The organism is Serratia plymuthica NBRC 102599 (assembly GCF_001590925.1).
Taxonomy (GTDB): Bacteria; Pseudomonadota; Gammaproteobacteria; order Enterobacterales; family Enterobacteriaceae; genus Serratia; species Serratia plymuthica.
Window position 1 is genome coordinate 114,420 of sequence record NZ_BCTU01000020.1, and the last position, 57,671, is coordinate 172,090.

52 protein-coding genes and 1 pseudogene (2 of these 53 cut by a window edge) are annotated in these 57,671 nt (G+C 55.6%); 28 read left to right on the forward strand and 25 right to left on the reverse strand.

Annotated features, from left to right (window positions below):
- Positions 1 to 1,061: the 3' portion of a sugar porter family MFS transporter gene (locus SPL01S_RS14195; protein ID WP_063200678.1), read on the forward strand. The gene continues 382 nt to the left of window position 1, outside the view; 1,061 of the gene's 1,443 nt are visible here — the last part of the coding sequence; its start codon lies beyond the left edge, outside the window; it ends in the stop codon at positions 1,059 to 1,061.
- 31 nt (positions 1,062 to 1,092) lie between these two features.
- The gene (locus SPL01S_RS14200) at positions 1,093 to 1,929 is read left to right on the forward strand and encodes a TIM barrel protein (protein ID WP_063200681.1); all 837 of its coding nucleotides are present in this window, start codon (positions 1,093 to 1,095) and stop codon (positions 1,927 to 1,929) included.
- Between the two features lie 191 nt (positions 1,930 to 2,120).
- Here SPL01S_RS14200 and fetB read toward each other — a convergent pair whose 3' ends face one another.
- The 5 genes from fetB to SPL01S_RS14220 form a co-directional block, all read right to left on the reverse strand.
- Positions 2,121 to 2,894 (reverse strand): iron efflux ABC transporter permease subunit FetB, encoded by a 774-nt coding sequence (fetB, locus tag SPL01S_RS14205; protein ID WP_006328625.1) that lies wholly within the window; start codon positions 2,892 to 2,894, stop codon positions 2,121 to 2,123.
- Positions 2,881 to 3,558, reverse strand: a complete 678-nt coding sequence (gene fetA / locus SPL01S_RS14210) for an iron efflux ABC transporter ATP-binding subunit FetA (protein WP_063200684.1) — start codon at positions 3,556 to 3,558, stop codon at positions 2,881 to 2,883. The genes fetB and fetA overlap by 14 nt, the downstream gene beginning before the upstream one ends.
- Positions 3,559 to 3,764: 206 nt before the next feature.
- Complete coding sequence (locus tag SPL01S_RS24660; RefSeq protein WP_020439943.1) at positions 3,765 to 4,046, reverse strand: FaeA/PapI family transcriptional regulator; 282 nt, start codon at positions 4,044 to 4,046, stop codon at positions 3,765 to 3,767.
- A gap of 21 nt (positions 4,047 to 4,067) precedes the next feature.
- Positions 4,068 to 5,243: an FKBP-type peptidyl-prolyl cis-trans isomerase N-terminal domain-containing protein gene (locus SPL01S_RS14215; RefSeq protein WP_063200687.1), complete on the reverse strand. Its 1,176-nt coding sequence runs from the start codon at positions 5,241 to 5,243 to the stop codon at positions 4,068 to 4,070.
- Between the two features lie 2 nt (positions 5,244 to 5,245).
- Positions 5,246 to 5,659: a YuaE family lipoprotein gene (locus SPL01S_RS14220; protein WP_062868966.1), complete on the reverse strand. Its 414-nt coding sequence runs from the start codon at positions 5,657 to 5,659 to the stop codon at positions 5,246 to 5,248.
- A 764-nt stretch (positions 5,660 to 6,423) separates the two neighbouring features.
- Here SPL01S_RS14220 and SPL01S_RS14225 point away from each other — a divergent pair.
- The 9 genes from SPL01S_RS14225 to SPL01S_RS14265 all read left to right on the forward strand — a co-directional run bounded on the left by SPL01S_RS14225 (position 6,424) and on the right by SPL01S_RS14265 (position 15,438).
- Positions 6,424 to 6,948, forward strand: coding sequence for a fimbrial protein (locus tag SPL01S_RS14225; RefSeq protein WP_063200690.1), 525 nt, complete (start codon positions 6,424 to 6,426; stop codon positions 6,946 to 6,948).
- 87 nt (positions 6,949 to 7,035) lie between these two features.
- Positions 7,036 to 7,587 carry a fimbrial protein gene (locus SPL01S_RS14230; RefSeq protein ID WP_063200693.1) on the forward strand — a complete coding sequence of 184 codons (552 nt, stop codon included), beginning with the start codon at positions 7,036 to 7,038 and terminating at the stop codon, positions 7,585 to 7,587.
- Positions 7,588 to 7,685: 98 nt separating this feature from the next.
- Positions 7,686 to 10,187: a fimbria/pilus outer membrane usher protein gene (locus tag SPL01S_RS14235; protein ID WP_063200697.1), complete on the forward strand. Its 2,502-nt coding sequence runs from the start codon at positions 7,686 to 7,688 to the stop codon at positions 10,185 to 10,187.
- 25 nt (positions 10,188 to 10,212) lie between these two features.
- Positions 10,213 to 10,962: a fimbrial biogenesis chaperone gene (locus tag SPL01S_RS14240; RefSeq protein WP_063200700.1), complete on the forward strand. Its 750-nt coding sequence runs from the start codon at positions 10,213 to 10,215 to the stop codon at positions 10,960 to 10,962.
- Between the two features lie 11 nt (positions 10,963 to 10,973).
- Positions 10,974 to 11,588 carry a fimbrial protein gene (locus SPL01S_RS14245; RefSeq protein WP_062868970.1) on the forward strand — a complete coding sequence of 205 codons (615 nt, stop codon included), beginning with the start codon at positions 10,974 to 10,976 and terminating at the stop codon, positions 11,586 to 11,588.
- Positions 11,589 to 11,602: 14 nt separating this feature from the next.
- Entirely contained in the window at positions 11,603 to 12,607 is a 1,005-nt protein-coding gene (locus SPL01S_RS14250; protein WP_063200703.1) for a fimbrial protein, read from the forward strand.
- 18 nt (positions 12,608 to 12,625) lie between these two features.
- Positions 12,626 to 13,165, forward strand: a complete 540-nt coding sequence (locus tag SPL01S_RS14255) for a fimbrial protein (protein WP_063200706.1) — start codon at positions 12,626 to 12,628, stop codon at positions 13,163 to 13,165.
- Positions 13,166 to 13,189: 24 nt separating this feature from the next.
- On the forward strand, positions 13,190 to 14,824 hold the full coding sequence (locus SPL01S_RS14260; RefSeq protein ID WP_063200708.1) for a PglL family O-oligosaccharyltransferase: 1,635 nt from the start codon (positions 13,190 to 13,192) through the stop codon (positions 14,822 to 14,824).
- A gap of 2 nt (positions 14,825 to 14,826) precedes the next feature.
- Positions 14,827 to 15,438: a helix-turn-helix transcriptional regulator gene (locus SPL01S_RS14265; RefSeq protein ID WP_063200711.1), complete on the forward strand. Its 612-nt coding sequence runs from the start codon at positions 14,827 to 14,829 to the stop codon at positions 15,436 to 15,438.
- A 12-nt stretch (positions 15,439 to 15,450) separates the two neighbouring features.
- On the opposite strand, the gene ctlX is transcribed toward SPL01S_RS14265, so the two are convergent.
- Positions 15,451 to 16,377: a citrulline utilization hydrolase CtlX gene (ctlX, locus tag SPL01S_RS14270; protein WP_063200714.1), complete on the reverse strand. Its 927-nt coding sequence runs from the start codon at positions 16,375 to 16,377 to the stop codon at positions 15,451 to 15,453.
- Positions 16,378 to 16,511: 134 nt separating this feature from the next.
- Here ctlX and SPL01S_RS14275 point away from each other — a divergent pair, with 134 nt between their 5' ends.
- A complete protein-coding gene (locus SPL01S_RS14275) occupies positions 16,512 to 16,934 on the forward strand; it encodes an Lrp/AsnC family transcriptional regulator (RefSeq protein ID WP_063200717.1) in 423 nt (140 codons plus the stop codon).
- Positions 16,935 to 16,939: 5 nt separating this feature from the next.
- Here SPL01S_RS14275 and SPL01S_RS14280 read toward each other — a convergent pair whose 3' ends face one another.
- From SPL01S_RS14280 to SPL01S_RS14295, 3 genes are all read right to left on the reverse strand, one after another.
- Positions 16,940 to 17,845, reverse strand: a complete 906-nt coding sequence (locus SPL01S_RS14280; RefSeq protein ID WP_063200720.1) for an arginase family protein — start codon at positions 17,843 to 17,845, stop codon at positions 16,940 to 16,942.
- Between the two features lie 70 nt (positions 17,846 to 17,915).
- Positions 17,916 to 18,284, reverse strand: coding sequence for a hypothetical protein (locus SPL01S_RS25720; protein WP_232245962.1), 369 nt, complete (start codon positions 18,282 to 18,284; stop codon positions 17,916 to 17,918).
- Between the two features lie 445 nt (positions 18,285 to 18,729).
- Positions 18,730 to 19,608 carry a peptidoglycan recognition protein family protein gene (locus tag SPL01S_RS14295; protein ID WP_063200785.1) on the reverse strand — a complete coding sequence of 293 codons (879 nt, stop codon included), beginning with the start codon at positions 19,606 to 19,608 and terminating at the stop codon, positions 18,730 to 18,732.
- Between the two features lie 1,051 nt (positions 19,609 to 20,659).
- Here SPL01S_RS14295 and SPL01S_RS25725 point away from each other — a divergent pair.
- Positions 20,660 to 20,812 (forward strand): annotated as a pseudogene (locus tag SPL01S_RS25725) (transposase); the annotation flags it as partial.
- Positions 20,813 to 21,115: 303 nt separating this feature from the next.
- Here SPL01S_RS25725 and SPL01S_RS14300 read toward each other — a convergent pair.
- Complete coding sequence (locus SPL01S_RS14300; protein ID WP_063200788.1) at positions 21,116 to 22,315, reverse strand: BaiN/RdsA family NAD(P)/FAD-dependent oxidoreductase; 1,200 nt, start codon at positions 22,313 to 22,315, stop codon at positions 21,116 to 21,118.
- 301 nt (positions 22,316 to 22,616) lie between these two features.
- On the opposite strand from SPL01S_RS14300, the gene pitA reads away from it, so the two are divergent.
- The gene (gene pitA / locus SPL01S_RS14305) at positions 22,617 to 24,119 is read left to right on the forward strand and encodes an inorganic phosphate transporter PitA (protein WP_004951543.1); all 1,503 of its coding nucleotides are present in this window, start codon (positions 22,617 to 22,619) and stop codon (positions 24,117 to 24,119) included.
- Positions 24,120 to 24,194: 75 nt separating this feature from the next.
- On the opposite strand, the gene uspB is transcribed toward pitA, so the two are convergent.
- Complete coding sequence (uspB, locus tag SPL01S_RS14310) at positions 24,195 to 24,530, reverse strand: universal stress protein UspB (protein WP_004951547.1); 336 nt, start codon at positions 24,528 to 24,530, stop codon at positions 24,195 to 24,197.
- A 616-nt stretch (positions 24,531 to 25,146) separates the two neighbouring features.
- On the opposite strand from uspB, the gene uspA reads away from it, so the two are divergent.
- The 8 genes from uspA (at position 25,147) to SPL01S_RS14350 (ending at position 34,391) form a co-directional block, all read left to right on the forward strand.
- Entirely contained in the window at positions 25,147 to 25,593 is a 447-nt protein-coding gene (gene uspA, locus SPL01S_RS14315; RefSeq protein ID WP_063200726.1) for a universal stress protein UspA, read from the forward strand.
- A 315-nt stretch (positions 25,594 to 25,908) separates the two neighbouring features.
- Positions 25,909 to 27,252, forward strand: a complete 1,344-nt coding sequence (gene gdhA, locus SPL01S_RS14320) for an NADP-specific glutamate dehydrogenase (protein ID WP_063200729.1) — start codon at positions 25,909 to 25,911, stop codon at positions 27,250 to 27,252.
- Positions 27,253 to 27,590: 338 nt separating this feature from the next.
- Complete coding sequence (locus tag SPL01S_RS14325) at positions 27,591 to 28,577, forward strand: autoinducer 2 ABC transporter substrate-binding protein (RefSeq protein WP_062789808.1); 987 nt, start codon at positions 27,591 to 27,593, stop codon at positions 28,575 to 28,577.
- A gap of 118 nt (positions 28,578 to 28,695) precedes the next feature.
- Positions 28,696 to 30,204, forward strand: a complete 1,509-nt coding sequence (locus SPL01S_RS14330) for a sugar ABC transporter ATP-binding protein (RefSeq protein ID WP_063200732.1) — start codon at positions 28,696 to 28,698, stop codon at positions 30,202 to 30,204.
- On the forward strand, positions 30,197 to 31,186 hold the full coding sequence (locus SPL01S_RS14335) for an ABC transporter permease (RefSeq protein ID WP_004951557.1): 990 nt from the start codon (positions 30,197 to 30,199) through the stop codon (positions 31,184 to 31,186). Before SPL01S_RS14330 ends, SPL01S_RS14335 begins: the two co-directional genes overlap by 8 nt.
- Position 31,187: 1 nt before the next feature.
- Positions 31,188 to 32,141, forward strand: coding sequence for an ABC transporter permease (locus tag SPL01S_RS14340; protein WP_062868990.1), 954 nt, complete (start codon positions 31,188 to 31,190; stop codon positions 32,139 to 32,141).
- A gap of 13 nt (positions 32,142 to 32,154) precedes the next feature.
- Positions 32,155 to 33,792: an FGGY-family carbohydrate kinase gene (locus SPL01S_RS14345; protein ID WP_004951563.1), complete on the forward strand. Its 1,638-nt coding sequence runs from the start codon at positions 32,155 to 32,157 to the stop codon at positions 33,790 to 33,792.
- Entirely contained in the window at positions 33,792 to 34,391 is a 600-nt protein-coding gene (locus SPL01S_RS14350; protein ID WP_062868992.1) for a KpsF/GutQ family sugar-phosphate isomerase, read from the forward strand. Before SPL01S_RS14345 ends, SPL01S_RS14350 begins: the two co-directional genes overlap by 1 nt.
- Before the next feature lie 35 nt (positions 34,392 to 34,426).
- Here SPL01S_RS14350 and rsmJ read toward each other — a convergent pair whose 3' ends face one another.
- Entirely contained in the window at positions 34,427 to 35,173 is a 747-nt protein-coding gene (gene rsmJ, locus SPL01S_RS14355; RefSeq protein ID WP_062868993.1) for a 16S rRNA (guanine(1516)-N(2))-methyltransferase RsmJ, read from the reverse strand.
- 7 nt (positions 35,174 to 35,180) lie between these two features.
- Positions 35,181 to 37,223, reverse strand: coding sequence for an oligopeptidase A (gene prlC / locus SPL01S_RS14360; RefSeq protein ID WP_063200735.1), 2,043 nt, complete (start codon positions 37,221 to 37,223; stop codon positions 35,181 to 35,183).
- 381 nt (positions 37,224 to 37,604) lie between these two features.
- Here prlC and SPL01S_RS14365 point away from each other — a divergent pair, with 381 nt between their 5' ends.
- Together SPL01S_RS14365 and SPL01S_RS14370 are read left to right on the forward strand one after the other, a co-directional pair.
- Complete coding sequence (locus tag SPL01S_RS14365; protein WP_062868995.1) at positions 37,605 to 37,970, forward strand: tlde1 domain-containing protein; 366 nt, start codon at positions 37,605 to 37,607, stop codon at positions 37,968 to 37,970.
- On the forward strand, positions 37,967 to 38,395 hold the full coding sequence (locus SPL01S_RS14370) for a hypothetical protein (protein ID WP_063200739.1): 429 nt from the start codon (positions 37,967 to 37,969) through the stop codon (positions 38,393 to 38,395). Before SPL01S_RS14365 ends, SPL01S_RS14370 begins: the two co-directional genes overlap by 4 nt.
- A 212-nt stretch (positions 38,396 to 38,607) precedes the next feature.
- Here the strand turns inward: SPL01S_RS14370 and SPL01S_RS14375 are convergent, their stop codons facing one another.
- Both SPL01S_RS14375 and SPL01S_RS14380 read right to left on the reverse strand, forming a co-directional pair.
- Positions 38,608 to 39,069, reverse strand: coding sequence for an HIT family protein (locus SPL01S_RS14375; protein ID WP_063200743.1), 462 nt, complete (start codon positions 39,067 to 39,069; stop codon positions 38,608 to 38,610).
- A 17-nt stretch (positions 39,070 to 39,086) separates the two neighbouring features.
- On the reverse strand, positions 39,087 to 39,491 hold the full coding sequence (locus SPL01S_RS14380; protein WP_063200746.1) for an ASCH domain-containing protein: 405 nt from the start codon (positions 39,489 to 39,491) through the stop codon (positions 39,087 to 39,089).
- 135 nt (positions 39,492 to 39,626) lie between these two features.
- On the opposite strand from SPL01S_RS14380, the gene SPL01S_RS14385 reads away from it, so the two are divergent.
- The 4 genes from SPL01S_RS14385 (at position 39,627) to SPL01S_RS14400 (ending at position 47,714) form a co-directional block, all read left to right on the forward strand.
- A complete protein-coding gene (locus tag SPL01S_RS14385; protein ID WP_004951595.1) occupies positions 39,627 to 40,469 on the forward strand; it encodes a 23S rRNA (adenine(2030)-N(6))-methyltransferase RlmJ in 843 nt (280 codons plus the stop codon).
- A gap of 329 nt (positions 40,470 to 40,798) precedes the next feature.
- Entirely contained in the window at positions 40,799 to 42,151 is a 1,353-nt protein-coding gene (gene gorA, locus SPL01S_RS14390; protein ID WP_006328703.1) for a glutathione-disulfide reductase, read from the forward strand.
- Positions 42,152 to 42,667: 516 nt separating this feature from the next.
- The gene (locus SPL01S_RS14395; protein WP_062868999.1) at positions 42,668 to 44,323 is read left to right on the forward strand and encodes a ShlB/FhaC/HecB family hemolysin secretion/activation protein; all 1,656 of its coding nucleotides are present in this window, start codon (positions 42,668 to 42,670) and stop codon (positions 44,321 to 44,323) included.
- A 61-nt stretch (positions 44,324 to 44,384) separates the two neighbouring features.
- Positions 44,385 to 47,714, forward strand: coding sequence for a GLUG motif-containing protein (locus tag SPL01S_RS14400; protein ID WP_063200749.1), 3,330 nt, complete (start codon positions 44,385 to 44,387; stop codon positions 47,712 to 47,714).
- Between the two features lie 618 nt (positions 47,715 to 48,332).
- Here the strand turns inward: SPL01S_RS14400 and SPL01S_RS14405 are convergent.
- The 10 genes from SPL01S_RS14405 to SPL01S_RS14450 form a co-directional block, all read right to left on the reverse strand.
- Positions 48,333 to 48,914: a helix-turn-helix transcriptional regulator gene (locus SPL01S_RS14405; protein WP_081113160.1), complete on the reverse strand. Its 582-nt coding sequence runs from the start codon at positions 48,912 to 48,914 to the stop codon at positions 48,333 to 48,335.
- A 33-nt stretch (positions 48,915 to 48,947) separates the two neighbouring features.
- Positions 48,948 to 50,576: a PglL family O-oligosaccharyltransferase gene (locus tag SPL01S_RS14410; protein ID WP_062869736.1), complete on the reverse strand. Its 1,629-nt coding sequence runs from the start codon at positions 50,574 to 50,576 to the stop codon at positions 48,948 to 48,950.
- 141 nt (positions 50,577 to 50,717) lie between these two features.
- Positions 50,718 to 51,554, reverse strand: coding sequence for an MrpH family fimbial adhesin (locus SPL01S_RS25275; RefSeq protein WP_147424921.1), 837 nt, complete (start codon positions 51,552 to 51,554; stop codon positions 50,718 to 50,720).
- Positions 51,555 to 51,825: 271 nt separating this feature from the next.
- Positions 51,826 to 52,635 carry an MrpH family fimbial adhesin gene (locus SPL01S_RS14420; protein WP_063200754.1) on the reverse strand — a complete coding sequence of 270 codons (810 nt, stop codon included), beginning with the start codon at positions 52,633 to 52,635 and terminating at the stop codon, positions 51,826 to 51,828.
- Positions 52,636 to 53,750: 1,115 nt separating this feature from the next.
- Entirely contained in the window at positions 53,751 to 54,293 is a 543-nt protein-coding gene (locus SPL01S_RS14425) for a fimbrial protein (RefSeq protein ID WP_081113161.1), read from the reverse strand.
- A gap of 8 nt (positions 54,294 to 54,301) precedes the next feature.
- On the reverse strand, positions 54,302 to 54,793 hold the full coding sequence (locus tag SPL01S_RS14430) for a fimbrial protein (protein WP_415774759.1): 492 nt from the start codon (positions 54,791 to 54,793) through the stop codon (positions 54,302 to 54,304).
- Positions 54,790 to 55,275 (reverse strand): fimbrial protein, encoded by a 486-nt coding sequence (locus tag SPL01S_RS14435; protein ID WP_232245961.1) that lies wholly within the window; start codon positions 55,273 to 55,275, stop codon positions 54,790 to 54,792. Before SPL01S_RS14435 ends, SPL01S_RS14430 begins: the two co-directional genes overlap by 4 nt.
- Positions 55,276 to 55,300: 25 nt before the next feature.
- Positions 55,301 to 55,963 carry a fimbrial protein gene (locus SPL01S_RS14440; protein WP_063200760.1) on the reverse strand — a complete coding sequence of 221 codons (663 nt, stop codon included), beginning with the start codon at positions 55,961 to 55,963 and terminating at the stop codon, positions 55,301 to 55,303.
- Positions 55,964 to 55,999: 36 nt separating this feature from the next.
- Entirely contained in the window at positions 56,000 to 56,764 is a 765-nt protein-coding gene (locus tag SPL01S_RS14445) for a fimbria/pilus periplasmic chaperone (RefSeq protein ID WP_062869006.1), read from the reverse strand.
- Positions 56,765 to 56,805: 41 nt separating this feature from the next.
- Positions 56,806 to 57,671: the 3' portion of an outer membrane usher protein gene (locus tag SPL01S_RS14450; RefSeq protein ID WP_063200764.1), read on the reverse strand. It continues 1,669 nt past the right edge of the window; only the last 866 of its 2,535 coding nucleotides appear in the window; the start codon falls outside the window, past its right edge; it ends in the stop codon at positions 56,806 to 56,808.

Below are 57,671 nucleotides of genomic sequence, written 5' to 3' on the forward strand. Positions count from 1 at the left end.
CTGAAGTGTCACCGAAAGACATGCGCGGCCGCGCACTCAGCATGCAGCAGTTCGCCATCGTGTTCGGCCAGATCCTGATCTTTTACGTTAACTTCAAGATTGCCAGCATCGCCAGCGAAGCCTGGCTGGTGGAGATGGGCTGGCGCTGGATGTTCGCCTCCGGCGTGCTTCCCTGCATCCTGTTTTGCATTCTGGTGTTCATCATTCCGGAATCCCCGCGCTGGAGCGTGATGGTCGGCCGTGACGATCAGGCGCTGGCGATGCTGACCCGCGTCTCTAACGCCGAGCATGCCAAAAACGTACTGCGGGAGATCAAGGACTCGATACGGCAGGATCAACAATCCAGCAAGCAAAAACTCAGCTACGCCGATAAGCGCGTGCGTTTCATTCTGTTTGTCGGCTGCATGATTGCCATGCTGCAACAGGTCACCGGCGTTAACGTCATGATGTATTACGCGCCGGTGGTGTTGAAAACCGTCACCGAGAATGCGCAGGAAGCGTTGTTCCAAACCATCTGGATTGGCGTGATGCAATTGGTCGGCTCGGTGATTGGCGCCATGCTGATGGATCGCATGGGCCGTATCCCGTTGATGCGCTGGGGCACGCTGGGGGTCATCGCCGGGCTGCTTATCACCTCTTATGCGCTGTATACCGAGGCGACCGGCTATTTCGCACTGTTCGGCATGCTGTTCTTCATGGTGTTTTTCGCGTTGTCCTGGGGCGTCGGCGCCTGGGTGCTGGTGTCGGAGATTTTCCCCAACCGCATGCGTTCGCAGGGCATGAGCATCGCCGTCGGCTGCATGTGGCTGGCCAATTTTGTGGTTTCGCAAACCTTCCCGATGCTCAACGACAATCCGTATCTGTTCTCCCAGTTCCACGGCGCTTTCCCTATGTGGATTTTTGCGGCGTGCTGCCTGTTCAGCTACTGGTTTGTCGGCCGCTATATCCCGGAAACCCGGGGCGTTTCCCTCGAGAAAATGGAAGACGTGGTGATGGCGAAACGCTATCGCCTGCCCTTGTCCGAAACACAACCGGTGCCGTTGCAAGACGGCAAGCTCTAAGCTTTCTCAACCCCTTCAGGAGTCATGCATCATGACCATTGCGCCAGAGCGTTTTTGCATCAACCGCAAGATCGCGCCGAATCTCGATTTGGAATCCTTTTTCCGCCTGGTGAAAAAGTGCGGGCTCAGCAAAGTTGAGCTGCGCAACGATATGCCGAGCGGCAAGGTGACCGACAGCCTGAGCAATGAGCAACTCACTGCGCTGGCGGCAAAATACGGCATCGAGATCATCACTATCAACGCCCTTGGCAGGTTTAACCTGCCGGACGACGAGCGCGCGCTGCTGAAAAACGCCGAGGTGCTGCTGTCGCAAGCCCAGGCCATCCATAGCAAGGCGCTGGTACTGTGCCCGCATTGCAGCGCGGACGATCGCCGCAGCGAAGAGCAGAAAAAGACGGATACGTTGGCGGCCCTGAAGCTGCTGGCCCCGCTGTTTAAACAATACGGCGTGCAGGGCTATGTCGAACCGCTGGGCTTTGGCATCAGTTCACTGCGCTCGTCGCTGCTGACGCAGTCGCTGATCGGGGATTCAGGCGCGCCCTACAAAATCGTGCTGGATACATTCCACCATTATTTAAGCGAGGTGGCGCAACCCGAGTTTGATGCGCAGATTGACATCGGCGGCATTGGCCTGGTGCACCTTTCCGGGGTGGAAGACCCGCGAAGCAAAAGTGCGCTAAGCGACGAAGAGCGCATCATGCTGAGCGACCAAGATCGGCTGGAGAGCAAAAAGCAGGTGCAGAATCTGGAGCGCCTCGGTTATACCGGCATTTACGCCTTCGAGCCGTTCTCTTCGCAACTGGATAGCTGGTCAGAGGCGGATATAGAACGTGAAATCCGCCAGAGCATCGCCCTGCTGCAAGCGTAGCAGAGCGCATAACGGCCTCTTCGGAGGCCGTCAGACTGCTGACAAAGCCCGTTATTAGGGAGAGCGTGCCGAAGGGGTCGTAGCGGCTTGCCCGCCGGAGCGCCCCTCGGTGCGCTAGGCCCGGGTATCTCGGGTTCAAAGACAACTTTGTCATCAAACTAACGGCCTCTTCGGAGGCCGTTTTTTCAACGCTACTTCAGCTTACTGACCACCAGCTGATGGCGGGCGTTATAGAACTTACGGTAGGCCAGATAGCAGGCAATAATGGTCGACAGGCTGGCGGTGGAAAGCAGCATAAAGGTGACCATGATCTGGTACTTGATCGCCTTGACCGGATCAATGCCCGCGAAGATCAAACCGGACATCATGCCCGGCAGGCTGACCAGCCCGACGGTTTTGGCGGAATCGACCGTCGGAATCAACGACGCGCGAATGCTGTCGCGGATCAACGCCGTCGAGGCAAACTTCGGCGACGCGCCCAAACTGAGCATCTCCTGAATCTTCTGCTGATCGCCTTTGAAACGCTGCCCCAGATTGTTGTAACACAGCCCAACCGCCACCATGGCATTGCCGGCGATCATGCCGGAAATCGGGATCACCTGCATCGGCGTAAACTCTATCGAACCGGTCAGCACCAACACCACCAGCGTCAGTACCGCGCCCGTGGTAATGGCGATAAATGAGGTAATAAACGCATGCTCAATATATTTACTGCGCTTTTGCGCGTTATAAGCGGCGTTAAAACAAATAAACAGCACCATCAACACCGTCAGAATGGCGTTGTTCACGTCAAAAATGTATTTCAGCACGTAGCCGACAATAATCAGCTGCACTACCGCGCGGCAAATACTCCAGATAATGTCTTTTTCCAGAGCCAGCTTTTCTTTATGGCTGATCAAAATAGCGATAACCACCAGTATCATCGACAACCCTAAAGATTCATTGGTGATATTATGCTGGTTCATCGGTTTTCTCCTGTGCCCGTGCGCCGTGGGCGCTCAGGGTAATCACATCGTCCGCATATTTGATTTCATCTTTATCGTGCGTGACCCACAACGCCGCTACGCCATGTTGCGATACCAGCTGATGAATAATCTCGTTGACGTTACGTTTATTTTCTTCATCCAGCGCACTGGTGATTTCGTCCAACAGCAGCACCTTGGGCATAAACTGCAGGTTGCGGATCAAGGAAATACGCTGCTTCTCCCCGCCCGATAATTCGTTAACGCTTTTTTTCAACTTATTTTCCGCCAGCCCGAAACGCGCCAGATCGGCTTTCATTTTTTGCTCGTCCGGTTTTTGCTTACGGATCAGGTAAGGCAGCGCAATATTGTCATAGACCGTATCGCCAAACAGCGCCGGAGTCTGGAAGCAATAAGAGACCTGTTGACGGTATGCTTCCGGCGACATATCGGTGATGGGCTTACCGTCGAAGATAATTTTTCCGCGGGTCGGATCGATCAGCGAAGACACAATTTTAAGCAAGGTGCTTTTCCCGCAGCCGGACGGCCCGGTAATCAGTTTGAATTCGCCCTGTTTTAGGCCGAAAGAGACGGAATCCAAAATAACCTGATCGTCTATTTGATAATGAATATCATCCAATAAAAGTATTTCTTTGCTTTCCTTCATAATATATCCGCATCGCCATAAAACGCGTTTCAATCAGCCGGCAAGTATACCCTATGGATTTCAAGTTGCGGCAGGCGGCCAGCTCGCTCATCCCCAATCAGGGCAGTACGCCCGGCGACGAACAACAGGGCTGAGGGAGTTGTAATCCCTCAGCCTTATCATGATGCGCTGTGAAAGAAAGTCCAACATTTCAGACAGAAAGGGCATTACGCTTTTTGGGACGATGTACAAATATACCAGCGTAACGAATTATTGATGCTGCGGTGGGTACAACGAACTTTTCCCTCTTTTTCCAACGCCAATAACAGCGTGCGTGTGGTGTAAATATTCTCGCCGCATTGGTCTGCCAGCTCCCTTGTTTTAGGCCACTGTTCCGGCGGTGGCGGGTGGTGCCTCTCTGTTCCCGCCGCACGTTCCATACACAGTTTTCGTAACACGTTTAGCATATGCGATTTCCTGATTTCATAGGTTATCGGCGCCTTCGCCATCACGTCCTCCTGGGGTTACTTTTACCTGTCCTTATCCGGCGGCAGCACGTCGGCCACGCGCAGGGTGTAAATCATGGTGGCCCCTGGCGGAATGGCGGGTGGGCTGCCCTTCTCGCCATACGCCAGCTCCGGTGGCACCACCAGAGTAATGGACCCGTGCTTGTCGAGTTTGCCGATAGCTGCGCGAAACAGCGGCGGGTATTGCGCCAGCGGTAGCGTGATAGTCGTGCCGGCCGGCTCCATATCCTTAATCACCGTGCCGTCGGGCAAGCTTTCACGCACCACGATGCTGACGTTGTCGCCCGCACTTATCCGCCCACTGCCGGCGTAATCCACGCGGTAATAGAACCCGAGCGCGTCCTTATGAACCCCCGGCCGTGTGGCAAAATCGGCAAGATAGGCTTTACCGTCCTGCAGCAAGGTCTGTTGCCGTTGCCGATGAGCCTGTTGCAAAGCGCGGTCTGTGGCTTGCAGCGCGCCGTCGATGGCGGCGTTGTCCAACCGTGGTCGGCCGTTCAGCGTATCGGCAATGCCCGCCAGCAAACGCGGCCGATCGGCTTCAATACCCAGTTGCTGGTTTTGTTCCTGCAGGTGCAGGATGTCGCGCCCCAGCGAAACTCCGGCGGCGTAAGCCTGTTTATCCGCATCGCTGACCAGCGCCGGCGGCTGTTGCAACTGCGCCAACTGTCGGCCGAGCTGCTGTAGCCGTTGTTTTTGTTCTCCGGCTATCCGTTGTTGCCGCGCCAACGATGCCGCCATGGCGATCAGATCCGGCGGCGGCGCGATGGCCCGTCGGATCCCCTTCAGCGCTGCCGCCAACGGCCGGATATCGACAACCTCAGGCATACTGACCGCCGGCTCGGCGGCTTGAATCGCCAACTGCCGCTCCAGCCGACGGACAGTATCGGCCTGCTGCTGAATCACCTCGGCCTGTTGACGCAGGGTCTGATTCAGCGCCGTCAGCCGGGCGGTATCCCCTCGCGGCGCAGTGCTGGGCTTGGGTTTGACGGTAACCGGCGAGGAAACCGACGGCGCCTTTTCTGCCACTGAGGGGGCCGGGGCCGCCACCTGCTGCTGCTCGGCAAATTTCAGCAACGCGGGAATGCCGTCATCGGCCGGCGTTTTTCCCGCCGCCAACACGCTGCCTGCCACCAGCAACAACAGCAAAGCTGCGGCTCCTTCCGCGCACTTTTTCATGGCTACAGGCTCTCCACCCGGCTGGACAGATCGGACATCAGCTCATGCTCGACGTCGGCACAGAACTTTTCAGTTTTATATTTATAAAGCGCGTCTATAGCCTTACGGGTACTTTCATCGACATGACTGCGAATACCGGCATATCCGGAGGCGTTGGAAAGCAGCCCGTTAAAATAAGCAATCCGTTTCTGGTAACTTTGTGGATTAATATTCTTAAGTGAATTCACCCGCTGCTGACAAAGTACGATGCGCTGCTCATCAGTCTTTTCATTAGGATTATTCTGTGAGACTTTTTTCACGGCGTTAACGCCCGCGCCATTCTTCCCCGCACAGCCCGACAACATTAAACCTGTCATTATCAGCGCCGCCAAAGCGACGGCGGAGCGGCGAGTCGAATCATTAATTATGGTAATCATTCCGTTTATCATCCCTTAATTATCACTTAGGTCATTATTATGTCGTGAAGCTCAGCGATAACTCACCGTTCTGGATTAATCCGAACGAGTTAAATAACAAAAAACGCGCAATATCAGCCTGTGCCGATAATAATCCGGCACGCGTCGATATTGTTATTTTTTTGTTAACGCCACGAAAGAAATTACCGCCGCCGTTATGTCTGAAAGCCGCGTTTCACGCCGGCGATATCGTTTTACCTGTCTTTTAAAACAATGAGTTAACTTTTCACCGCCGATTAACAGCCGCAATTCATCATCTGCTGTCTGATGGCGATATTATCAAAACAATATTGTGAATTGTAGTGTCAATGGCATATCTGGCGATCTAAAATCTCGCACATTGCCAATTATATAGTCATTTATTCTGGATAATAGTTGTATACGATCTATTGATTTTCAATTATATATATTTCTTTTTCCTTTTGGTTTTATATTCTGTATTTGACCTAACTTAATAAAAGATATTTCCAACAACGCCTATTATTTGCAAGAATATTCTCACCAAGACGCCAGGGTGATATTCATATTTTCATTTTAATGGAATGCGTTTTTACGCCTTCCAAAAACTTTCGTTATTGCTGAGAAAATAACGGAGGGTGGCGTATTGCCCAGAGCAAAAGGATCTGGCTCCAACTTCGAGGCCGGCGACATGATGTTGCCAGCGTCGTGGGGGATTTAGATGTGCTTTTCTTTTTATTTAAATACTCTCTACAGGAACTTGAGAAATGAAACTGAATAAATTAATGCTGGCAACCATGATTGCTTCCGCATCTGTTGCTCACGCCGCATCTAACCAGGGCAGCGGTAAAGTGACTTTTACCGGTGAAATCATCGATGCGCCATGCAGCGTAGCGCCTGAGTCCGTTGACCAGACGGTACCGATGGGCCAAATCAGCAGCCGTATCCTGGCCAAAGAAGGGAAATCCAGCTCTCAGCCATTCAGCATTGAGTTGAAAGACTGCTCTCTGACGACCATGAAGAACGTCCAGGTGACCTTCACCGGCACCCCGGATCCTGATAACAGCAAGCTGTTGGCACTGAGCGGCACCGCGACCGGCGCCGGCATCATGATCTACGACAACCTGCACTCCAAAGACGTTGAGCTGGGCACCGCGACTGACGGTCAGGGCCTGAACGAAGGCAACAACTCCCTGAAATTCGCCGCTTACCTGCAAGGCAGCAGCGCGTCTGGCGCCGTGGTCCCAGGCGAATTCACCAGCGTAGCGAACTTCACTCTGGCTTACCTGTAATCCCCTTGGGGGCGCCGTGTCGGCGTCCCCGCTTTTACCTGCACGGATATTAGGTAACGAGACAGACGGCTACAGGGAGACGCCAGCATGACAACCCGGATTTGGGGCGCACTGCTTATCGCGCTCAGCGTTTGCAGCGTAGAGGCGACAGCGAAAAATCAGGGCCACGGCACGGTCAGCCTGGGCGGCGAGATCGTCGAGACCCCCTGTGGGATTGCCGGCGAAAGCCTCGACCAAAGCATTGATTTCGGGCTGATCGCCATGACCGACGCGGCATTGGGCGAACAGCCGGTGTTGATCGGCAGCCGCCGCAATTTTGAGATCAAGCTGGTGAACTGTGAACTGGCCAGCGTCGTGAAGCCCGACTTTATTTATCGCGCGGCTACCGTCACCTTCGACGGCACCGCAGACAGCCAGGATCCCGAGCTATTGGGCGTTTACGGCGAAGCGCAAGGCGTGGCCATTGAACTGCTGACCGCAGCCGGTACCCCTATCCCGCTGGGCACCACCACGGCGGATTACCAGATCGTCGCCGGCGACAATACGCTGCGCTTCAGTGCCCGATTACGCATTCACCCTGATAAGGCCCGAGCCGGCGGATTCAGCTCGTTGGCGAAATTCACCCTGTCTTATCTGTAACGCCGCGTTAGGCGGGTACCGGCATCAGGTACCGAATGACATCACGTATTACGTATTCAGGTCGTACAGGATGACCTGCTATTGGGCGCGGATTTGCCATGAGTGATTATTCTATGACGTCATTACTGACACGGAAAAAAAGACCCTTTATCGTCATTCTATCTTTCCTCTGGGCGCATTCGGCTTTTTCCGCCACGGAATTCAATACTGACGTATTGGATATCGGCGATCGCAGCAAAGTGGATTTATCGCGTTTTTCCGACGCCGATTACGTCATGCCCGGCACCTATCTGCTGGATATCAAGATCAACCAGAAAACCCTGCCGCAGCGCCGCATCCAGTATTATCCGTCAGCGGATAAAAAGGACCGATCCCGCGCCTGTCTGCCGCCGGACCTGGTGGAAAAAATGGCGCTGAAAGAGGAAGCCGCCAAAAAAATCACCCTGTGGCACGACAACCAGTGCGCCGATATCAGCGGGATCAAAGGGGCGACCCTTTCCGATCGTATCGGCGGCGGCGTGTTGGCGATCACCATTCCGCAGGCATGGATGAAATATTCCGATCCGGACTGGACCCCACCTGAACAATGGGACGAGGGTATTCCGGGGCTGCTGCTGGACTACAACCTCAGCGGCCAGGTCGGCAAACAAAGCCACAATAACAACACCTCAGAAAACCTCAGCAGCTACGGCACGCTAGGTGCCAATATGGGCGCCTGGCGCCTGCGAGCCGATTATCAGGCCAATTACAATCAGCAGGCCGGCCAGCGTGACAGCGGTTTTGACTGGAACCAGATCTACGCCTATCGCGCACTGCCAATGCAGGCCGCCAAGCTCACCCTTGGCGAAATCTTTCTCGACTCGGGGGTGTTCGATTCGTACCGCTTCACCGGCCTCAATCTGGCCAGTGACGAGCGCATGCTGCCGCCGAACCTGCAGGGCTATGCGCCGGAAGTGCGCGGCATCGCCAAGAGCAACGCCAAAATCACCGTTTCCCAGGAAGGCCGCACGCTGTACGAAACCACGGTGCCCGCCGGGCCGTTCGCCATTCAGGATCTCAACAGTTCGGTGCGTGGCCGGCTGGACGTGAAGGTAGAAGAACAGGACGGCAGCGTCTCCACCTTCCAGGTCGATACCGCCACCATCCCTTATCTGACCCGCCCCGGCTATGTGCGCTACAACGTCGCACTGGGCAAACCCTCGGCTTACGATCACCGCACGCAGGGGCCGCTGTTCTCTGCCAGCGATTTCTCCTGGGGGCTGACCAGCGCCTGGTCGCTGTACGGCGGCGCGCTGCTCGGCGGCGATTACAACGCCTGGGCGCTCGGCCTGGGTCGTGATCTGAACGTGTTTGGCGCCATGTCGCTGGACGTCACGCAGTCTATCGCGCGCCTGCCCAATGAACCGACAGCCAGCGGCATGTCGTTCAAGGTCAACTACGCCAAACGCTTCGATGAACTGAACAGCCAGATCACCTTCGCCGGTTATCGCTTTTCGCAGCGCAAGTTCATGAACATGTCGCAGTATCTGCAAGAGCGTTACAACGACTACGACGAACACTACAACGGGCGTCAAAAAGAGCTGTACACCATCACCGCCAGCAAAACCTTTATGGCAGAAGACAGCGCCAAAGCGATCACCGCCTACCTGACCTATTCCCACCAGACCTATTGGGACGCCAAGGCACAGGATCGCTACGGACTGTCCGCCAGCAAAGTGTTCAACGTCGGTAACATCAGCAACATCACCGCCTCGCTGTCGGCCTACCGCACTACCTATCACGGCCGCACGGACGACAGCGTGATGCTGAACTTCAGCGTGCCGATTGGCGATCGTCGCCGTATCGGTTACTCGCTGCAAAGCAGCAACAGCGACGTCACGCAGATGGCGTCCTACAACGACTACACCGATCCGAACAATACCTGGCAGGTCAGCGGCGGCTTTAACCAAGCCGGCAAATCGCTGGCTCGCGGTTACTACACCCGCAACGCGTCGTTCGGCTCGCTCAACGCCAGCGCCTCTTACCAACAAGACAGCTACTCCTCTATCGGCGGCACTTTCCGCAGCGGCATTACCGCCACCCGATACGGCGTGGCCGCGCACCAGAACTCCAGCAACGGCGGCAGCCGGATGATGCTCGATACCGACGGCATCGCCGGGGTGCCGATCAACAACGGCCGCACCTACAGCAACCACTTCGGCCTGGCGGTGATTTCCGATATCACCAGCTACTACAACACCGATACCCGAATTGACGTCAACCAACTTGCGGACGACGTCGAAGCCACCCGCGCGGTAGTGCAAGGCACACTGACCGAAGGCGCCATCGGTTACCGCCACTTTGAGGTGGTGAAAGGCAGCAAGCTGCTGGCCACCATCAAGCTGGCCGACGGCAGCGAACCGCCGTTTGGCGCTACGGTGCTGAGTGAGCGAGGCCGCGAAGTGGCGGTGGTGAACGACGGAGGATCGGTCTACCTGACCGGCGTCCAGCCGCAAGAACAACTGGATGTCGCCTGGGAAGGCCAACGCCAGTGCCGCATCGTGATACCGGGCGCCGCCAAGCCGCTGGACCAGCTGCTGCTGCCGTGCGCCAAACTGTAATCCGCAACACAGAGAATTGATGACTATGAACAACTATCCGCTAGCAAAAGTGGCCGCACTGGGCCTGGTATTGACCAGCGCGGCTCCGGCCGTCAACGCAGCGATCTCGCTGGATCGCACCCGCGCCGTCTACCTCAGCGACGCGAAATCCATCAGCCTGAATATCGTCAACGAAAATAAGGAGCTGCCTTTCCTGGCGCAATCCTGGCTGGAAAACGAACAGCATCAGAAAATCACCTCGCCGCTGGTGGTACTGCCGCCGTTGCAGCGGGTAGAAGCCGGCGAACGCAGCGTAGTGCGCATCACCAAGACCCCGGAGGCCGACCGCCTGCCGCAGGATCGCGAATCGGTGTTCTATTTCAACTTGCGTGAAATCCCGCCGAAGAGCAGCAAAACCAACGTGATGCAGCTGGCGCTGCAGACCCAGATCAAGCTGTTTTACCGGCCGAAAGCCATAGTCGCGCCAAAAGGCGAGGTGTGGCAGGAGAAGCTGGTGTTCCGTAAAAGCGCCGGCGGTTTCACCATCGAAAACCCCACGCCGTTTTATATCACCCTGACCGGCATGACCCGCCAACCGCAGAAACAGGGCGGCGGCGCGCTCGGTGACTTCCAGCCGGTGATGCTGAAACCGAAATCCAGCGAAAGCGTGAAGCTGCGCGACAACGGCCTGAACGGCTTTGTCGTCACCTACATCAATGACTACGGCGGCCACCCCGAGCTGCGCTTCGCCTGCAACGGCAGCGTCTGCCATGTCGTGCCCGATACCAAAAAATAAGGAGATACCGCATGGCTGAATTCACCGGCGGCCGCCTGCGGCCCTTGCTGTTCGGCGCCTTGCTGTTTAGCGGCAGCGCGGCGGCGGCAACACCGCTTGACGTGATTGAAGGCACTACCGGCACCGTCAGCTTTTTCGGCGGCCTGCTCAGTTCCCCTTGCAGCCTGACGCCGGACAGCCAGGATCAGGCCATCGATTTGGGCGAGGTTAACGCGCGTGACTTCCAGAATGCCGGCGATCGGAGCGCGCCGGTGCGCTTTCGTCTCTCCTTTCGCAACTGCCTGTTGGGGGCCAAAGCGCTGGCGGATAACCCCGCCGGCCAACGTAACGGCGATGCCGGGCAGCTCTATTTACAGGGCGAGCAGGCCGCGACGCTGGTGTTTCTCGGCGACAGCGATGTGAATAATCCGGACTTGCTGAAACTCAACGGCGGCGTGCAAGGCATCGGCCTGCGTTTGCAGGACCAACAGGGCCGCGCTCTGTCGCTCAATCAGCAAAGCCGGCCCTACATTCTGCAGCCCGGCAGCAACACGCTGTGGTTCAGCGCCAGCGTGGAATCCACGCAGCGAGCGGTGATGGCGGCCGGGTTTTCCGGCGTGGCGCACATTCAGGTGATTTACCTGTGAGGTTCACAAACGCAATGAAAAACCAATACGTTAACTATTATCTGCCGCTGGCGTTCGCGCTGGCGGCGCCTGCCGTCTGGGCAAATGGCTACGTGACGCCGGACGGCGGGGCAAAACAATTTTATATCGACCTGAATGAAACCAACATCACCAATCAGGTGGGCTTCACCAAAGAATTTACCTATTCGTTAGGCGGCCAATATACCGGCAAGGCCTATTGCGATACCCGTATTCCGACCAGCCCGCACTTTTATAAGTCGGATTCGGCGCTGCCCCCCTCCGAGTTCGGCAACGGTTATTTAAAACTTAATGATTACCTGGATTTAAAAGCCGAGGTTTGGATCGCCGGCAATAAAAGGGCCTACGTCACCGTGCCTTTTTACAATATATCCAACGAGTTGAGCCAACATTCATGCAACCCGCCCTACGTGCAAATCAACAACTACGAAAGCGGATCCCGGGGCAAAGTCACCTTCCGGGTGCGCAAAAAAATCATCAATGGCGTGCAGATTAACGACCGGCAAATCATCGAGATGTATGGCCGCCTGGGTTCGACCGACGCCGGTTTCGGCCCCAACCCTATGGCGCAGGTGTTTATTCAATCCGCCATTCTGTACGTGCCGGATAAATGCGTGGTGAATGAAGGCCAACTGATCAACGTCGAGTTTGGGGAAATCAGCGGCAGCAACCTGAACGGCGCAAGCTATCCGCAAAGCATTCCAGTGCGCTTCCAGTGCGAAGGCGGCAGCTTTGAGGACGGCACCCTGAATATCAAACTGGCGGTCTCCGGCACCCCGGCGCCCTTCACCAATAACGCGTTTAAAACCGATAAAACCGATCTCGGTATCGAGATCAAACATAACGGTCAATTGGTTGTCCCGAATGAGTTTTACCCGGTGTCAAATATCGGTAACGGCGGCAGCTGGAACCTGGTTGCCGCACCGTTGGCCAACGGCGGCAAGGACATCGCGGAAGGGGAATTTAACGCCTCGGCCACCATTGTGGCGGCCTTCGAGTAACCCAGGGAGAAACAGACCATGCGTTTACGCGCTTTAGCGATGCTCAGTTGCACGCCCTTATTGTTTACGGCGTTGCCGGCTCTGGCAGATACCGAACTGGTCGGTTCACCACTGCAGTTCCACGGTACCGTGGTGAGCCGGCCGTGCAATATTGAACCGCAATCGGCCGATCAGGTGGTGGAGATGGATACCGTGATCGTCAAAACCCTGTACCGCTATGGCCACAGCAATCCGGTGCCGTTCAACATCAAGCTGACCGACTGCAAAACGGCGGTGTTCAAATCCGTCAATGTCACCTTCAGCGGCACCGAAGACCGCGAGCTGCCGGGCAAACTGGCGATCAATAACGGCACCAACGGCGCTGCCATCGCGCTGTTTGACAGCAAGGGCGCCGATATTGCGTTGAATCAGGCCACCAGCGCAGTGGCATTGCAGGACGGCGCCACTGTGTTGAATTTCACCGCCTATGTGCAGGGCCACCCCAGCGCAATACAGAATAAAACCATTACCGAGGGTGAATTCAGCTCGGTAGCCAATTTTGTGCTGGCTTATCAATAAGACCGGACGCTTCAGGAAGCAGTGATGATATCCAACAACAAAACGGCCGGGTTATTCGGGCTGGCGGCATGCTATTGCCTGATCGCCATGCATATTTACTGGCCCAATCGCGGCGGCAGCGGTTTTTATTTGCCGTGGAATCTGGTCGGCGGCCTATTTATCGCCCTGTTTATTCTCGGCGCGATGCTATTGAGCCGTCCGCCGTTGGCCGTATCCGGCTTTTTTAACCGGCTGGCGCCGGGCGCTCTGATTTTATTATTGCCGCTGCTGTGGACGAAAAACCCCTGGCTAGGTGAAGCTCTGCCGCGCCTGTTGGGGCTGACGCTGGGCGTCGCCGCCTATTTCGCGCTGTTGCAGATACCGCTCGACCGGCTACGGCGGCGCAGACTGCTGATTCTACTGCTGGCGGCGACGGTGATCGAGGCGCTGCTGGGCCTGGTGCAGTACGGCCTGTTGGAACCGGGTAACGCCATGGGCTACAACCCCCTGAAAAACCGCCCTTACGGCATCTTCCAGCAGTGGAACCTGATGGCCAGCTTTATGGCTACCGGGCTGGCGCTGGCGCTGTATCTGCTGAGCAACCGGCGCCCGCTGCACCGGGGCGTGCAATGGCTGACGGGCGGTATGCTGGTTTTGGCACCGCTGTTGTTGATCGTGATCGCCTCACGCGTTGGCCTGCTGGCGGCCGCTCTGCTGTCGCCGCTGCAACTGTTTATGTTGTATCGGCTTAATCGCCGCCGTGCCACCGCCGCCCTGCTGCTGTTGCTTGCCGGGATAGCCGCCGGTCTGCTGCTGATCATGCTTAACGGCGCAACGCGGGCGCTCACCGTGGCGGAGCCAATTTTCTACCGCCTGGCCTACTGGCAGGAAGCGCTGCGCATGATCGCCGAACGCCCGTGGCTCGGCTGGGGTTACGGCCACTTTCAGCACGACTTCCTGCATCACTTCTACACCACCCACCGCAGCGGCATGGAAAGCGTCAGCATCAGCCATCCGCACAACGAAATTTTGCTGTGGGGCATCGAAGGCGGCCTGCTGAGCCTGAGCGGTATTGCCTTCATTTGCTGGGGGTTATGGCGCCTGTTGCGACGCACCCGCGCCCTGCCGCTGCGGCCTGCCCCCTGGCTGGCGGCGCTGCCGATCCTGCTGCACATGATGGTGGAATACCCGCTTTATCTCTCCGCGGCACACGGCGTACTGCTGCTGGCGATTCTGCGCGCCGGCGATGTGCGTTGCCGCCTGCGCCTGTCACCGCGCCCGCAACTCACCCTGCGGCTGCTCGCCGCCGGTTTGGCCGCGCTGACGCTGCCGTACCTGCTCAACGGCCTGCACAGCGCCCTGATCGTGACCGCCGTGGAAAAAACCGGTCTGCAACAATTTGCCGCCATGAGTCGGGTGATGACGCCGACGCCCTGGCAGGTGCGTTACGACTACGACGTCCAGTTGCAACGGCTGCTGCAATACCCGCACACCCGCGATCCGGCCACGCTGCTGAGCTACCAGCGTTGGGCGGAAAATGAGATCCGCGTGCGGCCGGACGCCAATATCTACGTCAACCTGATGGTGACCAGCCGGTTGCTGCAACAGCCGCAGCGGGCGGAGGATCTGTACCGTCAGGCGCGCCGGCTGTTCCCGCACGATGCGCGTTTTAAGGAGTAACTATGCTTAATATTCGGTTCACCCTGCTGGGCAGCGATAACTTTTATCAGCAGGGGTTACGGCAACTGCTGGAAGAGTATCTGCATGACCTGAATCACAGCCGCCGCGGGCATCTGCATGCACTGCGCAATCTGGAGCCAATCGAGATCGTGTTCCACACGCTGGAAGACCAATGCGGCTGCGCCAGTTGCTACCAAAGCCCGTACCAGACGCCGCGCCATCGGCAAATGATCGTGCTGATCCTCGACGATCTCGACACCCGTTATCTGCACGCCCACCCTGCGTTGTTCAGTATTAACCGACGCGACGATGCCGTTACCGTTCGCCACAAGCTCCACATGGCGCTGGAACGCTTTTGCCAGCAACCCTGGGTGGCGCTGCACGCCAGCGCCATCTGGAAATGCCGGCAGTGCCGCATCGCCGCCCTGAGCAGCTGCGAAAAGAAGGTGCTGAAGCTGATGAGCACCGGCATGTCCGCCTGCACCATCGCCGGGATGCTGCACCGCAGCCAGAAGACCATCAGCGCCCATAAGCGTTCAGCAATGCGTAAATTGAACGTGCGCAAAAATACCGAACTGAACAAAATGCTGCTCAATCAGATGGGGCTGAACTGAAACGGCGCGGGATCAGGCCAGAGCGCGTTTCTTTGGCAGAAAGATCTCCGCCAGCATGCAGCGCGCGCCCCCGCCGCCGAGATCTTCGATAATGTCGATCGGCCCCAGCGCCAGCCGGGCGTAACCGCCAATCAACGCCTGCTGCGGCGGCGTAAAACTGGCCCAGGCGCGGGTCGACATCGCGTAAACCGGGCTTCCGTCTTTGGCGCGCAGTTCCAGCACGTTGCAGGCGAACGCCTCCATCTGAGCGTAGCTGACGTCAATCAGGGTTTTGCCGCTACCTTGCAACCTGGCGATCACCGCGCGCTTTTGCTCCGGGTTGCGCAGGCTTTCCAGGCAGAGAATGGCGTAGCGCACGCCGACGCTCATCATCACGTTGGTGTGATAAATCGGCTGATTATGGCGATCTACGGCGTCGAACCAGATAATTTTATAGCCGGAATGGCGCTCAAATTCGCGCCCCACTTCTGGAGAGCTGCGTGACGACAAGCAGGAATAAGCCAGCTTGTTCGGATGATCCAGGATCAGCGAACCTGTGCCTTCCAGAAAACGCCCGGCCAGTTCGTGGGCGGAAAGATCGATACGCCGTTCAATCACGAAATCATTGGCGAGCTGCGCGATAATATCCTGGCGGCGTTCCCGTCGTCGGTTTTCCGCTTCCATCGGGAAAGTGAACAGGCTGCCGTCGCCCAGCAGCGCAATCCAGTTATTCGGGAATAATGCGTCCGGCGTTTCCTGCCCGTCGATATCATCCATCACCCGCACGTCGACACCGGCCTGTTGCAGGGCATCGACGTAACCGTTAAAGGCGATTAATGCCCTGGCCGCGTGGTATTCATGGTGCTGCGTGACCTTCTGAAAAAAATTGCTGTGCTGGGTCTGTTTATTCGCGGCAAAGCCGGAAGGCCGGACCATAAAAACGGATTGGGTGGTTTGCATGATATTTCTCACAGGGATCGGGGGAATAACGCGACCCTATTATGGAAAATCAATTTGGCACCAGGCAGTGTGAAAAATGACTAAATTGCTCTATATTTTTACAAATCGCCACCGCCAGCCGACACTTTGCCACCATGAATGATACCGATCGCCACATCCTCGCGCTGCTGCGCGAAAACGCCCGCAGCTCGGTGACCGAGATAGCCAACAAGGTCCGGGTTTCGCGCGCTACGGTGCAAAAAAGAATTGAGGCGCTGGAAACGCAGGGGATCATTACCGGCTACACCGTTCGCGTGAAGCCGGGCGTGGAACATAACCGCATTCGCGCCTGGATGTGCGTGGCGGTGGAAGGCACCAAGGCGCAAAGCGTGTTGCAACAGCTGCGCGGCGAACCGGCGGTGTTCACCCTGCACACCACCAACGGCAAGTGGGACATTCTGCTGGAGATCCGCACCGACAGCCTGGAGAGTTTCGATAAAATTCTGGGGCGCATCCGGCGCATCGCCGGCATTTCCAACACCGAAACCAGCATCCAGCTGTCGACGCACAAGGCATAACGCCGTCAGCGGGAGCGGAACATCGCCTCCAACATTTCCACTATCAGCGCCGCGTACCGGCCGTCGGGATCGAGCTCGGGGTCGAATACCGACAGCGTCATGCCGCAGCACATGGGGTTTTGCAGCAACCGCGCCACGATATTTTCCAGCCAGAGGCGATCGATACCGGGGCTACCGGGGGAATCCACCGCCGGCATGATGGTTTGGTCGAGCACGTCCACATCCAGATGTAGCCAAAAGCGCCATTCCGGCTCGGTGGCCAACATCTGTTCGATTTGCCGCACAATTTCCGCTTTGCCCATCCGGTTGGCAGCGAAGACGTCAATGCGCGCAATTGCCGTTTGATTGATATCCGGCCAGGCAAAATCCGCGTCCCGACACTCACGCTCGCCCAGTTGTAAAACCTGCCGTTCCGGCACCAGCGGCCCCGTTACGCCAGGCCATTCGGCCAGCAGCGGTTCCCCGCGCCCGGTCGCCAACGCCAAATCCATCCCCGCCACCGCGCCCAACATCTGCTGCGGATCATAGTTGCCGGGATGACGGAAATCGCTGTGCCCATCGATGTGTACCAGCGAAAGCGGCCCCGCACTGCGTGAACCGGCCAACGCCCCCAGCAGAATCGAACAGTCGCCGCCGACCACCAGCGGGAAGTCGCCGCGCGCCTGCACCGCAGCAACTTCTGCGGCCAACGCGAGAGTGAAAGCGCGAATCGCATGACCATTGCGTATGCGGGTGCCGGGCTGCGCTGCCGGCGAATAAGTCGGTTGCGGCAACTCGGAGACAGCCCCCGCTCCCAACCTTTGCGCCAAGCTATGTGCCATCAGCGCCTGCGGCGCTCGCCAGGTTCCGGGAACATGGCCCGGTCGCAAGGGGCTCAGCCCCAGATTGGTAGGTGCAAGAATGATATGCATGGTGAATACCCCAGATAAGCCCTCTAAAAATCAGCTTAGCCTATCCGGCTGCACCGGGCCTGAGTTTTGCCTACGGCTGCCGCATATCGACGTCAAAGTGCAGGAACGCCAGTTGAACCACCCGGTCAATCGTATGTTCACTTTGATTATTGAGGTGCAGATAGTGTTGTAAATGCAGTAAATCAGCGATAAACGCGGCAATGCCGAGCTCCGGTTCAACGATGCCGGCTTGTTGCATAAACGGCAGAAGTTGCTGTGCGGCTTTCGCCGCCCGAATCAGGTTATCGCCGATGCCGGGCATTCTGATATCGGCACGCTGTTTTACGAGGCCGGCCCGCGCGACAGCGTGGAAAAACTGTCGGTGCTGATGTCCGCCGCCATGGATCGCCAGGAGCTGCGGCTGGCCGACCCTTACCTCAAGGCAACCAGTTCCTTTCACTGCTCACCGCCGAGATCGACATGCGGGTATTCCAGCGCGAATTGCAGCCGATCAGCCTGCCGCGCATTCGCGAGATGGTCAGCAACGCGGTGAGCATGTTCCTGGGCGGTGCGGCGTCACGCTCAACCCGCTGAGCAAAACCTCCGTGATTTGCGGATGAGTGGTTTACTCTCTTTATTGTTGCATAGCCGACTAAAACAGGATTGTTGAGGTACCGCTATAGACGAGCAGACTCGCTAGCCAGCTATAATGCGCGCGGCACCAGGCAGATACGGGTATTCACATATCGTCTCTGGTTAACTCCGTACGTAGCGGAAAATTTGTTAATTCAGCATGCCGTTAGTTCTATCATGAACGAATCCGAGCGAGTTTGCTGATATGTAGCCTGATGGCAGGTGAAAGCAGACTAAGACGACTTTCACCTGTCGTTTGGATGGGAGGCAGGTCAATAATGGTTGCCCGTGTACCTGGCATCCCAGGCCTCGGGAATTGTCAATCCATCCCCCTCAATGAATGACGCACCTCCATCAGACAGTCCCAAAGTGTTTTGTGCCCACAAACCTACGTGCTGCCAGATCAGCGAACCAGGATCAGAACGCCGGTCCTTACTAGATTGCCGGTGCGGATGAATATGGGTCACTTTTCCTCCGTTAGCTTTTACTGTGTTCACGATCCACTGGACGGCGGCCTTGGCTGCCACAGCTTGTTCGATAGGTAGATTCATGGGTAGTCTCGGGGTGGGCTGATTCTTGGGCTGCCACAACGTTTCGGGCTTTCCCTCAATACCTGCGTACCACCCATCTATCTCAATGCCGACGCTACGACGGTTAAGGCCGTTAGCGTGGTTGCAAACCTCAGTCAAATAATAGAGCTGGATGATTTTGCCTGCTCGTGTGATACCGATATGAATAGGTACGCTATGCCAAGAAGCAACCTTCTCGCCAATTTTAGTTGCCGTCTGATGTAGGACAACAGCAGTGATCTTCGACCAGGGGCGGTAAGGCATGGATACCGATCGCCCCGAATGTGGATGATTAGCCCGCTCGTCAATGATGTTCGTTCCAACATCATCATTGGTCAATGCTGCAAAAGCCATGTCAAGAGCAGCAACACCACTGGGCGTAATAGATTTCGGGCGATCGTCCGTAGGTGCACGCAGGCCCTGTGATATCAAGAAGGCTCCATAGGCAGACAAAGTCTCATCTCCCAGCACACCATCGGCACCGAAACGCGGCAGGCCATACCCCAATCGAATAAGTTGCTGTTGCGCAATGGTGATATATGGATCTTGGGACCCCTTATTCAGAGGATAGTTAATTGACATAATAATCTCCTTGGGGGATGGGTGGCTGATGCCCCCGTAGTCAGCAAAGCCTAGGGTTTGAATGAACATGCATACTATGCCCACATCGGTTAAACGAAGGGAGTCTGCCCGGAGAATGGAAAACATCCTTTTTAAAACCTATTTTTCGTACAGAGCCTACCTTATAGTGCATTTTTTCTTACTTTGAGATAAAGTGCTGTATTGCTTGGCACGCATGAATGTTTGACCTTATTTCATACTATTCAGATATTGGTCTCCAGCCAGCTCACTTTTCATACTTTATTGTTTCCCTCAGTGTTTTTACTTTCCGAACCTGCTGTAGCCTTATCAAAACCCTTTATATAACTCAGCATTAAAAAACATAAAATCAACTACCAACCTTTCTAGGTTTCATTAATTAATGTTCTTTGTAGTATAGTTCTTTTAAAAAAAATAAAGTCCATTTTTTGAAAATTGGCAAGTGGATCAACCCCAATCAATTCACTATATATACCAGTGATGAAAATGACCTCGCAGTCAAGGTAACATATAGGTAAAAACCCATGAAATGCATTTAGACACAAAATTAAAACCTTTAAAATCAATAATATAAAAACTTAAGCCTCAATATAAAATAATTATACAAGAACATTCCCAGAGTCATATTTACTTTTAATTCCATAGCCTACAGATTAACAATTTAATTTTATTTTCAGAGGAATAATGCACCACTTCGCGGTGGCGAAAAAGTTTTACCATAAATGCTATTAATTGCAATTATCTGTAAAATTATAATTAATTTCAATCAGTTAAAAAACCAATTCCCATGTAAAGCATTAATTCAACCTGGCATAATATTTTATATTTATCGCCAAGTAAAAATAATTAGCTTGCATAGTTTATGGGCAAGGTAAGGTTCACGCTCAATAATAATGGAGTCCCCTCGTCTCCATTTTTTAGTTATCAGTCTTAAAGCACCTTCTAGGGAGATAGTGATTAAATCTGTGTGGCTCTAAACGCTGGCCAGAAAATGCCAGCTGACTCACCACAAGATAAGAAGGAAATCACTGACATGAGCAGTTATAGAAGTTCAGTACATGTGTTCTTGGCATTACAAATACACTTAGCCTGGACGCCAAAGTATCATTATAAAATATTAGCGGGAGCAGTCGGGAAAGAACTTTATCGTTCAATTTACATACTGTGCAATATGAAAAATTGTGAGTTCCCTTTATCACCATAAAACCAATAAGCCCATTGGCATCAATTATTGAATCACGAAAGGTCAAAAAACACACATTTCTTCCTATCTGCGCGTCTCGCCCATTACAGTATGATGCTGGACATCCTGGCCGCTACCCCGCAAGGATTTTCAGGATCGTCAACGACGTCAGGCAGTAGAGTTCAAAAACCCGAGAGAAAAGAAACGTCAGGCCAATCTGACCTTGTGTGCCAACATTATCCGGCTGCGGAGCAGCACGGAGTCGTAGTCGAGATACCGCCAGTTTGTTCGGGTTGTCAATCAGCCTTACTGCCCCTGCGCCGCCAGCGCCTGAGCGCAAGCCCAGGCCGAGCTCCAGGCCCACTGGAAGTTATAACCGCCCAGCCACCCTGTCACATCCACCACTTCGCCGATAAAGTACAGGCCGGGCACCTTGCCGGCTTCCATCGTTTTGGAAGACAGCTCTTTGGTATCCACGCCGCCGAGCGTCACTTCCGCGGTGCGGTAGCCTTCGGTGCCGTTCGGCTGCACACGCCAATTCTGCAAGGTTTCGACCAGCGCGGCCTGTTGCGTGGGGTTCAGTTGCTTCAGCGTGGCTTCCGGCAATTGCCCCAGCGCTTGCAGGCACTCCACCAGGCGTTTTGGCAGGTGCAGCGCAAGCGTGTTTTTCAGGCTTTGGTTGGGGTGCGCCTGGCGTTGCTCATTAAGGAAGCCCGCCAGATCGAGTGCAGGAAGTAAGTTAACGCTCACAAACTCACCAGGCTGCCAGTAGCTGGAAAGCTGCAATACCGCCGGGCCGGAAAGGCCACGGTGAGTGAAAAGCAGGCTTTCGCGGAAGCTGACGCCGTTTTCGGCGGTGATCACCGCCGGCACGGAGACGCCGGACAGCGTTTGCAGGTGTTCCAGCAGCGGTTTATGCAAGGTAAACGGCACCAGTGCGGCGCGGGTCGGCAGCACCTTCAGGCCAAACTGCTCCGCCAGCTTGTAGCCGAACGGCGAAGCACCCAGCCCCGGCATGGAAAGCCCACCGCTGGCCACCACAAGTGAGCGAGCACTCACTTTCTCGCCATTCAGCGCCAGTTCGAAACCGGCTTCGGTTTTTTCCACGCCCAGCACTTCACTGCGCAGGCGCGTCGTCACCTGGCCCAGTTCGCACTCTTTAACCAGCAGTTCGACCACCTGCTGCGCCGAGTCATCGCAAAACAGCTGCCCCAGCGTTTTCTCGTGGTAGGCGATGCCGTAGCGGTTAATCAGATCGATAAAGTCCCACTGGGTATATCGCGCCAGCGCCGATTTACAGAAATGCGGGTTGTTCGACAGGTAGGCGGCCGGTTCGGTGTACATATTAGTAAAGTTACAGCGTCCGCCGCCGGACATCAGGATTTTGCGTCCCGGTTTTTTGCCGTTATCGAGCAGCAGCACCCGGCAACCGAGTTGCCCCGCCTGTGCCGCGCAAAACATGCCCGCTGCGCCCGCACCTATTACCACGACATCAAACTGTTCCACCTGCGCCTCTCTGAATAAAAACCACAATCGCGACAAAAGGCCGCCATATTACGCCGTTTCGCTACCGGTAACCGACAACTTTACGGCGGCAGATTGTAAAGCCATGCCGCCGCCAGCGCCATAGTAAGAAAATATTACAGTGCGCTTATCAGCATAAGATTATGATATTTCATATCTTTGTCATGCCAGTGCCATCGTTTCGTCATGTTCAAATCAAAAAAACGTCATATTTTCCTTTTCCCCGGCCCCGGTTGTCACGGATAATGCGCGGCGTTCATGTCCACAAACTGGCGTAACGCTTATGCTGCATTTGTTCGCAGGCCTGGATTTCCATACCGGCCTGATGTTAATTCTCGCATTGTTGTTCGTGTTGTTTTATGAAGCCATCAACGGCTTTCATGATACGGCCAATGCGGTCGCTACAGTAATCTATACCCGTGCCATGCGCTCGCAACTTGCGGTCGTGATGGCGGGCTTGTTCAACTTTCTTGGCGTTATGCTCGGTGGTTTGAGTGTTGCTTACGCCATTGTTCACCTGCTGCCTACCGATCTGTTGTTGAACGTCAGTTCAGCGCACGGATTAGCCATGGTCTTCTCCATGCTGCTGGCGGCGATTATCTGGAACCTCGGCACCTGGTATTTCGGTCTGCCGGCCTCCAGCTCCCACACGCTGATTGGCGCAATTATCGGTGTTGGTTTAACCAATGCACTGATGACCCACACCTCGGTGGTGGATGCGCTTAACGTCCCGAAAATGATCGGTATTTTCCTGTCATTGCTCATCTCGCCGCTGGTCGGCATGATGGTCGCCGGGCTGATGGTGTTTGCCTTGCGCCGCTATTGGAGCGGCAACAAGAAACGCCAGCGTATCCACATGACCCCCGCGGAACGTGAAAAGGTCGACGGCAAACGCAAGCCGCCGTTCTGGACCCGTATCGCACTGATCCTGTCGGCTATCGGCGTCAGCTTCTCGCACGGCGCCAACGACGGCCAGAAAGGCATCGGCCTTATCATGCTGGTGCTGATCGGCGTTGCGCCGGCCGGCTTCGTGGTCAATATGAATGCAACCGGCTATGACATCACCCGTACGCGTGATGCCGTGACCCACCTGCAGCAATATTACCAGCAGCACGGCGATGCCCTGTCACACGTGGTGTCCCTGACGCCGCTGGTGCCAAGCCCGGAAGATGAGGTTTCGCCGAATAAGCCGACCGAGTTCCACTGCGACAGCTCCCGCGCCATGCCGGCGATTGAGCTGACGCAGGGCCTGCTGAACAATCTGCAAAGTTACGATCAACTGACGGTAGAACAGCGCAGCCATCTGCGCCGCCTGCTGATGTGCGTAACGGATACCGCAGACAAGGTCGCCAAACTGCCGGAAACCTCCGCCGCGGACCAGCGTTTCCTGAAGAACCTGCGTCAGGATCTGCTGCAAACCGTTGAGTATGCACCGCTGTGGATCATCGTTGCGGTTGCTTTGGCGCTGTCACTCGGCACCATGGTTGGCTGGAAGCGCGTTGCCACCACCATCGGCGAGAAAATCGGTAAGAAGGGCATGACCTACGCTCAGGGCGTGTCGGCTCAGATGACCGCAGCCTTGTCGATCGGCGTAGCCAGCTACACCGGTATGCCGGTTTCCACCACCCACGTGCTCTCTTCGGCGGTAGCCGGGACGATGATCGTGGACGGCGGCGGCGTACAGAGTAAAACCGTGAAGAACATCCTGTTGGCCTGGTTACTGACCCTGCCGATTTCGATTCTGCTTTCCGGTTCACTGTACTGGCTGGCGCTTAAGGTTATCTAAGCAGCTTGTTCCATGAGAAAGGCGGCCCGATGTGGCCGCCTTTTTTTTGCTCGTAACCAGGGAAACCGCCCGGTTTTAATACCAAATCATCAGCGCCAGCAGGCTCACCACCACCAGCCCGCACAGGGCGGAAGTCAGCATAAACTGGCCGCGCACCCGCTCACAACGGCGGATAAACTCCGGATCGTGATGCTCGACGTAGCGCTGCGAGAAGATGTAGCGCACCAGCCGCAACTGCTTGCTCGGCTGACCGTGGGCAGTAAAGAAACCGCCGCCGTCGACGTATTGGTACAACAGCGGATCGCAGCCGCGCAACACCACCAGCAGCGCACGCAGAGAAGAGTAATACCGCACCATGTTTACCACACACACCACACACAAAGCCCAAAACAGCGCGACGGTACTGATCATGATTGCCCCCTCAAGGCGTTGTTATCCGCGGCGCTCCGCCGGGTCCAACTGCCCTACCTCGATGCCCATTACTGCGGGAGCCTACCGCTCCGATCCCCTTTTTACCGCTCGGGCCACGCATAACCCACAGCCTCTGAAACAAGCCGCCGCCAGGCAAAGTACCGGTAGCGCGGACTGGCTCAGAGGAGAGAAGGTGAGGCCCATATTCATTATTGTAGGTGAATGAAACGTAAACTGGCCTGAGCAGTCGATAAAATTTACCGCAACCTGCCCATTTGTCATACATCGATGGGTTATAAGTGATAACCGCCCTGCCCGCCATTCCCGGTATTTTCCACGGCCAGATGGGCGTTTGGGACTATACTCTGTTTAAGAATGCTTATGTTTCAAGCGGTCAAACCGCCAATAACCCCAGTAATGATAGGATTTTCAACCCGGCGGGTGTAAAACTGACGGGGTAGAGATGAAACGATTTTTTGATGCAACACACTGTGATCGCCCCAACATATCATTGTGTTATCTGAATGATAAAATGCAGGTAAACCTAAAGCGCCAGGCTGGTACGCTGAAATGCCTGCTAACCCTTTAATCGGCATTATATGGAAGGAGTATTCTCATGGCTTACAAACACATTCTGATTGCGGTAGACCTGTCCCCGGAGAGCAAAATTCTGGTGGAAAAAGCCGTATCTATGGCGCGACCGTACAACGCCAAAGTTTCCCTGATCCACGTAGATGTTAACTATTCCGACCTGTATACCGGCCTGATCGACGTTAATCTCGGCGATATGCAAAAGCGTATCTCCGAGGAAACCCATCACGCGCTGACCGAACTTTCGCAAAATGCCGGTTACCCGATTACCGAAACCCTGAGCGGCAGCGGCGATTTGGCGCAGGTGCTGGTCGATGCCATCAAGAAATACGACATGGACCTGGTGCTGTGCGGCCACCACCAGGATTTCTGGAGCAAGCTGATGTCCTCTGCGCGCCAGCTGATCAACACCGTGCATATCGATATGCTGATTGTGCCGCTGCGTGACGAAGAAGAAAGCGTCGAAGATTAAGTAAGCGCTCGCAAACTTAGCCTGCCAACGCCCGCCTCTTGCGGGCGTTTTTCGTTATACCGCGATCATTAATCGCTTGTTAATCAACCGCCCTCCAGTGATATAGTCGCTAAAGACACAACATCATCCCCCAGGCTTTATTCATACCAATATTTATAAAAATAATGGGGGAAATTAATAGTATTACCCTATGAATTTCGGGCTGTAGCCAGCTCGCGGCTCCCCAGGCGCTTACTTAGGTAAGTAACTGGGGGAACCGCGAGCTCAGCTAACAAGGCTACAGCTTGAAAGGCGACGGGTATAAAGGAGCTATCCATGGAAAATGCTTTATCGGTAGAGTCGTTTTTGTCCTCGCTACAACGCCACAACCCCCACCAGCCTGAATATTTGCAGGCGGTAAGAGAAGTGTTTACTTCGCTGTGGCCGTTTATCGAACGCAACCCGCGCTATCGCGAGCACGCGTTGCTGGAGCGGTTGGTGGAACCGGAGCGTGCCATCCAGTTCCGCGTCAGTTGGGTGGACGATCGCGGCCAGGTGCAGGTTAACCGCGCCTGGCGCGTGCAGTTCAATTCCGCCATCGGGCCGTATAAAGGCGGTATGCGTTTTCATCCGTCGGTGAATTTATCGATTCTGAAATTCCTCGGCTTCGAGCAGACCTTCAAAAATGCGCTGACCACCTTGCCCATGGGCGGCGGTAAAGGCGGGTCGGATTTCGATCCGAAAGGCAAAAGCCAGGCGGAGATCATGCGTTTCTGCCAGTCGCTGATGACGGAGCTGTACCGCCATCTTGGCCCGGATACCGATGTGCCCGCCGGGGATATCGGCGTTGGTGGCCGTGAAGTCGGCTTTATGACCGGCATGATGAAAAAACTGTCCAACAACACCGCCTGCGTGTTTACCGGCAAAGGGCTGTCGTTCGGCGGCAGCCTGATCCGGCCCGAGGCCACAGGCTATGGGTTGGTCTATTTCACCGACGCCATGCTGCAACGCCACGGGCTGGGCTTTGAGGGGATGCGAGTCGCCGTTTCCGGCTCAGGCAATGTGGCGCAGTACGCCATCGAGAAGGCACTGGAACTGGACGCGCGCGTGATCACCGCGTCTGACTCGGGCGGCACCGTGGTCGATGAGGCCGGTTTCACCACCGAGAAGCTGGCCCATCTGGCGGAAATCAAGAATCAGCGTTATGGCCGGGTGGAAGACTACGCCCGTGAGCGCGGCCTGACCTACCTGGCCGGCCAGCAACCGTGGAGCGTGCCGGTGGATATCGCTCTGCCGTGCGCGACCCAAAACGAACTGGATCTGGAAGCCGCACAGTTGCTGATCCGCAACGGGGTCAAAGCTGTGGCCGAGGGCGCCAATATGCCCACCACCATTCAGGCTACCGATGCGTTCCTGGACGCCGGCGTGCTGTTTGCTCCAGGCAAGGCCGCCAACGCCGGCGGCGTGGCCACTTCCGGGCTGGAGATGGCGCAGAATGCCGCGCGCATCAGCTGGCGGGCAGAAAAAGTGGATGTACGTTTACAACATATCATGGCGGATATTCATCAAGCCTGCGTCGAATACGGCGGTGAAGGAAAGCAAACTCACTATGTGCATGGCGCCAATATCGCCGGATTCGTCAAGGTTGCCGATGCCATGCTGGCACAGGGCGTGCTGTAACTTATCCTTAAGGTGACATTGATCACACATCCGTTAAATGCTTCAATGCCGGCTCTCCTGCCGGCATTTTTACCGCCCCAAAACGCCCTTCCCCCCCTTAGATAGTTGCAATAATGTAAATAAATATGATTAATCATGTTAAATAAATGATGATTTTCCGTAGTAAAATTACCACCACTAAATTATTAAACATTTAATTAACATTAAAACTGCCATAATTTTACCTCAATGTGCGCAGATCACATTTCCTCAACTTCGGTTACGCCCCCTCTTCCATTCCTTTGTAATCTGCACTGGTGGAAAAACATCCACCCCTACAGATAAAAAAGGTACAGCGAATGAAATTTAACCTCGCATTATTAAATGCATGTGTGGTTTCTGCGTGCATGTTATCGACAACACCTGTTTTTGCGGCTGAAAAGTACGAGATCGCCGTGGTTGCCAAAGTGACCGGCATTCCCTGGTTCAACCGTATGGAAGTGGGCGTAAACGACGCAGCCAAAAAGCTCGACGTCAACGCTTACCAAACCGGGCCTTCCACCCCAGACCCGGCCGCACAGGTCAAAGTGATTGAAGACCTGATCGCCAAAAACGTTAACGCCATCATCGTGGTGCCAAACGACGCCAAGGTGCTGGAACCGGTGCTGAAAAAAGCGCGCGAGAAAGGCATCGTGGTACTGACCCATGAATCCCCGGATCAGCAGATCGGCCAGTGGGACATCGAAACCATCGACAGCGAGAAATATGCGCAGGCCAACGTTGATGAGCTGGCGAAAGACATGGGCGGCAAAGGCGGTTACGCCATTTACGTCGGCTCGCTGACCGTGCCGCTGCACAACGCCTGGGCCGATTCCGCGATCAAATACCAGAAAGCGAAATACCCGGACATGTTCGAAGTCACTTCGCGCCTGCCGGTGGCGGAAAGCATCGATAAATCCTACGCCACCACGCTGGATTTGATGAAAACCTATCCGCAGATGAAAGGCATTATCGGTTTTGGCTCCCTCGGCCCGATCGGTGCCGGCCAGGCGGTCGCCAAGAAGCGCGCCAAGGACAAAATCGCCGTGGTGGGCATCGCCATGCCGGCGCAGGCCGCCCCTTACCTGATGCGCGGCGATATCAAGAAAGTGCTGCTGTGGGATCCGAAAGACGCCGGCTATGCGCTGGTGACGGTGGCCGACCAATTGTTGCAGGGCAAGGAAGTAACCAAAGATTTGTCGATCGAAGGGCTGGGTAAAGCCGACGTCGATATGGATAAAAAAGTGATTCGGTTTAATAAAATTCTTGAAGTCACCAAAGATAATGCCAAATCGCTAGGATTTTAATCCTACCCGTTTCACACGGGTATGACTTATTACGCCACACCGGGAAAGTTATCCAATAACCTAAGGCGCAGCGCCTGCTGCGACCTTAGGATAATAAAAACCTGCATAGGTTAACGCTATGACCGCTTCCACCACATCCACCGCATTTATCACCCTGGAGAATATCAGTAAAAGATTCCCAGGCGTGCTGGCACTGGACCAGATCAACCTGACGCTGAATATTGGCGAAGTGCATTGCCTGGCCGGACAAAATGGCTGCGGCAAAAGCACCATTATTAAAATTATTTCCGGGGTTTATCAGCCGGAAAAAGGCGCCAATATTTCGCTGGAAGGCAAACTCTTTCATTCCCTGACGCCGCAGCTCTCCGGCTATTACGGTATTCAGGTGATTTATCAGGATCTGTCGTTGTTCCCCAATCTGACGGTGGCGGAAAATATCGCCATTCATCGCTATCTGCCCGGCGGCCATTTCTGGGTGCGCAAGCAGGTGATGCGCCAGACCGCGCTGGACGCCATGGCCCGCATCGGGGTGCATATCGATCCCGATAAAAAAGTCGAAAAACTGTCGATTGCCGATCGCCAACTGGTGGCGATTTGCCGCGCCATAGCCGCCGAAGCGCGGCTGGTGATTATGGACGAGCCTACCGCATCGCTGACGCGCCAGGAGGTCAACGGCCTGCTGCGGGTGGTCAATGAGCTGAAAGCGGCGGGCATCTGCGTGGTGTTTGTCAGCCATCGCCTGGATGAGGTGATGGAAGTCGCCGACCGTATTAGCGTGATGCGCGACGGCAAGCTGGTCGGCACTTACCCGGCAAGCCAACTCGACAGCCACGAACTGGCGTTCCTGATGACCGGCCAACGCTTCCACTACAGCCAATTGCCGGCACGCCCGCCAGCCGATACCGCCCCGCTGCTCGAAGTCTGCAACCTCAGCCGGCGCGGCAAATACCGGGACATCAATCTTTCACTGCGCAGCGGCGAAATAGTCTCGATTGTCGGGCTGCTCGGCGCAGGCCGCACCGAACTGTGCCTCAGCCTGTTCGGTATGACACGCCCGGACAGCGGTGAAATCAAAATCGACGGCCAACCGGTGCGGCTGCACAACAACCGCGACGCGGTGCGCCACGGCATCGGCTACGTGTCGGAAGATCGTCTGACCCAGGGGTTGATCATGGAGCAGTCGATCTACGACAACACCATCGTCACGGTGTTTGATCAACTGCATACGCCGCTTGGGTTGCTGGATCACGCCAAGGCGACCGAGCTGGTCAACCGGCTGATCCGTGACCTGAACATCAAGGTGTCCGACAGCGCGTTGCCGGTCAAAACCCTGTCCGGCGGCAACGCCCAGCGTATCGCCATCGCCAAGTGGGTAGCGACCCAGCCGAAGATCCTGATCCTCGACTCGCCCACCGTCGGGGTGGATATCGCCAACAAAGAGGGGATCTACCAGATCGCCAAAGATCTGGCCGAGCTCGGCATGGCGGTGTTGATGATCTGCGACGAGATCCCGGAAGCCTATTACAACAGCCATCGGGTGATGGTGATGCGCAAAGGCGAACTGATCGCCGAGTTTTCGCCGCACCACAGCACCGAACAACAGATCGCCGAGGTGGTGAATGGATAAGTCATTACTGGCCCGCCTGGCCGGCCGGCACGAGTTTTACCTGGGCCTGCTGGTGTTGTTGCTGGCCATTGGCCTGAGCGCCGGCACCAGCGAATTCCTGACGCTCGGCAACCTGACCGACGTCGCCACCAGCTACGCCATTCTCGGCATTCTCGCCTGCGGCCTGTTCGTGGTGCTGATTGCCGGTGGCATCGACATTTCGTTCCCGGCTATCACCGCCATCGCCCAGTACGTGATGGCTACCTGGGTTATTCAGCACGGCGGCGGCTTCCCTTTGGCATTCGTGCTGGCGATGGGCGTAGGCCTGTTGCTCGGGCTGGTGAACGGTTTTCTGGTGTACTGGCTGAAGGTGCCGGCCATCATCATCACCATCGCCACCCTGAACCTGTTCTATGGCCTGCTGGTGTACGCCACCAACGGCACCTGGCTGTACGGTTTCCCGGACTGGTTTATGGACGGCATCAACTGGTTCTCGTTCCAGGGCGCCGATGGCTACGACTACGGCCTGACGCTGCCGCTGCTGTGCCTGCTGGCGGTGGTGATCGTCACCGGCGTGCTGATGAACTTTACCCGCCTCGGCCGCCAGATCTTCGCCATGGGCGGCAACCGCGATGCGGCATCGCGCCTGGGGTTGAACCTGCTGCGGCTGCACTTCTACGTTTATGGCTACATGGGCATTCTGGCCGGTATCGCTGCGGTGGTTCAGGCGCAAATCACCCAGTCGGTCGCCCCCAACTCGCTGCTCGGCTTTGAGCTGACGGTGCTGGCGGCGGTGGTGCTCGGCGGCACCAGCATGACCGGCGGCCGCGGATCGCTGACCGGCACGCTGCTTGGCGTAGTGTTGCTGGCCTTTCTGCAAAACGGCCTGACGCTGCTCAGCGTGTCGGCTTATTGGCACCAGGTGTTCAGCGGCGCGATCATTTTGATCAGCATCAGCAGCACCGCCTGGAATGAAAAACGCAAGCTGGCCAAGGAGCTATGACATGAATTCGTTAACCCGCCTGATCCCGAACGATCGGATCATCCGCCTGCAAAGCGCGATCATCATTGCCGTGGCGCTGCTGTTTGCCGGGCTGCTCGGATCGCGTTTCTTCAGCGTCGGCAACTTCCAGTCGATCGCCTCGCAACTGCCGATCCTCGGCATGCTGGCGCTCGGAATGGGCATTACCATGCTGACCGGCGGCATTAATTTGTCGATCATCGCCGGTGCCAACGCCTGCTCGCTGGTGATGGCGACGATTATTGTCAGCCATCCGGATCAACCGCTGTTTTTAGCGCTGGCGCTGCTGGCCGGGCTGCTGGTCGCGGTCGCCATCGGCGCACTTAACGGCGTGCTGGTCGCCTGGGTCGGCGTTTCGCCGATTCTGGCCTCGCTCGGCACCATGACGCTGATCACCGGCCTGAATATCCTGCTGTCCAACGGCGCGGTGATCTCCGGCTTCCCGGCGGTGATTCAGTACTTTGGCAACGGCAGCCTACTCGGCATTCCGGTGGCGCTGCTGCTGTTCCTGCTGGTGGCCGTCGGCCTGTGGCTGCTGCTGGAGCACACCACGCTGGGCCGCAGTTTGTACCTGATCGGCTCCAATGAACAGGCCACCCGTTTTAGCGGGGTCAATACCGCCCGAGTGCAGATCGCGGTGTATATCCTGTCAGCCTTGCTCGGCTGGGGCGCAGCCCTATTGATGATGGCCAAGTTCAACTCGGCCAAGGCGGGTTACGGCGAATCCTACCTGCTGGTGACCATTCTGGCCTCGGTGCTGGGCGGCATTAATCCGGACGGCGGTTTTGGCCGAGTGCTTGGTCTGGTGCTGGCGCTGATTGTGCTGCAAATGCTGGAAAGCGGCCTCAACCTGCTGGGCGTCAGCAGCTATCTGACCATGGCCCTGTGGGGCGGTGTGCTGATCCTGTTTATCGCATTACAGAATCGAAAAGCCTGACTGGAGAAGAACAATGGCGAGTTATTTTATTGGCGTAGATGTAGGCACCGGAAGCGCACGCGCAGGGGTATTCGATCTCAACGGCCGCATGGTCGGGCAGGCCAGTCGGCCCATCGATTTGTACCGCCCGAAGGCGGACTTTGTCGAACAGTCTTCGGACAATATCTGGCAAGCGGTGTGCAGCGCGGTGCGCGATGCGGTCAACCAGGCCGACATCAACCCGATTCAGGTCAAAGGGCTGGGGTTCGACGCCACCTGTTCGCTGGTGGTGCTGGATAAAGAAGGCCAGCCGCTGACCGTCAGCCCGTCCGGCCGCACCGAGCAGAACATCATCGTGTGGATGGATCACCGGGCGATCGTTCAGGCCGAGCGCATCAACGCCACCAAACACCGGGTGCTGGACTTCGTCGGCGGGATCATCTCGCCGGAGATGCAAACCCCCAAAATGCTGTGGCTGAAGCAGCATATGCCGACCACCTGGGCCAATGCCGGCTACCTGTTTGACCTGCCGGATTTTCTCACCTGGCGCGCCACCCAGGACGCCACCCGTTCGCTATGTTCGACGGTGTGCAAATGGACTTACCTCGGCCATGAGCAGCGCTGGGACAAAAGCTATTTCAAACAGATTGGGCTGGAAGACGTGCTGGAACACGACGCCGCCAAGATCGGCAGCGACGTAAAAATGATGGGTGAACCGCTGGGCCACGGCCTGACGCAGCGCGCCGCCGGCGAGATGGGCCTGATTGCCGGCACGGCGGTCAGCGTGTCGATCATCGACGCTCATGCCGGCACTCTCGGCACGCTGGGTGCCACCGGGGTTTCCGGCGAAGTGGCGGATTTTAACCGCCGCATCGCGCTGATCGGCGGTACTTCTACCGGCCATATGGCGATGTCGCGCACCGCGCGCTTTATCGGCGGCGTGTGGGGGCCCTATTACTCGGCAATTCTGCCGGAATACTGGCTGAACGAAGGGGGTCAATCCGCTACCGGCGCGTTGATTGACCATGTGATCCAGTCTCATCCGTGTTATCAGGATCTGCTGACGCAGGCGAAAACCCAAGGGCAGACCATCTATGAGGTGCTGAACGCCCTGCTGCGCCGCATGGCCGGCGAGCCGGAGGACATCGCCTTCCTGACCCAGGATATTCACATGCTGCCGTATTTCCACGGCAACCGTTCGCCGCGCGCCAACCCGACGCTGACCGGCACCCTGACCGGGCTGAAGCTGTCGCGCACCCCGGAGGACATGGCGCTGCACTATCTGGCGACCCTCCAGGCGATCGCGCTCGGCACCCGCCATATTATCGAAACCATGAACCAAAGCGGCTACAGCATCGACACCATTATGGCCAGCGGCGGCGGCACCAAGAACCCGCTGTTCGTGCAGGAGCACGCCAACGCCACCGGCTGCGCCATGTTGCTGCCGGAAGAGAGCGAAGCGATGCTGCTGGGCGGCGCGATGATGGGCACCGTGGCGGCGGGCGTGTTCGACACGCTGCCGGAAGCGATGAGTGCCATGAGCCGCATCGGTAAAACCGTTACGCCGCAGACCAACAAAATAAAAAGCTATTACGACCGCAAATACCGCGTGTTCCATGAGCTGTATAACGACCATATGAAATACCGCCGGCTGATGCAGGAGGAGGCGTGATGCAGCAGGAATGGCAGCGAGCGACGGAAGCCTGGGCCATTTACAGCCGCGAACTGGCGCAACTCAGCCAACGCATCGACGCGCCCACCTGGCAACGGCTGCTGACGCTGCTGGCGGCGTGCCGGGGCAAGATTGCGGTCACCGGTGTCGGCACCTCCGGCATCGCGGCGCGCAAGATTGCCCATATGCTGGCCTGCGTGGAACGGCCGGCCATCTACCTGAACGCCACCGACGCGGCGCACGGCGATTTGGGCTTTCTGCGCGGCGATGATCTGATGATACTGATTTCGCGCGGCGGCAATTCCGATGAGCTGACCCGCCTGCTGCCGACGCTGCAGGCCAAAGGCGTACCGCTGATTGGCGTGACGGAAAACCCGGATTCGGCGATCGCTCATGCGGCGCAGCTGGTGATCCGCACAGGGGTGGAAAACGAGATAGATCCGCTGAATATGCTGGCAACTACGTCTATCGTGCTGGTATTGGCGATTTTCGATGCCGCCTGTGCCTGCCTGATGGAACGCAGCGGCTACAGCAAAGAAACCCTGCTGGCGGTGCATCCGGGCGGTGACGTGGGGAAAAGTTTGCGCGAGCAGGAATAACAGCGGGGCGAAGATGTTCGCCCCTGGGAATAAGCTTACAACGGCATATAAATATCGAAACGGTGGCTCTTGGTCAGGCTGGCCGCGTGCGCAGGCACGTTGGCCAACGGCGGGGCGTAATCCGGCCGCTTCACCACCACCCGCTTGGTCGCCAGCCGACGCGCAGGCTCCAGCAGGCCGTCGGCGTCGTCATCGCTGCCCACCAACGACTGAAATACCCGCATCTCTTTCTTCACCAGCGCGCTTTTTTGCTTGTGCGGATACATCGGATCGAGATACACCACTTCGGGCCGTGGATCCAGGCCGGTCAGCGCGGTCAGGCTGGAGGCGTGCAGCAGCGTCAAACGCTCACGCAGCCACGGGCCGATTTCCGCATCCTGATAACCGCGTTGCAGCCCGTCATCCAACAGCGCCGCCACCACCGGATTGCGTTCCAGCATCCGCACCTTGCAGCCCAGCGAAGCCAGCACAAAGGCGTCACGCCCCAGCCCGGCGGTCGCGTCCACCACTTCCGGCAGGTAACTGCCCTTGATGCCGACCGCCTTGGCCACCGCTTCGCCGCGCCCGCCGCCGAAGCGACGCCGATGCGCCAGGGTGCCGGAAACGAAATCGACGTAAATCGCGCCCAGCTTGGGTTCGTCGCGTTTGCGCAGCTCCAGCCGCTGCGGCGTCAGCACCAGCGCCATCAACGCATCGTCGTCCGAGGTTAACTGCCAGCGCTCCGCCAGAATAGACAAGGCGCCGGGATCGGCGCCTTCTTCACACAATAAACACACGCTCACCGGTGGGTTATCCTTTAATACCGTAATGGCGCAGCATAGCATCCAGCTGCGGCTCACGGCCACGGAAGCGTTTGAACAGTTCCATCGGCTCTTCCGAACCGCCGCGCGACAGGATGTTGTCGAGGAAGGATTTGCCGGTTTCGGCGTTGAAAATCCCCTCTTCTTCAAAGCGCGAGTAGGCATCGGCAGACAGCACTTCCGCCCACAGATAGCTGTAATAACCCGCCGCGTAACCGCCGGCAAAGATATGGCTGAAGGCATGTGGGAAGCGGCCCCAGCTCGGTGAAGGTACCACCGCCACCATTTTCTTCACTTCCGCCAGCGTCGGCAGGATTTGCGCGCCTTTTTCCGGGCTGTATTCGGCGTGCATGCGGAAGTCGAACAGACCGAACTCCAGCTGGCGCAGGATAAACAGCGCCGCCTGGTAGTTTTTGGCCGCCAGCAGCTTGTCGAGCATCTCTTTCGGCAGCGGCTCACCGCTCTGATAATGGCCGGAGATAAAGGCCAGCGCTTCCGGCTCCCAGCACCAGTTTTCCATAAACTGGCTCGGCAGCTCGACCGCATCCCACGGCACGCCGCTGATGCCGGAGACGCCGGCGATATCGATTTGGGTCAGCATATGGTGCAGACCGTGGCCGAACTCGTGGAATAGCGTGGTCACTTCGTTATGGGTGAACAGCGCCGGTTTGTCGCCCAGCGGGCGGTTGAAGTTGCAGGTCAGGTAGGCAACCGGCTTTTGCAGCGAGCCGTCGGCCTTGCGCAGGCTGCCGACGCAGTCGTCCATCCACGCCCCGCCGCGTTTGTTTTCACGCGCGTACAGGTCAAGGTAGAAGCTGCCGCGCAGTTCGCCGTTGGTATCGAACAGGTCAAAGAAGCGCACTTCAGGATGCCAGGTATCCACATCCTTGCGCTCTTTGGCGGTGATGCCGTAAATGCGCTTCACCACTTCAAACAGCCCTTCTACCACGCGCTGTTCAGGGAAGTACGGGCGCAGCTGTTCGTCGCTGATGGAGAACAGGTGCTGTTTTTGTTTTTCGCCGTAATAGGTGATGTCCCAGGCTTCCAGCTCATCCACGCCGTAATGCTGTTTGGCGAAGGCGCGCAGCTGCGCCAGCTCTTTCTCGGCCTGCGGGCGAGCACGCTTGGCCAGATCGTTCAGGAAACCGAGCACTTGCTCCGGGTTTTCCGCCATTTTGGTCGCCAGCGATTTGTCGGCGTAGCTGGCGAAGCCCAGCAGTTCGGCCAGTTCGTGGCGCAGCGCCAGCGTTTCCGCCATCACTTCGCTGTTGTCCCATTTGCCGGCGTTCGGCCCCTGATCGGAAGCGCGGGTAGCGAAGGCGCGGTACATTTCTTCACGCAGCGCACGGTTGTCGCCGTAGGTCAGCACCGGCAGGTAGCTCGGCATATCCAGCGTCAGCAGCCAGCCGTCCTGCTCTTTGGCCTGCGCCATCGCCTGGGCCTGTGCCAACGCGCTTTCCGGCAGGCCGCTCAGCTCGGCTTCGTCGGTAATCAGTTTGCTCCAGCCCATGGTGGCGTCGAGCACATTGTTGCTGTAGGTAGAACCCAGCTCGGACAGGCGCGCGACGATCTCGCCGTAGCGCGCCTGTTTTTCCGGCGACAGGCCAATGCCCGACAGTTCGAAATCACGCAGCGCGTTTTCCACCGACTTGCGCTGTGGCGCGCTCAGTTGGTTAAACGCTTCGCCCTCTTTCAGGCTGCGATACGCCTGGTACAGCCCCTCATGCTGGCCCACCCAAGTGCCGTATTCAGACAGCAGCGGCAGCGCCTGTTCGTAGGCGGCACGCAGTTCCGGGCTGTTTTTGACCGAATTCAGGTGCCCGACCGGCGACCAGATGCGCGACAGGCGATCGTCCGACTCCGCCAGCGGCTGACACAGGTTATCCCAGGTGAACGGCCCCGGCTGCGCGACCACGCGCTCTACCGCAGCGCGGCAATCGGCCAAGGCGGATTGCACCGCAGGCACGATATCTTCAGGGCGAATGGCGGAAAACGGCGGCAGGGAAAACGGTGTCAGCAACGGATTTGTCATAGGGGCAGTCCTGATTAGCGTTGGGGCCCGCCGCAGCGGGCAGGCCTTAAAATGCGAATGAATATCTAACATGGAGCCAAGCAGCGGGAAAATCAATGGCCGGGAAATGTTATTTAACTCACGCTTAACCGACGGGCGGTACTCAATGGAGAAATGCCGTCCTTCCCTTTGCTTCCATACGACCAAGTAAACACTCCGACCACGATCTCCCGCAGGAAAAAGCAAAAAATGTGATGTAATACAATAAAGCTGACAACATCCTATTTTACAAAACAGAAAAAACATTTATATATAAGCCCCTGTCTTTTATTAAGGCAATAAATTGAAAATAATTACTATAAACACTTATTGCATCCATTAGATGAATGAAAAGGATTTAATATGACATGGACTTATGACGTTATGACGAGAAAGTTCTCTTTGAATGGAGAATTCAAATTCTATGCGCAGTACGCCGGCGCCGTAGGCTACCAAAATAATACCAAATTTGAATGTTTGAAAGACAAAGGTCCATTGCCAAGGGGAAAGTACAAAATTGGAGCGCCTTACGCTTCAGTCAATACGGGTAGATATACTATTCCCCTTACCCCAACCAGCACCGGTAACATGTGTAATCGCGATGCATTTAAAATCCATGGTGATAGCCTGAAAAATCCTGGAAAAGCATCCAAAGGATGCATCATCGCCAACCCAAAATACAGAGAAGAAATATGGAATAGTGGTGATAGGGAGTTGATTGTACAATGAGAAAATTTTTAGCCATTTCAACATTTTTACTTTCCTCCTCAGTTATTGCCATGGAAAGTAACCCATGTGTTATTGTGGGTTCATCAGTAGAGATTCCCATTTTCAATGCAATGATTAACGACATGGACGTTAAAAGAGAATCAATAGTTGCAAAAAAAACCAAATTGGAACTTCTCGAAAACAAACCTGTAAATAAGTTATTGGCTATGCAACTGGCTAAAAGTGACGAGAAAGAGCTTTCTTTCGTCAAGTATAAAGAACTTTTTTCAATTTACCAGAGTGACAATCCAAGGAACCTTATCATAAAATATACCTACGAAAACACAGAAGGAAAACATAATATTTTTATTGGCTCTGCCATAGTCAATAACAATGAATGCTCCGTTGGTTTTAATGGGTATATTGTCGTGGAACGTGGGTTTTAAAACGCCTATTCAGTTGCATCGACTATAACGGAACTTATTTTATCCTGGGCATGCGAATCTGATCCCCGCTGAACCGTCCCACGCGCTTATTCTTTCAGGCCAACCATAGTTACCCACTCGGCGAAAACCAAAAGGCCTTAAAATGCGGATGAATATCTAACATGGAGCCAAGCAGCGGGAAAATCAATGGCCGGGCGTTGATAGATAGTGCCTTAAAGGCTGCTCTGGCGGATTTTCGCCGCCAGCACGGCCAGATGCTCATCGTCGGCGCGAGCGGCGTCGTGCGAGGAAAGATACCCTTCGTAACGATCGAAAAATTTGCTCGATTTGGACTCTATCGGCTGCCAGTGATCCAGCCCGGCGGTGCCGTGCATCGGGATTAGCTTGGCATGGACGTGATCGACGCCAAAGCCTTCGAACACCATGCCGCAGCGGCCCACGTCGTCAAACGCCCGGTCGAGCAATTGCGCCACCCGCTTGGTCGCCAGCATCAGTTCGCTGAGCGCCTCGTCCGGCAGCGCAAAGGCGTAGCTCGGGTAGTGGGCCTTGGGGATCACCACACTGAAACCTTCGGTATTCGGGTAAATGGAGAGAAACGCCATATGTGCGTCGTCCTCCCAGATTTTATGGCACGGCACTTTGCCCGCCACCATGTCGCAAAATAGGCAGCTCATCGTCGCTCCTTATCTGATCAAATCGCCTCTACCAGCTCAAACTCTTCGAACACCAGCCACATGTCCGGCGCAAAGCTGCCTTCACGGCTGAAAAAAGCCCGGTGCCCCTGCTGCCAGAACTCCAGGCTTTTATCCCCTTCACCCTCTTTGGCCGCCATCTCGGCGGTAACGTCACAGTAGCGGATCAGCCGCAGGGAGAGCGTTCTGATCACGCAGGCGGGTTCCCCTCGCCCATCAAGGATGACGCTATAATCGCCCAGCAGAGGCGACTTCTCTTGCCGGTAACTGGCATAAGAACCGCAGGTCGCCGTTTTATCCCCGCTCAGCACCAGTTGCAGCAGTTCATTGGCCAATTCGGGCCCATCGCCGAATGCCCAACGCGCAGCCTCGGGGTAACGGTCCAAAATCGCGTTTTCACTCATCGTCTTATCGCTCCCTTTAATGACCTGCGGTAACGCAGTTCAGTTTTTCCCTGCCAGACAGTTTATACTGTGCAGATTATAAGCCTTCATTCTTTTCAGCACGCTCCGCAGGAGCACAAGGAATTACCACCAGCCATGTTAAGTTACCGCCACAGTTTTCACGCCGGCAACCACGCCGACGTGCTCAAGCACACCGTTCAGAGCCTGATCATTGAATCGCTGAAAGAAAAAGAAAAACCGTTCCTGTACCTGGATACCCACTCCGGCGCAGGGCGCTATCAGCTGAGCGGTGAGCACGCCGAACGTACCGGGGAATACCTGGAAGGCATCGGCCTGCTGTGGCAACGTGACGATCTGCCGGAAGAGCTGGCGGCTTACATGAGCGTGATTCGCAACTTTAATCGCACCGACAGGCTGCGTTACTACCCTGGCTCCCCACTGATTGCCCGTCAGTTGCTGCGCCCGCAGGATAAAATCCACCTGACCGAGCTGCACCCGAGCGATTTCCCGCTGCTGCGCAACGAGTTCCAGAAAGACGAACGCGCCAAGGTGCAACGTGCCGACGGCTACCAGCAACTGAAATCCCAGTTGCCGCCACTGTCGCGCCGTGGGTTGATCCTGATGGATCCGCCGTACGAGATGAAAACCGATTATCAGGACGTGATCAAAGGCTTGCAGGAAGGCTATAAACGCTTTGCCACCGGCACTTACGCGCTGTGGTATCCGGTGGTGATGCGCCAGCAGATCAAACGCATGCTCAAAGAGCTGGAAGCCACCGGCATCCGCAATATTCTGCAGATCGAACTGGCGGTAAAACCCGACAGCGATCAACGCGGCATGACCGCCTCCGGCATGATCGTGATCAACCCGCCGTGGAAGCTGGAACAGCAGATGAAAAACGTGCTGCCGTGGCTGCACAAGACGCTGGTGCCGTCGGGCAATGGCCACCATTTGGTGAACTGGGTGGTGCCGGAATAAGCCCCCGGGCGCGGTACGCCGCGCCTTTATACCCTATAGCTTTCAAGTTGCAGCTAGGCGGCCAACTCGCTCATCCCCAGGCGCTTACTTAAGTAAGTAACTGGGGTGACAAATCTGCTGGGAGCAGATTTGAACGCTGCTAGCAGCGGCCCCACAGGGGTGTGGCCCATGGACGGGCCACATAATTGAGTGCAGATAACAACGCTGCAACTTGAAAGATGACGGGTATACCCCACCTATCGCAACCATCGACGCAACCTTTGCGACAAACCCGTATCAGGCGTTAAACTCTTACCCTCTTCGATTCACACAATTCATGGAAATCCCAGATGACCAAACATTACGATTATCTAGCAATTGGCGGCGGCAGCGGCGGCATCGCATCGATCAACCGGGCAGCCATGTATGGCCAGAAATGCGCGCTGATTGAAGCCAAGGAACTGGGCGGCACCTGCGTGAACGTGGGTTGTGTACCGAAAAAAGTCATGTGGCACGCGGCGCAGATCGCCGAAGCCATCCACCTGTACGGCCCGGATTACGGCTTCGATACTACCGTCAACGCCTTTGACTGGAAGAAGCTGGTCGCCAACCGCACCGCCTATATTGACCGTATCCATAATTCCTACGACAACGTGCTGGGCAAAAACAAAGTCGACGTGATCAAAGGTTTCGCGCGATTCATCGACGCCCACACGGTGGAAGTGAACGGCGAGAAGATCACCGCCGACCATATCCTGATCGCCACCGGCGGCCGCCCGAGCCACCCTGACATTCCAGGCGCCGAATACGGTATCGACTCAGACGGCTTCTTCGAGCTGGACGCAATGCCAAAACGCGTCGCGGTGGTCGGCGCGGGCTATATCGCGGTGGAGATCGCCGGCGTGATGAACGCACTGGGGGCCGAAACCCACCTGTTCGTGCGTAAGCATGCGCCGCTGCGCACCTTCGATCCGATGATTGTCGAAACCCTGGTGGAAGTGATGAACACCGAAGGGCCGAGCCTGCACACCGAATCCGTGCCGAAAGCCATCGTCAAGAACGCCGACGGCAGCCTGACGCTGCAACTGGAAAACGGCAAGGAATTCACCGTCGACAGCCTGGTGTGGGCGATTGGCCGCGAACCGGCGACCGATAACCTGAACCTGAGCGTTACCGGGGTGAAAACCAACGAAAATGGCTATATCGACGTCGATAAATACCAGAACACCAGCGTAAAAGGCATTTACGCTGTGGGCGACAACACCGGTGCGGTTGAGCTGACCCCGGTCGCGGTCGCCGCCGGCCGTCGCCTGTCCGAACGCCTGTTCAACAACAAGCCGGAAGAACACCTGGATTACAGTAACATCGCCACCGTGGTGTTCAGCCATCCGCCGATTGGCACTATCGGCCTGACCGAGCCGGAAGCTATCGAGAAATTCGGCGCCGACAGCGTGAAAGTGTATAAGTCTTCCTTTACCGCCATGTACAGCGCCGTGACGCAGCACCGCCAACCGTGCCGCATGAAGCTGGTCTGCGTGGGTAAAGAAGAGAAGATTGTCGGCCTGCACGGTATCGGCCTGGGCATGGACGAGATCCTGCAGGGCTTCGCCGTTGCCATCAAGATGGGCGCCACCAAGAAAGACTTCGACAACACCGTGGCGATCCACCCGACCGCAGCGGAAGAGTTCGTTACCATGCGTTGATTTGCCTGCCCGGTGGCCCATGCCGCTGGGCAAACGGCAACAAAAAGGTCAGGAGCCTCAGGGCCCTGACCTTTTTTTATATTTGGCGATTATCAAAATAACACCTCTTATTGATTTGCGGCTACTCCCGATGGTGACTCAGGTGCGGACGCAGAGACACTCTCTCGCTTAACAGCATGTTTATGACCTCGGGGAAATTAAAAATAGCGGCTGAAAAGGGCAAGATCACCGAATAACCTGTAAATAACCACACTTCAACTGCATATATATATCATCGACATCAAATTTCAAATACACGCCTTATATACACCATCAACTAAAAACTGCCTTACCGGCCATTTGATAGCATAAAAACCTGCAACCTTTGCATTTCTCAACCCTAACCCCCATTGTTGCTATTTTTTTAACTTAGCATTCTTAAAGGAATAGATTACTGATATTTTATATATGCCGTTATTATAATAAAGCGGAATGATTACGTTATTAGTATTCACCATTAAAATAAGTCCCCACACTATGAAAAAAGCTTATTTAGCCTTGGCGGTAATTTTAATATCGCACGAATCTTTATCGGCCATCCCTAATGCCGGCCAGGTTATGCGTGATATTGAACATGAGCGCCCAACCTTACCGGCACCAGCAGATTTAACACCTGGAATAAAGAGCGCGCGTGGGGACGATATAAACCCTGAAGAGAGTAACGCGCCTAAAATAGAGGTCCATGGATTCTATATTGAGGGCAATACCGTTTTAAAAACGTCGGACCTGCTTAATCAGCTGACGAATTTTAACGACAAAAAACTCTCGCTAAGGGAACTTCAGGATGCCGCTCAGGTGATCACGCGCTATTACCAGGAAAAGGGCTACGTCTTGGCCAAGGCTTACTTGCCCAAGCAAGACGTCACTGAGGGGTGGGTCCGAATCCATATTGTCGAGGGGCACTTTGGCAAACTGCACCTGAATAACCGCACGCGCGTTAGCGCAAAGCTGCTGCAAAACGCTTTGGCGGGCGTAAAAAACGGCGAGGTGATCTCCAATGCCGCTCTTGAGCGCGGATTACTGCTGTTAAGCGACATTCCCGGTATTGAAGTTAACAACACCCTGCGGCCCGGCAGCCAACCCGGAACCGCTGACTTGCTGGTTGAGGCCAGCCCAGGCCCCTTATTCAATGGCTCTGTTACGGCCGACAACTTCGGCGATCGTTATACCGGGGAATATCGGCTCGGGGGCAATCTCAATCTGAATAACCCTCTTGGCCTCGGTGACCAGGCCAGCTTTCGCCTGTTGGGCAGTAACAAAAATCAAAAATATTATCGTGCCGCCTATGACCTTCCGGTGAATGCCGGCCCGGTTCGCGTTGGCGCGGCCCATTCGCAAATGAGCTATCGCCTGGCGGAAGATTTTGCCGTGCTTGACGCCCATGGGCGAGCAGAGATTACCAGTATATATGCCTCCTATCCGGTCATTCGCGCGCGCCTGTTCAACCTGTCGGTGCAATTGCAGTATGAAGACAAGACGCTCCGCGACGATATCGATCTGTTTGAAAAGCGCAGTAAGAAAGATGTCGGTTTAACCACCTTAGCCCTGAACCTCAATAATCAGGATCGCTGGTTAGGCGGCGGGCAGAGCGCCCTGTCTATTAGCTATGGGTTAGGGAGATTAAATATCGACGATGACCAGGATCGCCTCTGGGATGAATACAGCGCCAAGACGCTGGGGCGCTTTAGCAAAGCCAATATTAATGCGCTTCGCCTGCAAAACCTCGGGGATCGTTTCCAATGGGTGACGCAAGTGAATGCGCAATGGGCATCAGGCAATTTGGACTCCTCGGAAAAATTCAGCCTGGGCGGCCCTTATGGCGTCCGCGCCTATGACGCCGGCAGCGGCAACGGTGATGAAGGCATCCAGCTCAGCACAGAACTTCGCTACGCCTTAATGCCCGGCTGGCAATTGAGCACCTTTTTCGATCAGGGTGCCGTCAGGATCAATAAACAACCCTGGTCGCCCGAGAAAAACACTGCCCGCCTGACGTCGGCCGGCGCCGGCATCGCGTGGTTTGGCCGCCAACAGCAAATCAGCCTCACTACGGCATGGCCCATCGCACAAGAAAACACGGCCGCCGCCCCTACACATACACCCAGAGTTTGGCTCCAGACATCATGGAATTTTTGATGGTCTGGAATAAAACCCGCACTGCTCGGGAAGCAGCACTTTAGTAAACAAGGAAATAGAAATGAATAAAATCTACGCATTAGTATGGAACCCTGCACAAGAGTGCTGGAACGTGGTCAGCGAAAACTCCAGCCGTCGCGGCAAGCGCAGCAGCAAACGCCGGCTGGCGGTGGCGTTGTCGCTGCTGGGCCTGGTGGCGCTGGAGCCGGCTTACGCCCTGCCGACCGGGCAGAATATCGTGGCCGGTAAAGGCGACATTTCTACCAGCGGCCAGCAGATGACCATCAACCAGCAAAGCGACAAGCTGATCACGCAGTGGGACGGTTTCAGCGTCGGCGCCAATGAAGGCGTGACGTTCAACCAGCCGGGCAGCAACTCGGTGGCGTTGAACCGTGTCGTGGGCGTCAATGGCAGTGATATCCAGGGGAAAATCGATGCCAACGGCAAAGTGTTCCTGGTGAACCCGAACGGCGTGGTGTTCGGCAAAAACGCCCAGGTGAACGTGGGTGGGCTGGTTGCCTCAACGCGCGACATCAGCAATGCCGATTTCCTGGCGGGTAAAAACCGCTTCGTCGGCAAATCTCAGGCGGAAGTGCGCAATGACGGTACCTTGACGGCAGCGCAAGCCGGCAGCGTGGCGCTGCTCGGTGCCCGCGTTAACAACCAAGGTGTTATTCAGGCGCAGATGGGCAGCATCGCGCTGGGCGCGGGCGATGACATCACGCTGAACTTTGACGGCAACAAACTGTTGAACCTGCAGGTAGACGGCGCGGCGGTGAATGCGCTGGTGCAGAACGGCGGCTTGCTGAAAGCCGAGGGCGGCCAGGTACTGATGACCGCCAAAGCGGCCAGCGATGTGCTGCAAACCGTGGTGAATAACCAGGGGACCATCACGGCCACCACGCTGAGCAATCAGGCGGGGCGTATCGTGCTGGATGGCGGCAACGGCGGCATGGTGAACGTGGCGGGGACTCTGGACGCGAGTGCGGCGGCAGGCAACGGCGGCGTGGTTGAAACCCGTGGTGCGCGTGTGGCGGTAGAGTCTGCGGCACAGGTGACCACCCATGCAGCGAACGGCAAAACCGGCAGTTGGAAAATCGCAGCCGCCGATGTGAAGGTTGCCGATAACGGCACCCTGAATGCTGCGACGCTGGCCAATGGCCTGGCGAACAACAACGTGGCACTGACCAGCACCCAGGGTGATGTGTCTGTCTCAGGAGCGGTTGACTGGCAGAGCGACAACAAACTGTCACTGACTTCCGAACGTGCAAGCGTCAAGATCAACGCGCCGCTGAAAGCCACAGGTGCGAGTGCAGGGCTGGAACTGAACCACAAAACCGGTTATGCGCTGAATAACGACGCGGCGGTGACGCTGTCCGGCACCAAAGCAACGTTCAGCGCCAATGGCGAAGGCTACCAGGTGGTACAGGATCTGAACCAGCTGCGCGGTATCGAAAATGACATGAACGGCCGCTATGTGTTGGGCACGAATATTACCGATGCCGGTCATATCAACCCGATTGGCGATTACACGTTGTTTAGCGGCGTCTTCGACGGCCTGGGCAATACCATCAAAGACCTGTCTGTAAAGGGTGATGGGCCATATGTGGGCTTATTCAACACCTCAGAAGGGCGCATCAGCAACCTGAATCTGGACTCCGTGACCGTGACCGGTAATGGCAATAACGCCTTTGTCGGCGGCCTGGTCGGCCTGAATCTCGGTGAGATCTCCAACGTTAAGGCCACGAATATCCAGGTCAGCGGCGGCAGAGAACTCGGTGGGCTGGTAGGCTGGAACTCGGGCTCATTGGCTAATGTTTCGGCATCAGGCAAGGTGTTCGGGAATCGCGATACGATCTCTATCGGCGGTTTGGTCGGCACCAACTATGGGAGCACTGCCAGCGTAAGCAACAGCCAGGCCGATGTTGAGGTATCCGGCAGCATGCAAGACAAAGCGGCCTATGGCGGCGTAGGCGGCCTGGTGGGGAAAAATGACGGCGGCTCGATTGCCAACTCCTCAAGCCAGGGGAATGTTACCGCGAAAGGCGTCAGCCTTAGCGTCGGTGGGTTGGTTGGGTTCAATGCCTCGCCGGGCAAAATTTCTAACTCCCACGCTACCGGCAACGTCGTTGGCGGGCAAGGCAGCCAGGTCGGCGGATTGATTGGCCTCAACATTGGCACCACCTCCAACTCCTCTGCCGGCGGCGCAGTGAATAGCGACGGCGCAGAGGCTATCGGTGGCTTGGTCGGTTGGAATCTGCACGGCACAATCGATAACGCCAAGGCTAGCGGTGACGTAGCAGACCTGGCCTCCGCCAATGTGGGTGGCCTGGTCGGCAGCAACAACTATGGCAGCGTTAAACAGTCCGAAGCCAAAAATACCGTTATCGGCGGCGCTAACGCCAACGTCGGCGGTTTAATCGGTCATAACCTCGGCGAACTGGCCAACGTGGCTTATCACGGCAATGTCTCCGCAGGAAAAGACAGCCTGATTGGCGGGTTGGTTGGCCTGCACGAGGGTGGCAACATCAGCGCTGCACAAGCCAGCGGGAAAGTCACCGGCTATCGCAGCGCTTCGGCAGGCGGCCTGGTGGGTGAAAACCGCGGGGCGACGTTGAGCAACGTTAAAGTGCAAAGTGACGTCGCCGGCGCCGCCAACGTGGGCGGATTGGTGGGTAACAACATTAAAGGCAACATTGATAATGCCAGTGCCCAGGGCACCGTAAGCGCAGGCGATGACGCCCGCGTTGGCGGACTGGTGGGTAACAATATTAAAGGCAACATTGATAACGCCAGTGCCCAAGGCACCGTAAGCGCAGGCGATAACGCCCGCGTTGGCGGGCTGGTGGGTAACAACGATAGCGGCGCCATCAAAAATGCGCAGGCGAAGGTGAACGTTAACGGCGGCAATAAAAGCTACAGCGGCGGTTTGGTTGGCTATAACAGCGGCGCATTATCCCTGGTAACCGCAGCGGGTAACGTGAGTGGCGGCGCTGAAAGCTATGCCGGCGGGCTGGTGGGCCTTAATGCCATGGGCACATTAGCCAGTATCTCGCAGGCCAAGGCCTCGGGGAATGTCACCGGTGGCAACAGCAGCAGCGTTGGCGGGCTGGCGGGGCAAAACGATGCGCTGATTGCCAACTCAACGGCCTCTAGCCAGCTTAGCGGCGGGAACAACGCGATAATCGGCGGACTGGCCGGCAAGAACTTTGGTAAAATAAATCACTCGGCGTTTGATGGCAACATCAACAGGTTAGCGCCGTCTGCCGGCCAGTTGATCGGTGGCCTGGCGGGCATTAACTTCAGCTATCTGACCGGTAACAAAGTCTCCGGAGAGGCAGAAAAGCTGCCGCTGGCGGCCTTTAGCCCGCGTCCTGGTTTAATCAAGTAAGCATTACCCGGCAGGCAACTCGCCTGCCGGTTTTCCCTGACGGCAAACGTTAAGAAGTAAAAATGCCACTTTGTTACGTTCGTTATTATAGAACTCATCATTTACTTCATCCCGCCACAGTAAGCTCAGCGCCTACATCATTTAGGGTGAACGCCAAGCAAACCAATAGTTATTTTATATCGAGCAGCCACACATGAATATCAGGCAGCAAACCTGACGTTATCCTGGGGAATAAAAAGCGTTCTGGGGGATTGATAGTGGACAACATCACATGAATAACATTGAACTTGGTATTAAACACTCTCTTTCCATCCCCGACACTATCGAATAACCAGAGAGTGAAAATATCCGAAAACCATCCATTCAAAGAAAGAGAGCGATACAGCTTGACATAATCAGGTGACTGGTAACAACCGGCATAAAAATGAGAAAACATCAACTTCAAGTATGGCGCCGCACCTAACTCTACTGCTTACATAATAGAAACCTCACCTCCCTTTTGTCCATTTCCTCATAATCTTCTTTTTCCTCATCAAAGAGACATGTTTATAAAATGAAAAAATACTTAACCCCAACAAAACAAACAGCATAAAAAACAACATAAAATCCCTTTTAAATTCAAGCCTTCAATAACCAACTAAAAAGATCATTTCTTCTTTTTAAGTTAAGCTTACGCATAACAGACTGTTTATAGGTGTGAACCGTTTTTACGCTCAGCTGCATATACTTTGCCGCTTGCGTTTGGTTAACCCCCAACCGGAGATAAGAGACGACCTCTTTTTCCCTGCCGCTGAGCCTTCTGCTTAAGCAAAAATAACAGGGTTTTGCCGCCGCACTGATTACACTCATCCGCCAAAGCTTGTCATCCAACAGATGAAACAAAGCCTCAATACCGGCATGACAATCTAAAACCCCCAACTCGCGAGAACATGCTTTCTCCCTCTTCGTTTGAGCAGGTTTTATTTTACGTATAGCAATATACAGCGGGGAAACATCCGCCTCATGTACATCCCTGTCGCAATAGGCCATATTGCCCGATTCGGACTGCGCAATAAAAACCAGATCGACGGTGGCGTTACTGTTTTCTTCTGCAAAAAACTCAACGGTTCTTCCCTTCAGGGTAAAATACTCTGATAACGCATATTTCAGCCCCTCGGCAAAAAATAGATTATTCTCTATGATGGATATTTTCACTGACATCTCTATTTCCCTCCTTTTAAATGGTGCTCCTGTTTACATAAACCGTGGATCATCTGGGAAAAAGGCTATTGCTTCCCGCCGCAGCTTTTCGGCCTGCGTGCTGTTCCCCTGATGTTTCAATATCAAATACAAACTGGCGTACACATTTCTATCTATATGTTTTTTCAAATAGCCGTTGGCCCAGTTCACGTAGCCGGATAGCAATGCCTCATCCTGCGTTTGGTTGAATAACAGCAATGCGTAGACCTGTTGATCAAACTCCCGGCGTTCACCCTGCACCCAATTGGCGACAGACGACATGGCGGCGACGCCGCGCATATCGGTAAATTGGCTCTGCTCGGCGCGTGTAAGGGTGATACCACCCAGCGAACCGGCCAGCATCACGATCAGCGTGATCAGAGAAGCAATCGGCAACAAAGTGGCCAGCATTTTCCGCCCAGCGCCGGTTAACGCGCCGCGCTCACTGGCGGGGGTAACCTGGCTATCCAGCATCGCCAATAACAGCAGGAAAACGGCCCAATGCAGCGTCGATAAATAAAACGGGTACTCGGTCTGGGTATGCAGAGCCATGGGCAGCAAGACAAAACAGAGTGCCAGCGCGATGCCCTGGTCGGCAGAGAATCTGTTGCACCAGGCTTTATATGCCAGGCGCAGCCCGGCAAACAAAAGCAGCAACATGCCAAGCAACCCCGGCAACCCGCCTTCAACCCACCAAAGCAAAAGCTCGTTATGAGGATGTGCGGCTACTCCAACCCCCAACGTGGATTGCCCGAGTGCGGCACGGAAATGCTGGAAACTGTACTCGAAACCACCGTAGCCCCAGCCGCTCAGCGGCTTTTCAACTATCATCGCCAACGTGGTATTCAGCATGACACCACGCGCGCTGTCTGATCCCACATGACTAACGGTATCAACCTGGCTGCCCCAGGCCAGCACCGCAACGCCAATAGCCGTGCCAAGCAGCATCATTAACACCGCCCCCCCGCAGCGCAGCGAGTACTTTCTGGTATAAGTCGCAATAAATAGCAGCGCAACCACACCACCAGCCAGCCACCCGATACGCGATTGCAACCACACCAGTAAAGCGGGCAACACAGCCAGTAACAGGGCCAACAGCCTCAGGCGCAACTTTTCATGCCGCTTTACCCGCAGGCTAAAATAGGGCAAAAGAAACAGCATCAGTGCCAAAGCCAGGCCAGTAGCGGTGAAAGTGGCTAGCAGATTAACCTGCTGGAATACCCCATAGGGGCGGCCACCGATGAGTGGGTACGGGATCCAGTCCCCCAGACCAAACAGTTGCAGCAGCGCCATCAACGCCTGTACCGCTACGGCCAGCAAAATGGCGTAGAGCAGCCAATAATGTGCGCGTTTTGATATCTCAGTTTGCAGCCAGGAAAAATAGAATATCAGGCCGAAAAATAATCCAGCCCAGCGCCAAGAGGCGGCTTCCAGCCATTCCGGCCGGGTAGACAATAAAGGAACAGCCAATAACGCCAAGGCGACAAAAAACAACTTTGCCGTGGGCGTTATGATAATGCGTTGCTTATTAAAACAGACACCCAGCCAAATAATCAGGCTCAGCAGCGCCATCGCCCCCCAGCTAAGGGTATTTTGCGGCAAAGCCAACCCCATACCGCCATTATTGGGAAGATACAGGTGCATTACCAACCCCAGCCAGAGTAACGCCCCGGTCAATAGACTATAATTTTTAAAAAGGGTTTTATTTAACATCCTGTCTTCCAAGAAAATTCACAGCGTTGTTTTTAACGTTACAGCCCAACCAGGGTTATTTATTTTTAAACGTCACTGAATATCCATCACGATCACCGTTGAACCGGAGAAACTCCCCAAAGGGACATCGCCGGACACCTCCAGAGTCGAGCTGACCTCATATGAGCTTTGCGAGTTGGCCCATACCTTAGTGGTATAGCCTTTATCTGCCGCCACATTGGCGATGCGTAAACGGCTGCTCAGTGATTTATTCATCGTTAATAAACCGCCGCTGCCCAGACCCTTGGCATAAATCCGCACAGTGGCATTACGATCGCAGCGCAAGGAGAACTGGCCTTTCTGAACACTCCCGTTTACCTGGCTGGCGTTCAGCGCACCGTAGTTAAAGGTAATATCCTGAGTTAATGCCTCACAACGGGCCGGCGGTGGCGAACCGCCACTCCCGTCCGCTCCGGTGCAGTAGAACCCCCCCGGCATATACTGGGGGGCACCGCCGTTGATGCGATAGGTGATGCACATAATGTAATCCGTCATCCCTTCCGACGACATATTGCCAAAGTTGACATCCACAGGAAATCCGAGGTTTTTACCCATGTTATCGCCCAAGTCGCCCATCGTCGGCGCGGTCAAAACCCACTGCGCCGTTGGGGGCGTAATCCATCGGTGAACCCGCTGGTTTGGAGAAGGTGTACTCCCGATAAACCAAAGCGTACTCAGGCCGATTTCACAACGAGACATTCGGTAGCAGGGATTCGGCGTGTCATCTGGATTACTCATGTATACTAACTGCCCATAATAAATAACTATACCGTTTTCATGAATACCGAACCAAATATAACTTTGGTAAATAGCCTGAGAGGGCATGCAAAAAAACGAGAGCAAAAGGAAAATCAATGATTTTAATTTCATAAAAACCAACCATAAAAAATAGAATTTAAAATTGGTTAAATGATTTTAAAAGCCATTAACCTTTTATTTAAAAAACAGCAAAACCCCTCCCTCGCCAAGGCTAAAATCCCCCATTAACCTTTGATATGCAGATGATGTTCACGCAATGCCCATTGCTATAAACAGCCTAACCCTTTTTATAATTAATCCGTTATCAAAGGCAAGCCTGTTACCGTTGTTTAAATACAGCCAATCAACCATTCAAAAAATAAAAAATCAAACAGCCAAAACATTACGCAGGACTAATAACAACAACCGTACTCCCATAAAAATCCCCCGGAGGAATTTCCCCCAAAGAAATTAACTCTGATTTTATATTTAACGCAGTCCCTGCCGGAGTTGCCGTAAAGGTGTACCCATTGGATAGGGGGGCATCGTTGACCGTTATCTTTGCTTTCAAGCTGCCATCGGGCCGGAGGTTGACCGTACCCATTGATTCTTCCGCACTGATGATTTTGACACGAAGATCCTGAGTACAGGAAACATATAACGCTGTCTGCGCAATCAGACCATTCAACCGGTCAGCACTGACAACCCCATAATCGATATTCGCACTTCCTTGATCAAAATAGCATTGTGAAGGGTTGATGATTGGCGCTCGGCATGGTGAGCCCGGTAAAGGACCATTACCACTACTACGGCTTTGGTATCCAAAGTAAATACATTTAACAGAAGTACTCGTATTACCTATAGTCTGCTCCCTACCCACCGCCCCTATCCGATAGAGTTCAGCACCGATCTCACCCATGGTTTTAAAGTTATACATTCTATAATACGTGGGTTGCGCTATACCATTACCGCCACCGACCCTATCAAACTTCACATACATTATACACGAATCGTCCCCATAACAGGGGTTGGGCGTTGGATCATTCACATCCGCCGAAACTATTTTAGTGGTCATTGCAGGCCCAGTATGCCAATAGGATAACATGGCATCCACAATAATCTCGGCGCGAGATACGGTTGAGAAACAAACCGAGAAGACAATCAGAACCAGCAAAAATAGCTTTCTGCCATAAGAAAAAAATCGTAAGTACATGCGTATTTCCCTGTCTTAAAATTTATCGACTATCGCCGTAGATCCATCCCGCACACTGTCCCACCGGAGAATAAAACCATTGCCAATATGTTGTCCCATCACAGCTTTATTATTCATTTTAAATAGGTGCGTTATGAGTTCACTCATACTGAAAATTAAATCCTTCCCGTTATATCCATTCAGTACGGAGACACGACCACGACTATCGCCACGGAATACGCTCCAGGCGTTGCAGCCTGGCCCACGGTTAAGTCGGACTGTATGGTGATTTCATCTCCTTGCCCTACAGCGGAAACAGTAGTCGCGATACCGCTTGCCAGTTCGATGCGGGACGGGCCTAAAATGGTAACTACCGGGTTTGGACCGCAATTTGCCGGACCCATTATCCCTTTACGGTCGGTCGTACCCGGACGTAACACTCCATGGTCGATCTCTGCAGGTAGACTAACAGTGCAGGTTACGGATGGAGCGGTTGGTTTGATACAGTATTGCGACCCGCTATTGGCCACCACCTTTGCATTATAGACCCCTGTTGGTGTTCTTAGACTCTCGCCAAGGGTGAGAAAACCAAACATGACACACTCACCCCCAGGACTCGCACCATCGTGGTAATACCACTCGTTTGCCGTGTTGCACGTGCTGGTCGAGGTCAACTCCCACGACCCTGCTTTTGTATAGCAATTTGTCACCGCCGGCGCATGACCAAATATCCTAAATGAACAAAAGTCATAGGGTCGCCCTGCGGCTGCGTCACCCACTTGACAATGTATCCCTATCGCCTGGATTTCCGTGGATGACGCAGGAGGACTGATGACAGGTATTCCTATATCTATCAGTTCTCGAGTGCCTTGATACCGCACAGATCCGCCGCAAGGATGCTCCGGATCAGGAGTCGAACAAGAAGTGATCTTAACAGAGGTCATCACCGGATAGATGATCGCCGAGCAAGTGCTTGACAGTAGCAGGCCAACAATCGAGAGTAACAGTAGACGCATGTTTTGTTCCGTTAAATTAATTAATCCGGCAAGCCCTCTATTTCTGGCGTAATCACTCAGCCGCCTTCAAATGAGGGTTTGCCCAGTTCACGCATCGAGCCTCATAGGCGCGCACCCTTCTTACTCATATTCCAGCGCAAAAGTCGCCACCGCGGCGAACATGCCGCGTTCTATGTTCCTGTGGGTGATGGCCTCCGGCGCGCCCTTGACATAGGCCTGCAGCGTAATGGCGTTGTTACCGTCGGTGATTTGCTGCCCACGGCTTTTCTGGTTTAGCGCCAGCGGCTGTCCGTCCTGCGTTTCCAAACCTATAGCGATACCGCTGGCCTCGCTGCCGCCCTCCAGCGCCAACAGGCCGGGGAGTGCCACGCTTTCCGTGCCGCTGAAGGTCATCTTCAACGTTTTGCCCAGGCTGGTATCGCAATCAATCAGGCGCAGCTGAAACGGCTTGCTGGAAGTTCGGGTGTTCAGGTACAGGTATTTGTCTATCACGGTGCCAAAATCCAGCTGGATGTTTTCGTCCCCCGGCTGCAGGGTGCAAGGCTCCGCCACCAGCGCGCCGTGCATCTTCAGGTTATTGGTCGCCGCGGCAACCGGCTGCATGCCCACGGCAACAACCCAGCCGGCCAGCAGGCAGGGGAACAGGTTTTTGATGATCCGCATGACTCCTCCTATTGATAATCGGCCAGCAACGTTGCCGTCACCTCAAAAACGCCCTCCGGCAGTGCAACCCCCATCTTCTTTACCGGCACCGCCTGCAGGCGCGGCGGGTTCTTGGGATCGATAGCCACGCGTTGGTTTATCTGCAACGGCAGGCCATTCTGCAACAGCCGGATACCCAAATCAGCGACATTGGTCTGCAGCGCCGCACCGTCAAAGATCGTCGGCGCGCCCACGACCCGAAGCCCCAACTCCAGGGTGGTCGCCCCCGGCTCGCAGGTGATGTGATAATCGATGGTTTGCAGATAATTGGAGCCGTCTACCTTGCTTACCCCCACGCGATCGCCAAAGTTAACGTCGATGGTCTGCCCCTCGTTAATCTCACAGGACGGCGCCCGAACCAAGGTCCCCTGAAAAGACATGTTTGCAGCCTGGGCAGGGACGACCTGTGGCAAAATAAGCGCGGCGCTCAGCAACATGCCTGCACGAAATTTTTGGTTCACTGGTAGTCCACCTTTAACGTAGCTGTGGTGTAAAACATCCCCGTAGACAACGTTGAGCCACTTCTCTTTACCGGTACCGCCTGCAGTACAGGCTTAGCGGGATAAGTAAAGTTCACCCATTGATAGACCTTGAACGGCTGGCCGTTTTGCTTTAGTGCGATGCCCAAATCAGTTTTGCTGGTTTGGAGAACTCCATTGTCAAAGGCGGCACCGGAACCTTCAATCATCATTTTCATGGCATTCTTGGTATTCCCCTTGCACTCCAGGGTGTAATCGATAGTTTTCAGATAATTGCTGCCGTCCACGCGTGAAATCTCCACATTGCTGCCAAAGTTCACCACAATGGTTTTGTCCCCGTTAATCACGCAGGGTGGTGGCGCTAACACCGTCACTTTGATGTTCACGGTAGTCGAACTGGCGGCAGCCATGAACGGCAATACGGTCAGAGCGCCAATCAGCAGGCAACTGGCTTTTCGTCGCATCGATACTCTCTCCATCACCTTCACCTCAGTCGTAGCTCAGCCGAAAATCCACCGCAGCCGAGTAAGCGCCCGCCATCAGCGGCGCACGGGTGCGCTCCGGCGCCACGGTATAGACCAAGGTGTTCTGCCCCGGTGTCAGCAGCAGCGGCTGCCCGCGGCTACCCAGCCGCACGTCCTGCCCCAGCGGGTCTGTCATGCGTAATGCCAGCCCGGAGACACCCTGCGCTTTCACCAGTTGCGGATTGTTAACGTCCGCCGGGGCGCTGAAGCTCACCGTCACCGCCGGCTGATGCGCCGCCCAGGTCAGCGCGCCGGTACGGTTGTCGCGGCTGCCCGCCGGGCTGCGCAGGCAATCTTGCAAACGCAGCTCAAAGCCCACCGGCCTGCCCCGGTCACCGACGTTTTGCAGCTGGCCGGTGCCGGTTTCACCCAGTTGGATGTCCTGGCGTGCACTGCTCATCTCCAGCCGGCAGGCGCTTTCGGTCAATGCCCCGCGTACCTGCAACACGCCGTTGGCGCCGTCGGTATACCAATTATCCACCGCCTGCCCGTGGGCATTCGGCAGCAACAACAGCATGGTGCCGAGCGTGATGGGTGCCATCAGCGCCAATGCCCCCAGGGTGCCGTAGTACTGCCAGTCGCGGTAACCCGGCAGGCGTTGACTCAGTGTTTTGCTTATCCGTTGCATCGTCTTCTCTCCTGTTCACCTGCCCAGATTACGGCGTTATGATTTGTTCTTTTCCGGCGCCACCTGGCAGGCACTGCCGCTGCAGTTAAAGGTCAGTTGCGGCCGGCCGCCGTAGTCGTTGATGTAGGTCAGGACCGGCGCACCGCCCAGTGCTGCGGCACTGACGCCCAAAGACGCATTGCCCTTTGGCGGCACCATCAGCGGCTCAAAGCCTTTCACCCCTTCCGCCCCTTTCTTGCTGCCGGCGTCCACCAGCGTGATGTAGTACGGCGTCGGGTTATTCACCTGGTACTTGTCGCCCTGCTTGCTCAGCGTCAGCTGTTCCTGCCACGGCGTGGCCATCTGCGCCTGGGTCGGGGTGATCGCCGCCGGGCGGTAGAACAGTTTGATGCGCGTCTGCAGTGCTATCTGCAGGGTGTTAGGCTTGTCGCTCTTCGGCGGGATCTCGCGCAGGTTGAAGTAGTACAGCGTCTCGCGGTCCTGCGGCAGCTGTTTGGCCGTCGGCAGCGCCTGGATTTTCACCTGGCTCGGTTTGCCCGGCTCAACGCGCTGCACCGGTGGCAGCACCACCAGCGGGCTCTGAATTTTGGTGCCCTGTTCGTCTTCCAGCCAGGCCTGCGCCAGGTACGGCAGTTGCTTGTTCTGGTTGCTGATGTTCAGGCTGACCGAGTTCTGGTCGCCGTCAAAAATCACCCGAGTGCGGTCCAGCGCGATCGCGGCCTGCGCCTGTGGGGCCAGCAATGTACCCAGCAGGGCGGCGGTGGTCAGGCACTGTTTGTTGATGACAAAATGCGTTTTCATAAAAAGTCTCTCTTGCTGATTCAAATAGGGTGTCGGTACGCTTACTGCGTCTCTGACTCGTCCGCCGGCAGCGCCTGGCACGGCAACAACAGGTTGCTCAGCGTGCTGTCCGGCAGCATCTTCGGCAGGCTGATGGCGCACTGCGCCGCGCCGTTCCAGTGCACCGTCATGCGCTCACCAACCTGAATGCCGCTCAGGTAGACACTGCCGCCGTCGTTCACTATCCCTGTATCCTGCTTGTTGGCGTTCATCACCGTGGCGCCGAATGGCGGCGTACTGCCGTCCACCAGGGTGATCACCGCCATCGCCTTCTCCCCGGCGATCACGTCAAATTTCCGGTAACCGATAGCCCCCTCGGTCAGGGTGGCCTGCACCACCGATTTGGTGGCCTCGGCGTTGTCGCCCAGCTTGTTCAGATCAATGCTGGCCTTGTTGCGGTAGTAGCTGTTCACGTCCGCCACCACCGCCTTGCCGAACCTGTTGCTGTCGCTGGTGCTGCCGTAGCCGCGTACCGGCACCCCGGCCACGCCGCCGGTATCCAGCAACAGACGGGTACTGCCCGGCATGCCGATGCGATGCAGCGCGCCACCCTGCGGCGTGATCGTCGCGCCCCCCTGGGCGGAGAAGCCCAGTGCGCTATAGCTGCCTTGCTGATAGCTGGCGTTGGCGCTCAACCGGGCGATATCGCCCTCGTGGTTGTAATAACCGCTCAGGTTGGTACCACCGCGTGAATGGCCTGCGCTCAGCTGGTAGTTGTTATGCTCGTCAATCCGGTCATAAACCCCCACCCGGTGGGTGGTATCACGCCCGTTCACCGAGGTGTTGTAGCTGAGGTTGGTGCCGTTGCCCCACGGCATCGACAGCGACAGATACATGCCATCGTCATTGCTGCCGTTGTACTTGTTGC

Coding starts and splice junctions, on each gene's coding strand:
- SPL01S_RS24660 (WP_020439943.1), bottom strand. CDS start 4,046: ATGGCGAAGGCGCCGATAACCTATGAAATCAGGAAATCGCATATGCTA.
- SPL01S_RS14260 (WP_063200708.1), top strand. CDS start 13,190: ATGATATCCAACAACAAAACGGCCGGGTTATTCGGGCTGGCGGCATGC.
- SPL01S_RS14335 (WP_004951557.1), top strand. CDS start 30,197: ATGGATAAGTCATTACTGGCCCGCCTGGCCGGCCGGCACGAGTTTTAC.
- pitA (WP_004951543.1), top strand. CDS start 22,617: ATGCTGCATTTGTTCGCAGGCCTGGATTTCCATACCGGCCTGATGTTA.
- uspB (WP_004951547.1), bottom strand. CDS start 24,530: ATGATCAGTACCGTCGCGCTGTTTTGGGCTTTGTGTGTGGTGTGTGTG.
- SPL01S_RS14425 (WP_081113161.1), bottom strand. CDS start 54,293: ATGCGGATCATCAAAAACCTGTTCCCCTGCCTGCTGGCCGGCTGGGTT.
- SPL01S_RS14350 (WP_062868992.1), top strand. CDS start 33,792: ATGCAGCAGGAATGGCAGCGAGCGACGGAAGCCTGGGCCATTTACAGC.
- gdhA (WP_063200729.1), top strand. CDS start 25,909: ATGGAAAATGCTTTATCGGTAGAGTCGTTTTTGTCCTCGCTACAACGC.
- SPL01S_RS14265 (WP_063200711.1), top strand. CDS start 14,827: ATGCTTAATATTCGGTTCACCCTGCTGGGCAGCGATAACTTTTATCAG.
- SPL01S_RS14365 (WP_062868995.1), top strand. CDS start 37,605: ATGACATGGACTTATGACGTTATGACGAGAAAGTTCTCTTTGAATGGA.
- SPL01S_RS14370 (WP_063200739.1), top strand. CDS start 37,967: ATGAGAAAATTTTTAGCCATTTCAACATTTTTACTTTCCTCCTCAGTT.
- SPL01S_RS14230 (WP_063200693.1), top strand. CDS start 7,036: ATGACAACCCGGATTTGGGGCGCACTGCTTATCGCGCTCAGCGTTTGC.
- SPL01S_RS14445 (WP_062869006.1), bottom strand. CDS start 56,764: ATGAAAACGCATTTTGTCATCAACAAACAGTGCCTGACCACCGCCGCC.
- SPL01S_RS14235 (WP_063200697.1), top strand. CDS start 7,686: ATGAGTGATTATTCTATGACGTCATTACTGACACGGAAAAAAAGACCC.
- SPL01S_RS14325 (WP_062789808.1), top strand. CDS start 27,591: ATGAAATTTAACCTCGCATTATTAAATGCATGTGTGGTTTCTGCGTGC.
- SPL01S_RS14225 (WP_063200690.1), top strand. CDS start 6,424: ATGAAACTGAATAAATTAATGCTGGCAACCATGATTGCTTCCGCATCT.
- prlC (WP_063200735.1), bottom strand. CDS start 37,223: ATGACAAATCCGTTGCTGACACCGTTTTCCCTGCCGCCGTTTTCCGCC.
- SPL01S_RS14340 (WP_062868990.1), top strand. CDS start 31,188: ATGAATTCGTTAACCCGCCTGATCCCGAACGATCGGATCATCCGCCTG.
- SPL01S_RS14420 (WP_063200754.1), bottom strand. CDS start 52,635: ATGTACTTACGATTTTTTTCTTATGGCAGAAAGCTATTTTTGCTGGTT.
- SPL01S_RS14200 (WP_063200681.1), top strand. CDS start 1,093: ATGACCATTGCGCCAGAGCGTTTTTGCATCAACCGCAAGATCGCGCCG.
- fetA (WP_063200684.1), bottom strand. CDS start 3,558: ATGAAGGAAAGCAAAGAAATACTTTTATTGGATGATATTCATTATCAA.
- SPL01S_RS14275 (WP_063200717.1), top strand. CDS start 16,512: ATGAATGATACCGATCGCCACATCCTCGCGCTGCTGCGCGAAAACGCC.
- SPL01S_RS14330 (WP_063200732.1), top strand. CDS start 28,696: ATGACCGCTTCCACCACATCCACCGCATTTATCACCCTGGAGAATATC.
- SPL01S_RS14385 (WP_004951595.1), top strand. CDS start 39,627: ATGTTAAGTTACCGCCACAGTTTTCACGCCGGCAACCACGCCGACGTG.
- SPL01S_RS14240 (WP_063200700.1), top strand. CDS start 10,213: ATGAACAACTATCCGCTAGCAAAAGTGGCCGCACTGGGCCTGGTATTG.
- SPL01S_RS14410 (WP_062869736.1), bottom strand. CDS start 50,576: ATGCACCTGTATCTTCCCAATAATGGCGGTATGGGGTTGGCTTTGCCG.
- SPL01S_RS14405 (WP_081113160.1), bottom strand. CDS start 48,914: ATGTCAGTGAAAATATCCATCATAGAGAATAATCTATTTTTTGCCGAG.
- SPL01S_RS14215 (WP_063200687.1), bottom strand. CDS start 5,243: ATGAAAAAGTGCGCGGAAGGAGCCGCAGCTTTGCTGTTGTTGCTGGTG.
- SPL01S_RS14220 (WP_062868966.1), bottom strand. CDS start 5,659: ATGATTACCATAATTAATGATTCGACTCGCCGCTCCGCCGTCGCTTTG.
- SPL01S_RS14250 (WP_063200703.1), top strand. CDS start 11,603: ATGAAAAACCAATACGTTAACTATTATCTGCCGCTGGCGTTCGCGCTG.
- SPL01S_RS14345 (WP_004951563.1), top strand. CDS start 32,155: ATGGCGAGTTATTTTATTGGCGTAGATGTAGGCACCGGAAGCGCACGC.
- uspA (WP_063200726.1), top strand. CDS start 25,147: ATGGCTTACAAACACATTCTGATTGCGGTAGACCTGTCCCCGGAGAGC.
- SPL01S_RS14280 (WP_063200720.1), bottom strand. CDS start 17,845: ATGCATATCATTCTTGCACCTACCAATCTGGGGCTGAGCCCCTTGCGA.
- SPL01S_RS25275 (WP_147424921.1), bottom strand. CDS start 51,554: ATGAAATTAAAATCATTGATTTTCCTTTTGCTCTCGTTTTTTTGCATG.
- fetB (WP_006328625.1), bottom strand. CDS start 2,894: ATGAACCAGCATAATATCACCAATGAATCTTTAGGGTTGTCGATGATA.
- SPL01S_RS14295 (WP_063200785.1), bottom strand. CDS start 19,608: ATGTCAATTAACTATCCTCTGAATAAGGGGTCCCAAGATCCATATATC.
- ctlX (WP_063200714.1), bottom strand. CDS start 16,377: ATGCAAACCACCCAATCCGTTTTTATGGTCCGGCCTTCCGGCTTTGCC.
- gorA (WP_006328703.1), top strand. CDS start 40,799: ATGACCAAACATTACGATTATCTAGCAATTGGCGGCGGCAGCGGCGGC.
- SPL01S_RS14380 (WP_063200746.1), bottom strand. CDS start 39,491: ATGAGTGAAAACGCGATTTTGGACCGTTACCCCGAGGCTGCGCGTTGG.
- SPL01S_RS14440 (WP_063200760.1), bottom strand. CDS start 55,963: ATGCAACGGATAAGCAAAACACTGAGTCAACGCCTGCCGGGTTACCGC.
- SPL01S_RS14375 (WP_063200743.1), bottom strand. CDS start 39,069: ATGAGCTGCCTATTTTGCGACATGGTGGCGGGCAAAGTGCCGTGCCAT.
- SPL01S_RS14245 (WP_062868970.1), top strand. CDS start 10,974: ATGGCTGAATTCACCGGCGGCCGCCTGCGGCCCTTGCTGTTCGGCGCC.
- SPL01S_RS14435 (WP_232245961.1), bottom strand. CDS start 55,275: ATGCGACGAAAAGCCAGTTGCCTGCTGATTGGCGCTCTGACCGTATTG.
- SPL01S_RS14255 (WP_063200706.1), top strand. CDS start 12,626: ATGCGTTTACGCGCTTTAGCGATGCTCAGTTGCACGCCCTTATTGTTT.
- SPL01S_RS14395 (WP_062868999.1), top strand. CDS start 42,668: ATGAAAAAAGCTTATTTAGCCTTGGCGGTAATTTTAATATCGCACGAA.
- SPL01S_RS14400 (WP_063200749.1), top strand. CDS start 44,385: ATGAATAAAATCTACGCATTAGTATGGAACCCTGCACAAGAGTGCTGG.